This window comes from Olsenella sp. KH1P3, assembly GCF_900167315.1.
GTDB lineage: Bacteria > Actinomycetota > Coriobacteriia > Coriobacteriales > Atopobiaceae > Olsenella_J > Olsenella_J umbonata_A.
This window is the reverse complement of record NZ_FUWQ01000008.1, coordinates 1-57,131: the sequence shown is the minus strand read 5'-3', so window position 1 is coordinate 57,131 and position 57,131 is coordinate 1. Positions and strand designations below refer to the sequence as shown.

The window sequence follows — 57,131 nt, the reverse complement described above, 5'->3', positions numbered from 1 at the left end:
ATGCCGAACCTCTCCATGGCCTCGGGCTTCGTCATGCCCTCGTCGACGACGGCGCGCGCGGCGGCGACCTTGGTCTCATATGAGTAGACGGCGTATTTCTTTCCCATGTCTGTCAGCCCCTCGATGCCGACGGATCTGTACGTGTCGATCCATTTTCTCACGGCCTCGTAGGGAACACCGATCAGGCTGGAGATGGCTTTGACACCGTTCCCCGCGTCGTAGAGCTCGGTGGCTTTCGACCTCGTGGCGGCGTCGTACAAAGTTCTTCGGGTCATGAAAGAAGCCTCCCTTTTCTCATGTCCAAGAAAAGGGAGGCGGTTCACACCTTGGATGGGGGCCGCCTCACCTTGGTCGCGCCCGCCACAGGGACCGCGGGCACTTCTCGCCCGTGGCCCCTTGCGTTCCTTGCTTGCAGGCGCCTTTTGCCCGCGGTTCCCTGGCCCTACTCGTTCTGCTCGAGGAAGCCCTCCACGACGGCGCCAAAATGTTCCTGCTGCTCGCCGTGGACCCAGTGAGTGCCGTCCTTGAAGAGCTCCCAGCGCGCGCCGGGGATGCCGTCGGCGATCTGCTTTGCGATGATCGGCGTGCACTCGTCGGCCGCACCCGAGGTGACCAGGGTCGGGACGTCAATCTGCCCCAGCTGGTCGACCACGCTCCAGTGCGAGAGCGCGCCCGTGACGACGAACTCGCTCATGCCCTGCATGAAGTGGTAGCACTGGTCGCCCACTGGGTCTGGCGGCGTGACGTCCTCGGGACAAAGCGCCTCGCTGGGGTTGAGCGAAACGTGGCGGCGGTAGTACTCCGCGGCCGCGGCCTTGACTTCGGGCCGCTCGTAGTCACCGTCGACATCCGCCTGCTCGAGCGCCTCCCTCATCTGCTGGGGAAGGTAGCTCCTCAGACGGATCGCCTCGCTGAGCCAGAGGTCCATGTCAGCCGGGGAGCTCGAGACCGTCATCGAGGCGAGGCCCTCGTGGCCGAAGCCGTGCCACGGCTCGCCGATGGCGTACATCATCGCCAGCATGCCGCCCCAGCTCTGCCCGAGGGCGTGCAGGCGGTCCCATCCATAGTGCTCCGCAAGGTACGAGCGGACGCAGCTGAGCTCTTCCAGGAAGAACGAGCAGCCCCACTTGTCGGGAAGAGGCGGCGTCTTCGAGTTGCCGCACGAGAGCTGGTCGTAGTAGACGACGGCACGCCCGTACTTTTGCGCGATTATGTCGAGCGGCCGCAGGTAGTAATGCGAGGCGCCCGGGCCGCCGTGAATCACCAGGAGCGGGAGCCTTCCCGACTCGCACTCCCCCACGACGCGGTAGTACGTCTGGTATCCCGCAAACGGGATGTAGCCTTCTTCTATCTTCATGGGCATGTTCCCCAGGTGTCGAGACGGTTACGTTCTTCTTATCATAACGCGAGGTAGATGCCCTTATTTATAGCCCTATCCGAACTGTCGCTATCACGTAACGCAAACGCGCGACAACACGTTTTGCGGCCGAGAAGTACCTAGCCCTCGCGCCTGATGGCGCGGAACATGCAGCTGCGGTGCCCGGTGTGGCAGGCGGGACCCGGCGAGTCGACGACAGCCAGCAGCGTGTCGCCGTCGCAGTCGACCAGGAGCGCCTTAAGCTGCTGCACGTTGCCCGAGGTGGCACCCTTGTTCCAGAGCTCCGAGCGGCTGCGCGACCAGAACCAGGTCGTGCCCGTCTGAAGCGTCAGGCGCAGCGACTCCTGGTTCATCCACGCGACCATGAGCACCTCGCCGGTGCCGTGCTGCTGGACCACGCAGGGCACAAGCCCCCTTTGGTCGAACTTGATGCCCGCGGCGTCGAGGTCGACCAGCTCGAGCGGCTCTCCCGCGTAGCACAGCGTCGCGTCCGATGGCAAAGTCTCGTCTGACATGGCATGCCCTTCTCTCTAGAAGCCTCTTAGAAGTCCAAGCGCACGGGAATGCCCTGTGACGCCATGTACTCCTTGACTTGGCGGATCGAGAACGTGCCGAAGTGGAAGACCGATGCGGCCAGGACCGCGTCCGCCTCGCCCTCGATGATGCCCTCAGCAAAGTGCTCGAGCGTGCCGACGCCACCCGAGGCGATGACGGGGATGGGGACGGCGCGGGCCACGGCGCGCGTCAGGGCGAGGTCGAAGCCCTCCTTGGTGCCGTCACGGTCCATGCTAGTCAGCAGGATCTCGCCAGCGCCGCGACGCGCGGCCTCCGTGGCCCATTCGACGGCGTCGATGCCGGTGGCAACACGACCGCCCGCCAGGTAGACCTCCCACTTGTCGGCCGTACCCTGGCGCTTTGCGTCGATCGCGCAGATGACCGCCTGGCTGCCGAAGGCCGTGGCGGCCGCGGTAATGAGCGCGGGGTCCTTGATGGCCGCGGAGTTGACGGACACCTTGTCCGCCCCGACCGAGATCATCTTGCGCATGCCCGCGACGTCGCGAAAGCCACCTCCCACGGTGTAGGGAATGCGCAGCTCCTGGGCTGCGCGGCTGGCAAGGTCAATGGTCGTCCTGCGATCGTCCGAGGTCGCCGTGATGTCGAGGAAGACGACCTCGTCAGCGCCCTCCCGGTCGTAGACGCGCGCGAGCTCGACGGGGTCGCCGGCATCGCGCAGGTCGACGAAGTTGACGCCCTTGACGACGCGACCGTCCTTCACGTCCAGGCAGGGTATGACTCGCTTGGTAAGCATGTGGCTCCTTCCTACAGGGCCGCCGCGAGGGCATCCTCGAGCGTGAAGTTCCCCTCGTAGAGTGCGCGGCCGGTGATGGCCCCCTCGATCACGTCGTTGCCGGCGGCGGCACAGGCGCGGATGTCGTCCAGGCTCGCAATGCCGCCCGAGGCGACCACCGGGAAGCCCGCGACGCGCGAGATGCGCCGGTACGCCTCGACGTCGATGCCCGTCTGCATGCCGTCACGGGCGATGTCGGTATAGACGAGGTGCCTGAAGCCCTGGTCGCGCAGGTCTGCGACGAGGGTCTCGGCCGAGACGCCTTCGCCCTCGCGCCAGCCGTCGATGCGCACCTCGCCGTCGCGGGCGGCGACATCGGCCACCACGTAGTCGGCGAAGTCGCGGGCGGCAGCCTCGCTGAAGGCGGGGTCGCGCACGAGCGCCGTGCCGATGGCGATGCGCTTGGCGCCGGCGTCGACCAGACGCTCGATTGCCGCCATGTCACGCACGCCGCCGCCGGTGTCCACGCTTATCCCCTCGACGGAGCAGATTGCGGCAATGGCGCGCGCATTCTTCTGCCTCGCGTCGGCGTCCTCGCGAAAGGCCGCCGAAAGGTCGACGACGTGGACCCAGTGGGCACCGCGCGCCGCGAAGTCGCGCGCGACGGCCACCGGGTCGTCGGAGTAAACGTCCATCTTCGAGCGGTCGCCGCGCTGCAGGCGCACCACCTGGCCGGCAACCAGGTCGATTGCGGGAAAGAGAATCACCACTACCCCCTGACGACGTTAACGAAGTTGCGCAGGATGACCTTGCCCGTACGCGAGGACTTCTCGGGATGGAACTGCACTCCAAAGACGTTGTCGGCCCACACGCCAGACGCGAAGCTGCGCGCGTAGTGCGTGACGGTCGCGACGATGCCGGGGTCGACGTCGTCGTCAAGCGCGTAGGAGTGCGTGAAGTAGAGGTTGGCGCCCTCGGGAACGTCCACGAACAGCGGGCAGCGATGGCCGTGGTCGGTCATGTGCGCCTGGTCCCAGCCCACGTGAGGCACCTTGAGTCGCGTCGACTCCAGGCGCGTTGCCGAGCCCTTAAGCAGACCCAGGCCACTCACCCACTGGTCGTCACCCGCCGCCTTGTCCGCGTCCCCGGGTTCGGCCGAGCGCTCGTTGCCACGCTCGAACAGCAGGTGAAGTCCCAGGCAGATGCCCAGGAAGGGTTTGCCGGCCCGCACGGCCTCGACCACGGCGTCGGCCTGGCCAGACTCGCGCATGTAGGCCATCGCGTCCTCGAAGGCACCGACGCCCGGCAGGATGACGGCGCGCGCGGCAGCGATGTCGACGGGGTCGTCAGACACGCAGACGCTGCCACCCACCTCGTCGACCGCGCGGGCGACGCTCTGCAGGTTTCCCTTGTGGTAGTCGACCACCACGATGTCGCCGCTCAGCATTAGAGGCTCCCCTTGGTCGACGGTATGCCATCGTTTCTTGGATCGAACTCGACGGCGGCGCGCAGCGCACGGGCAACCGCCTTGAAGGCGCACTCGAGCGTGTGGTGCGCGTTCTGCCCGGCAATCTTGCGCACGTGCAGGGTGATGCCCGCGTCGCGTGCGAAGCCCGCGAAGAACTCGTGGCCGAGCTCGGTGTCGAAGTTGCCCACCTTCTGAGCTTCGATGGGAACGTCCCAGTAGAGCTCACCGCGGCCGCTGATATCGATGGCCGCAAGCACCAGCGCCTCGTCCATGGGAACCGTCGCATCCGAGAAGCGCTTGATGCCGCGCTTGTCGCCCAGGGCCTGGGCCACGGCCTGTCCCAGCACGATGCCCACGTCCTCCACGGTATGGTGGTCGTCCACCCAGGTGTCGCCCTCGGCGCGGACGCTCAGGTCACACAGCGAGTGGCGACCCAGTGCGTTGAGCATGTGGTCGAAGAAGCCCACTCCCGTCTGGATGTCGCAGCTCCCGCTGCCGTCCAGGTCGATCGTGACCGTGATGTCGGTCTCCCCCGTCGTGCGGGAGACGGTTGCGATGCGATCCATTAGCGCTCCTCTCCAACAAGCGTCGACAGTGCGTCGAGCACGGCGTCGTTTTCCTCCGGCGTGCCCACGGTGATGCGCAGGCACCCCTCAAGACCCGGCGCGGACGAGAAGTCCCTCACCAGGATAGAGAACTCGTCCCTTAGGCGGCGGCGCACCCGAGCCGCATCGGGCACACGCACCAGCAGGAAGTTGGCCTCGCTGGGCCACACGCGCACGCCCCGGGAGGCCAGCTGGCCCAGCCCCTGGGCAAGACGTTCGCGCTCCTCGCGGATCTTCTGGATCGTGGGCTCGAACGACGCGCGGCCGCGCACCGCCGCGAGCGCCGCGGCCTGCGAGTACACGTTGACCGAATAGGGCTGGCGCACCGCGGCCAGCGCGCCGGAAATGGAGGGGCTGCACAGCAGGTAGCCAATGCGCGCGCCCGCCAGGCAAAACGCCTTCGACAGCGTGTGCAGGACGGCAAGGTTCTCGAACTCGCCCAGAAGCGGCGCGGCGCTCGAGCCCTCGTGGGCAAACTCCATGTAGGCCTCGTCCAACAGGACGACGCCGGGGCACGCCTGGCAGAGCCGGCGCGCGTCCTCGACAGAGAACAGGTCACCCGTGGGGTTGTTGGGCGAGGTGACTATCACCAGGCTCGCCGTGCGCGCCGCCTCGACCAGAGCGTCAACGTCGATCGCGAACGTGTCGCTGTCACGCGGGACGTCGACCACCTGGGTCTCGACCAACTCTGCGTACAGGCGGTAGACCGTAAACGTCGGCGGCACGTTGGCCAGCACGTGACCTTGCCCGCCAAAGGCAAGAAACAGGTTAAAGAGCAGCTCGTCGCCACCGTTGCCCACGATCACCTGCGATGGGGCAACACCGTGCCACGCAGCGAGCTCAGCGCGCAGCTCGTCCGAGAGCGGCTGCGGGTAGCGGTTGGCGCTCACCGCGCACAGCGCCTCGTTCACCTTTGCGCGCACGTCATCGGGCATGCCATAGGTGTTCTCGTTGGCCGAAAGGTTGATGCGCGACGGCGTGAACGCAGGGTCGTATGGCTCGAGGGCCGCCGCACTCGGGCGCATGGCCGCGCGGATGCTGTCTGATATTGCTTGGGACATCTGTGGTGACCTCCTTGTGGGCGTCTGGTCGCATCGTGGGCTCCCTCGCCGCATCCCCTCGACCTTCGCCGAGAAGTGCACGCGGCCGTCGTCGTCCTACAGCCTGGGCACGCCCGGTTCGTCGAGCTTGCGGGGCCAGGCGCACTCCATGGCACCCTCACAGGCCTTGGCGGAGTCTGCGAACGCCTGACCGCCCTCGTCAAGCAACCTCATGCGCATGCCGACGGAGAGCGCGTGCGCCCAGAGCCCCTCGGCCTGAGCCATCGCCTGGACGGCGGGACCGTCGGCGCGCAGTCCCTCGGGACTGTAGCTGATGACGCTCGAGCGCTTGGTGAAGTCATACACGCCCAGGGGGCTCGAGAACCTGGCCGTGCCACCGGTGGGCAGCGTGTGGTTGGGACCGGCAACGTAGTCGCCCAGGGGCTCAGAGCTCCAGGCGCCCACGAAGATCGCGCCTGCGTTGCGCACCTTGCCCACGAGCGAAAACGCATCCGCGCAGTGAAGCTCGAGGTGCTCGGGCGCGACGACGTTCATCGCGTCGATGGCCTCGTCGAGCGTGTCGCACACCACGATCAGACCGTTGTCGTCGAGCGAGGCGCGCGTGATCTTCTCGCGCGGGCTCTGCGAGACCAGCGCCTCGACCGCCTGGAGCACGCGGCCGGGAAGCTCCTCGTCGCAGGTCACCAGGTAGCAGGCTGCCATGGGGTCGTGCTCTGCCTGCGCCATGAGGTCGGCCGCAACCACCGCGGGGTCGGCCGTGGCATCGGCGAGGATGCCGACCTCGGAGGGGCCGGCAACCATGTCGATCCCGACGTCTCCGGACACGTAGCGCTTGGCGGCGGCGACGAACGCGTTGCCGGGACCCACGATCTTCTCGACCGCAGGAATGGATTCGGTGCCATAGGCGGCCGCGGCGATTGCCTGGGCACCCCCCACCGCGTAGACCTCGTCGACGCCGGCGACGGCCGCGGCGGCGAGGGTGTAGGCGGAAAGCGAGCCGTCGCGCTGGGGCGGGGTCAGCATGACCACGCGCTCGACGCCGGCGACCTTGGCGGGGATGGAGTCCATGAGGACCGTGGACGGGTACTGGGCGCGCCCACCGGGAACGTAGAGCGCCGCCGAGGCGACGGGGGTCACCTTGACGCCCAGGACGGTCCCGTTGGGGCGCGTCATGAACCAGGACTCCTCACGCTCGCGCTGGTGGAACTCCTCGATCTGCGCGGCGGCCTTATTGAGCGCCGCGAGGAACTCGGGGTCGACCATGTCGAGCGCACCCTGGATGACAGACTCGTCGACGCGGAAGCTCTGGGGGCAGGCCCCGTCGAACTTCAGACAATAGTCGCGCACCGCCTGGTCGCCGCCCTCGCGCACGGCATCCACGATGGCCTGGGCGGACTCCATGACCTCGCGGGGCAGGGCACCCTCGCGACGGAGCTCGTCCTTGGTAAGCTGCTGGCCGGCAGAAAGCCTAACGGTCCTCATTGCTGCTCCCCTCTTGCGCGCAGGCACGCTGGAGCCTCTGGGCCAGGTCGCGGATGCGCTCGTCGGAGCGATAGGCCGCCGGACCTGCGAAGAAGCGTGCGGTACATTCCATTACCTCGTCGACGACGACGAGGTCGTTCTCCCTGAGCGTGGTCCCCGTGGCGGTGATGTCCACCAGGCGGTCCGTCATGCCGACGATGGGGCCAAGCTCGATGTTTCCGTGCAGCTGGACGATGTCGACCTGCTGTCCGATGGAGTCGTAGTAGTTCTGGGTGATGCGCGGGTACTTGGTCGCCACGCGCACGCTGCCACGCCACGCCGCCGCGGCGTCGGCGTCGCCGGCCTTGCTCGCGGGCTCTGCCACGACGAAACGGCAGGCGCCAAAGTGCAGGTCGACCAGCTGGAGCACGTCGATGCCGGCCTCGATGATGGAGTCGTTGCCGCAGATGCCGCAGTCGGCGCCGCCGTGGCCCACGAAGACCGGAGCGTCCTGGGCGCGCACGATGACATACTCGACGCCCTCGGCGGGAATGATCAGCCTACGACCGGGGTCGCGCAGCTCGTCGACGGGAAGGCCCGCCCGCTCGAGCAGGCGCACGGCGTCCTTGAAGAGGCCGCCCTTGGGAACCGCGATGCGCAGCGGGCGCTCGGCGTTTCGGGCGCGCGCCGAGACGACGCCAGACTCGCCCTGCTCGCCCAGGACCTCCTGCATGCATTCGAGCGAGAGCGCGAAGCCGCAGGACGCCACGTCGGGACGGCCCAAGTTCGCCAGGACCGCGTCATAGCGCCCGCCCGAGGCGATGGAGGCAGTCGTGGCCTCGGAGTACGCCTTGAACACGACGCCCGTGTAGTAGTCGAAGGAGTTGATGATCGAGAAGTCAAAGGTCAGACGCTGCTTGGCCTTGGCATCGAGGCCGGCCACGAGCTCGCGAAGCTCGCGCGTGCCGCGCTCTTCCTCTGCGACGCCCGCCCGGCCCAGCAGCTCGTCGATCTGGTCGAGCACGTCGGCGTCGCCCGCCAGGCGGCAGATGCCGTGCAGGGCGCTCGCGGCGACGGGAGCCAAGCTCCCCGCCGCGTCAATCAGCTCGTCGAGGCCCACCAGGTCGGAGCCGTGTACAAGCTCCATCGCCCGGGCTCGGAACTCCTCGCTGGGAGCCGTCGCATCGAGCAGCGCCTTGAGCGGCGTCACCGAGCCGCAGACGATCTTCCACGCGGGAACCCTCAGGGCAGCAAGCGTCTCGGCCAGAAGGGAGATGACCTCGACCTCGGGGGCAATCCCCTCTCCGCCAAAGAGCTCGACGCCCAGCTGCGTGAACTGGCGCGGCTGACCCTTGAGCGTGGACTCCTCGCGCACCACCGGCGCGGCGTAACGCAGGCGAACCGGGAGCGACCCGTCCGAGAAGCGCGTGGACACCATGCGCGCGATGGGCAGCGTCAGGTCGGGGCGCAGCACCAGCAGGCTGCCGTCGACGTCGAAGAGCTGGAACGGGGTGTTCTGCAGACGGCCGCCACGGTCGAGCACGGCACGGTCCTCCAGCAGCGGCGTCTCGACGGGAAGGTACCCATGGGACGAGAAGCACGACCTCACGGTCTGCGTGATTCGTTCGCGTGCAAGGGCCTCGGTGGGAAGGATGTCCCTAAAGCCCCTGGGAGTCCTGGCTAGCAAGAGCGTCTCCTCTCGTCCGCCTTGTGAAGTCGCAGGCAGAAGGCTTGTTGCGAGGTCGTTCCCCACAGCCTCCCGCCCGCTTCACTTTAGCGTGCTACAGTGCTTGTGATGGAGGTACTTTATCACACTAAAGTACCCGGCAGTGCACCTGATTGAAGAATATACGAGCAGGAAACAAAGGAATGGAAGCGTTACCTGTTTGCCACGTTGAGCCGCGTTTTCTCCGCCAGCGGCGGTCGGCGCCGAAGTCCGACGCGCTTCGGGGGGGCGGGCCCGGGCGACGAGCCCTAGCGGCAGATGTCGGCGAACTGGGCGCCGATGAAATCCGCAAGCTCCTCGGGGTTGAGGCGAAGCGAGATGCCACGCCTGCCACCCGAGATGCCAATCAGGTCGAACAGCTGGGCGGTCTCGTCAATAAGTGTGGGGAACTGCTTCTTCATGCCCACGGGCGTGCAGCCGCCGCGAACGTAGCCGGTGGTGGGCTCGAGGTCCTTCATGTGCATCATCGAGAGGCTCTTCTCGCCCGCCGCCGCAGCCGCCTTCTTCAGGTCGAGCTCCTCGGCCACCGGGACGCAGCACACGACGTGCCCGCCGGAGGGCGTGACGGTCACCAGGGTCTTGAACGCGGATTCGGGGTCCTCCCCCAGCATCTCCGAGATGCGCACGCCAACGCCAGTCGAAAGGTCCTCGTTGTCGGCGTCGTAGCTCTGGAGCTCGTACGAGATGCCCCCGCGCTCCAGCTCTCGCATCGCGTTGGTCTTCTGGACCTTCTCCTTCTTCGCCACTAGCGCGTCGCCATCCTCTCTCGGTCGCGTTCAAGAATCGGGGCAAGGTACTTGCCCGTGTACGAGCCCTCCGTCGCGGCGATCTGCTCGGGAGTCCCGTAGCCCACGATGGTACCACCGCCCTCGCCGCCCTCGGGCCCGAGGTCGATGATCCTGTCGGCCACCTTGATGACGTCGAGGTTGTGCTCGATCACCAGGACGGTGTTGCCCGCGTCGACCAGCTTCTGGAGCACGTCGACCAACATGCGCACGTCCTCGAAGTGCAGGCCTGTCGTAGGCTCGTCCAGAATGTAGAAGGTCTTGCCCGTCTGGGTGCGGTGCAGCTCCTTGGCCAGCTTGACGCGCTGGGCCTCACCGCCCGACAACGTGGTGGCAGGCTGGCCCAGGTGCACGTAGCCCAGGCCCACGTCGTAGAGGGTCTGCAGCTTCTTCTTGATGCGCGGGATGTTCGCGAAGAACGCCAGCGCCTCGGTCACCGTCATGTCGAGCACGTCCGAGATCGACTTGCCGTGGTAGGTGACCTCGAGGGTCTCGCGGTTGTAGCGCTTCCCACCGCAGACCTCGCAGGGCACGTAGATATCCGGCAGGAAGTTCATCTCGATCTTGATCTGGCCGTCGCCCTTGCAGGCCTCGCAGCGGCCGCCTGACACGTTGAACGAGAACCGCCCGGCCGAGTAGCCGCGGGCGCGGCTCTCGGGCGTAGATGCGTACAGGTTGCGCAGGTCGTCCCACAGGCCGATGTAGGTCGCGGGATTGGAGCGCGGCGTGCGGCCGATGGGGCTCTGGTCGATGTCGATCACCTTGTCGATCAGCTTGTTGCCCTCGTCGTCTACCACGCCCTCGAACTTGCGATAGGGACCGACGAAGCGCGAGGCGTGCTGCACCTCGTTCGCAAGCAGCGGTGCGATGGTGTTGGTGACCAGCGACGACTTGCCCGAGCCCGAAACGCCGGTGACGACCGTGAGGGTTCCGAACTCGACCTTGGCCGACACGTTCTTGAGGTTGTTCGCGCGGCAGCCGGAGATCCTGAACGCACCGCGCCGGGGGTTGCGGCGCTTGCCCGGCAACTCGATCATGCGCTTGCCCGTGAGGTACTTGCCCGTGAGCGAATCGGGGTTTCGCATGATCTGGTCGGGCGTGCCGGCCGCGACGACGTCGCCGCCCAGCTCGCCGGCACCGGGCCCCATGTCGATGACGTAGTCCGCCGCGCGGATGGTGTCCTCGTCGTGCTCGACCACCAGCACGGTGTTGCCCTGGTCGCGCAGGCGTCGCAGCGTATCGATCAGTCGGTCGTTGTCGCGCTGGTGCAGACCGATGGAGGGCTCGTCCAGGATGTAGAGGACGCCCATCAGGCCGGCGCCAATCTGCGTGGCCAGGCGGATGCGCTGCGCCTCGCCGCCCGAGAGCGTGGTGGCCGCGCGCGAGAGCGTAAGGTAGTCCAGGCCGACGTTCACCATGAAGCGAAGGCGCGCGACGATCTCCTTGACGATGGGACCGCCAATGAGGTGCTGGCGCTCGGTCAGCTGCAGTCCCTCGAAGAAGCGCAGGCTCTCCTTGCAGGAGAGGTCGCAGACCTCCTGGATGTTCTTCTCGCCCACCGTGACCGCAAGGTACTCCGGCTTGAGTCGCGCGCCGTGGCAGGTGGGGCACGGTACCTCGCGGATGTAGCGCTCGAGCCTGGCCTTGACCGAATCGGACGAGGTCTCGCCGTACTTCTCGAACAGGATGGACCTCACGCCCGAGAACGTCGTGAACCAGTGCGTGTTGCGGCCGTCCTTGGTGACGTAGTCGACCTTCACCTTGGTTGAGCCCAGGCCGTCGAGAAGTGCCTTCTGGGTCTTTTTGGAGAGCTCCTCCCACGGCGTCTTGGGGTCTTCGCCCATGTGCCTGACCACGGCCGCGAACACCTGCGGATAGTAGTTGGAGCGGTTGAACGTGTCGCCGAAGACGCCGTCCGCAACCGAGACGGTCGGGTCCTCGATGAGCGCCTCGGCGTCGACCGTGCGCAGCGTGCCGATGCCGTCGCAGTCCGGGCAGGCGCCGTAGGGCGCGTTGAACGAGAAGTCGCGCGGCTGCAGGTCGTCGATGGAGTGGCCGTGCTCGGGGCAGGCGAGCGCCAGCGAGTAGCTCAGGAGGTCGCCCTCCGTCCCCTCCGGGGCGTCGCGGTCGGGCAGCAGGTAGAAGCTGACGCGGCCCGACGCGAGCTTGGTGGCCTGCTCGACGGCCTCGGCGATGCGACCCAGTGAGTTCTCGCGGATGACGATGCGGTCGACCACAACCTCGATGGAATGCTTGTACTTCTTGCCGAGCCTGATCTCCTCGTCGAGCTCACGGACCTCGCCGTCCACGCGGACGCGGCTGAAGCCCTCCTTGCGCAGGTCCTCGAAGAGCTTGGTGTACTCGCCCTTGCGCCCCAGGACGACGGGAGCGAGCACGTAGGCCCTCCTGCCCTGGCCGGTGGCGAGGACCTTGTCCGCCACCTGGTCGGTGGTCTGGCGGCTGATGGGGCGACCGCACTCGGGGCAGTGCGGCGTGCCAATGCGCGCGAACAGAAGGCGCAGGTAGTCGTAGATCTCGGTCACCGTGCCCACCGTGGAGCGCGGGTTGCGGCTGGTGGTCTTCTGGTCGATGGAGACCGCGGGGCTCAGGCCGTCGATGGAGTCGAGGTCGGGCTTGTCCATCTGTCCGAGGAACATGCGCGCGTAGCTGGAGAGCGACTCGACGTAGCGACGCTGGCCCTCCGCGTAGACGGTGTCGAACGCGAGGCTCGACTTGCCCGAGCCCGAAAGGCCCGTGATGACCACGAGCTTGTCGCGCGGAATGGTGACGTCGATGTCGCGAAGGTTGTGCTCGCGCGCTCCGCGGATGACGATGGAATCTGAGGCCATGCTCTTCTCCAACCCTCTTGCCAAAATCCCGGCAGCCGCTCGGCCCGGAGGGCTCCGGGTCACGCTGGCTGCCCACACGGTTTCTTCCCTCTGATTCTAGCGGCTGCGTGGCGGCGGCTCCGCAAGTGCTGGCGTGGCTGCATCATTTTCGTATAGAACACATGTTTGGTGCTCGGGCGAGCGGCGGGTGGCGTATGCGACGGGGCGCGTTGGGTAGAATCAAGGGGCTGAAGATTTGTAAGGTTCATGCGGGCCGCGCGCGTCCGGCGCCCGCTGAAGGAAGGAAGCGCATGGCAGAGTTTGACGAGGAGGCCGTCCGCAGCGACGTCGAGGCCGTTTTCGGCCACAGGTCCAAGCATGAGGGTCCCGAGAAGTACCAGGTAAACGACAAGTCGAGCATCAAGCACGTGGTTGGTGTCATCTCGGGAAAGGGCGGCGTCGGCAAGTCGCTTGTCACGGGAATCCTCGCCACAGAGCTCACGCGCAAGGGTCACAAGGTCGGCATTCTTGACGCGGACATCACCGGCCCCTCCATCCCCAAGATGTTCGGGCTTTCAGGCCAGCACGTCCTGGGCCAGGACGACAAGATCGTTCCCGCCGAGTCCAAGGGTGGCGTGAAGATCATCAGCACCAACCTGATCCTGCAGAACGAGAACGACCCCGTGCTCTGGCGCGGCCCCATGCTCATGGGCGCCCTGAAGCAGTTCTACGAGGACACCCTCTGGGGCGACATTGACTACCTGCTGGTCGACATGCCGCCGGGAACGGGTGACGTAGCGCTGACCGTCTTCCAGTCGCTCCCCATCGAGGGCGTCGTGATCGTCAGCTCGCCACAGGACCTGGTGCAGGTCATCGTGGGCAAGGCCGTCAAAATGGCTGCCATGATGGACGTGCCCGTGCTCGGCGTGGTCGAGAACATGAGCTACATGGAGTGTCCCGACTGCGGAAAGAGGCTCGAGCCGTTCGGGCCCAGCCACCTGGACGAGATCGTGGGCGAGTTCAACGTCAGGGACCTGGGGCGCATCCCCATCGACCCCAGGGTCGCCGCAGCCTGCGACGCCGGCACCTTCGAGAGCGAGCTCCCCTCCGGACTCATTCCGGACGCCGTCGAGACGGTCGAGGGATAGCCGTGGCGCGAGTTGGCTCGCATGCGGGCAAGGCGCGTTCGGGCAAGAGGCCCTCGCGCGCGCAGGAGAGGGAGCGCCTGCTGGCACGGGCTGCCGAGGTCACGGTCGACGAGCGCTACGACGTCGCCGTCATAGGCGGTGGCGCAGCTGGCCTCGCGGCGGCCATCAGCTCCGCCGAGGCAGGGGCCAAGACGCTCGTGCTCGAGTCCGCTCCCGAGTGCGGTCGCAGCATCCTCGCCACCGGCAACGGGCGCTGTAACTTCTCGACCGTCGAACTCGGCGCTGAGCGCTTCAACGACCCGGAATTCGTGGGCCAGGCCTTCGGCGACGACCCGCTGGGCGACATCCTGAACTTCTTCCGTGACTCCAACATGCGCTGGGCGCTTGAGGATGGGCGCCTCTACCCGCTCTCGCGCAGGGCGGCATCGGTCAGGAACGTCCTGCTGCATCGCGCGCGTGAGGCCGGGGCCACGTTGGCGCCCGCACGCCCGGTGACGTCCGTCGAGCGGGACGGCAAGTCCTTCTCGCTAGCGTTTGAGCAGCTCTTTGACGAGGGACGCAAGACAAGGACGCGTGCCGGCCGCGTGGTCGTCGCCACCGGCGGCGGTACGGCGGAGGCGCTCGGCCCGCTGGGACTCGAGGTCACGGAGACGAGGAAGGTGCTCTGCCCCATCGCCTGCGAGGACTCCCCGCTGGCCGCGCTCGACGGCTGCCGCGCCCAGGTGCGCGCGCAGCTGAGTCACGGGATGTTCCCGTGCTGGAGCGAGCGCGGCGAGGTCCTGTTCCGCAGTTATGGGCTTTCGGGCATCGTCATCTTCAACATGTCACGCGAGGTGCTTGCGGGCGACCTGGTCGCGATTGACCTCGTGCCCGACGTGAATGCCTCCGAGCTTCGCCAGATGATTGACCCCCTCATGCACGGGGACTTCGAGGACGGTTGCGTCGACGGTGTGGTCGATCCCAAGATCGCGAGCGTACTCGGGAGCCTCGCGCGATCTGGGTGGCAGGGGCCGAGCGCCGAAGACCCCACGGACGAGAGCGCCTCGGAACGGCTCATCGGCCTGCTGAAGGGACTGCCCTTCCGAACCCTGGGAACCACGGACGCCAGCAGCGCACAGGTGACGCGCGGCGGGCTCAAAAACGACCAGTTCGACGCCACGACGCTAGAGGCCCTTCGGATTCCGGGACTGTTCGCCTGCGGCGAGACGCTCGACGTCGACGGAGCCTGCGGAGGGTACAACCTGTCGTGGGCATGGAAGAGCGGCATGGTTGCGGGAAGCGCGGCCGCGCAGGCCTAGCAAGCAGATAGAATTGAGGGGCCGAGCCAGATGGCTTGGCCCTCTTTTCCCACCGGTACCCGCCAGCGTCTTGTCAGGAGTAGACGTGCTCGACATTTCCAACATCCGCATTCCGGTCGACCAGCTTGACGGCACGGAGCGTACCGAGGAGCTCGCTCTTCGCAAGGCCGTCCTGCGAAAGCTGCACGTCACCCCCGACGACCTGCTCTCTGTCGAGCCGCGCAAGCGTTCGATCGACGCGCGCAAGAAGAACGACGTGCACTTCACCTACAGCGTCCGCGTCATCCTGCGCGGCCGGGCCAACGCCGAGCGCGACCTCATGGCCAAGCTCAAGCGCCGCCACGGCGACGGAAGCGTCCGGATAGCAGAGCCCAAGCCCTTCTCGCTCCCCGGGTACCTGGGCACCGAGCGCGTCGGGCGCCCGGTCGTCGTAGGTGCGGGATGCGCCGGCCTCTTTTGTGCGCTCGCGCTGGCCGAGGCGGGACTCGAACCGCTCCTGATCGAGCGTGGCCAGGACGCCACGAGGCGCACTGCGGCAATCGAGCACTTCAACGAGACCGGCGAGCTAAACCCCGAGTCGAACATCCAGTTTGGCCTGGGCGGCGCCGGAACGTTCAGCGACGGCAAGCTCGCAACGGGGACGAAGAGTCGCGCGCATCGCTACATATTGGAGACCCTCGTCGAGGCCGGGGCCCAGCGCGAGATCCTGTGGGACGCCAAGCCCCACGTGGGCAGCGACGTCCTCCCTCAGGTGGTCACGCACATCCTCAACCAGATCGAGGAGCTCGGCGGCGAGGTGCGCCTGTCGTGCCGCATGACCGAGATCGAGATCGCGGACACGCCCTCGCCCCACGTGACCTCGGTGACCCTCGAGCAGCACGACCCACAGACCGGGCTCGTCATCAGCCAGAAGGCTGCGGCCTCCAACGTCGTGATCGCCTGCGGTCACTCGGCGCGCGACGTGTTCGAGCTTCTTCGCGAGCGCGGCGTCGCCATGGAACGCAAGACCTTCGCCATGGGCGTGCGCATCGAGCACCTGCAGTCGATGGTCGACCGCTCGCAGTACGGCGCCTTCGCAGGGCACCCCGCCCTGGGAGCCGCCCCGTACAAGCTGGTCGCGCACCTGGACAACAAACGCAGCGCGTTCTCGTTCTGCATGTGCCCCGGCGGCTACGTAGTCGCCGCCGCAAGCGAGCCCGGAGGGGTCGTCACCAATGGCATGAGCCTCTCGGACCGCGCAGGAACCAATGCGAACTCGGGATTCCTCGCGAACGTCTTCCCCGATGACCTTCCCGGCAACGACGTCCTAGCCGGCGTCGAGCTCCAACGCCAGTGCGAGAAGGCCGCCTTTGCGGCAGGTGGAGGCGGATACGTCGCTCCCGCCCAGCTGGTTTCCGACTTCCTCCAGGGAACGCCCTCCTCTGCGGGTGGCAGCATCGAGCCAACCTATCCACGCGGGGTTGCCTGGGGTGACGTGAGCCAGTGCCTTCCCGGCTACGTGAGTGACACCCTGCGCGGCGCCATCCCTAGGATGGACCGTCAGCTTCATGGGTTCAACACCGCCGATGCCGTGCTCACGGGAGTGGAGACGCGCTCGAGCTCGCCCGTTCGTGTGACCCGCGACAAGGGCTGCCAGTCAATCTCGACCGCCGGACTCTGGCCCTGCGGCGAGGGCGCCGGCTATGCCGGCGGCATCATGAGCGCTGCGACCGACGGCCTGCGCGTGGCGGCAGCGCTCGTCGAGTCACTGGGATAGGCCCGCGGCCACCCAAATCGGCTGTCGGAAGCTCGCGGTCACCGTAATCGCTCGTTGGAAGCTCTTTGGGTGACCGAGGGGACTGACCGAGGGGGCGATTGACCGAAAGCCCATCGTCACTTCGGCAGCAGCACGTTCAGCAATATCTCACGCTTGCGGCGGACCGTTGCATCACGAGCGCGCTTCCCCTTGCGTCAGCGCTCGCCTTTCGACAAGCCATGTCCAGCGGCAGCGAAAAACGCTTTCGATGAGACCATCGCTCGAGTCGAGCCTCGCAAGGTCAGCGTAGGTCACGGGTATCACGGAATACCCGTTCAGGCTGTAGCCTCTCCAGCGACTGCGATCCGAAACGCAAGGGTCCTCAAAGCCGTGGAACGCACGGCCGTCGCACTCGCTGACCATTTTCATGTCCGGGAACAGCATGTCTGGGATCACCTTAATGGGACCTCCGCCCATGCCGGAAGGTCCGTCCAGGTAAAGAGACGGGTTATTCTCGGGGGCGGGAAAGCTGATTCCGCCGTATCGGGGAGGCAGCGCCAGAATGGCATAGGTCGCCGCCTCAAGAGGTGACGCAAACCTCTCCTTCGCAAGCAGAAAAATTAGCCGCGATCAACCAATTCGGAGACGGCTCGGCGAACCGTAATCCTGCTGACGGAATAGATCTGGGACAGCTCGCCCTCGGAGGGAATCCGCTGTCCCGTTTGGTACTTGCCGCTGTCGACATCGTCCTTGATGCTATCCATCACCTGCTGGTACAGCGGGGTAAGTGACGCCTCCACTAGCCTCATCCCAATCCCTCAGACGGCGAGAAGGGACAGAACCCCCTCGCGCCATACGGCTGCCGGCAAAGCGTCCGGGCCATACGGGCACATAACAAGTCATGACATTGTATGACATGTTCCAGTTGCATCGGATGACGGACTCGTCGACCGCCTGGCAGAAACACCCGAAGCCAGGCGGAACGGGGAATTCGAAAGATTTGGACTTGCCCCACGAGGCAGTTTCCTCAAAAAAAGAGGTCCAGCCTACGAGAGGACCTCCACGAGCCGGTCGAGCTCGTCCTCCTGGCCCATACCCGTCAGAAAGGCGACGCCGTTGATAGTCGGTACGTCGTAGTCCTTCTCGGTCTTGACAACGGGCACGTAAGCCACAGCACCCTCGAGGGCCTCGTCGAGGTCCTTCACCTCTGCCGCCTGAACGTCAGCCTCTACGTCGCGCTCCTCAAGGAGCTTCGTGATCTTCTGGGCGACCATCTTTGAGGTGGCGATGCCGGAGCCGCACGCCACGATGACCTTTTTCGACATGGAGTTCCTTTCTCTCGGCAGGTTTCAGTCTACCAGCGAAAACGGAGGGGTTCGCAACTTGTCACACAGTTGTGAGGTTTGGCAGCTCATCCCGAAGCCGCCGACCGGGTCACACTCCGCCCCTGCGTCCTCCTAGTGCTTCTTGCGGAAGCGGCGGCGCGTGGCATGGGCCGAACCCTTGCGCGCACCGGCCTTGAGGCGGTTCATCACGTCGTCGGCCGAAGTGCCCTCAAGATGGCTTCGCAGCTCGACCACCTGGTCACGCAGACGCGCGGCACGCTCGAAGTCCATGTCGGCAGAGGCCTGGACCATCTCGTCCTCGAGGGCACCAAGAATCTGCGCGACCTCCTGCTTGGGCAGCGCGGAGAGCTCATCGGCAACCGACGAAATGGTGCGCTCGTGCTCGCACCCCTCCCTGTCCGGAAGGTCCTCGTCGCCCTTGGCGGTAAAGAACTCGCCGCCGACGCGCGACTTGGTGCCCAGGGTCTTCTCGGCCTCCACGATGAAGCTCGTGACGTCGGTGATCGACTTGCTGATGGTCTTGGGTACGATGCCGTGCTCCTCGTTGAAGGCCATCTGAATCTTGCGGCGGCGGGCGGTCTCGCCCATGGCCTCGCGCATGGAGTCCGTAATCGTGTCGGCATACATGACGACCTCACCCTGGGCGTTTCGCGCAGCGCGGCCCATGGTCTGGATGAGCGAGCGGCGATTGCGCAGGAAGCCCTCCTTATCCGCGTCGAGGATCGCGACGAGCGAGACCTCGGGGATGTCGAGGCCCTCGCGCAGAAGGTTGATGCCTACCAGGACGTCGATCTTGCCCAGGCGCAGGTCGCGAATGATGTCGATGCGGTCGAGCGTGGCGGTGTCAGAGTGCATGTAGTTGACGCGCACGCCCTCGTCCAGAAGGTGGTCGGTCAGGTCCTCGGCCATGCGCTTGGTGAGGGTTGTGACCAGCACGCGCTCCTTCTTGGCGACGCGGGTCTTGATCTCGTCCATCAGGTCGTCAATCTGGCCGCGCACAGGGCGCACCTCGACCTTGGGGTCGAGCAGGCCCGTCGGTCGAATGACCTGCTCGACCTCCTGCTCAGAAACTGCTTCCTCGTAGTCACCCGGCGTCGCAGAGACGTAGACGAACTGCGGGATGCGCGCCTCGAACTCGTCGAAGCGCAAAGGGCGGTTGTCGAGCGCCGAGGGCAGGCGGAAGCCGTGGTCGATCAGCGTAACCTTGCGGGAACGGTCGCCCTCGTACATGCCGCGAATCTGGGGCACCGTGACGTGGGACTCGTCAATGATGCAGAGCATGTCCTTGGGGAAGTAGTCGATCAGCGTGTAGGGAGGCTCGCCGGGACGACGGCCGTCCATGTGGCGCGAGTAGTTCTCGATGCCGGAGCAGTAGCCCATGGTCTCGAGCATCTCGACGTCGTAGCCGGTGCGCTGCGACAGGCGCTGTGCCTCGAGGATCATGTCGTTGTCCTTCAGCTCCTTCACGCGGCCCTCGAGCTCCTCCTCGATGGTCTTGATGGCGTGGTTCACCTTGGGACGCTCGGTAACGTAGTGGGAGGCGGGCCAGATGGGAATTGCGTCGTACTCGCGGACAATCTCGCCCGTCACGCCGTCGATCTCTGCGATGAGCTCGACCTCGTCGCCGAAGAAGCTAATGCGCAGGGGGTTCTCCGCGTAGGGCGGGAACACGTCGACGGTGTCGCCGCGCACGCGAAACATACCGCGCTGCAGCTCGTAATCGTTGCGGTCGTACTGAATGTCGATGAGCTCCTTGATGAGGTCGTCGCGTTCCAGGGGAACTGACTTGTCGACGTTGGGGGCAAGGCCAGCGTAGTCCTGGGGCGAGCCAATGCCGTAGATGCACGAGACCGACGCGACCACGATGACGTCTCGCCGGGAGAGCAGACTCGAGGTGGCCTGGTGACGGAGCTTTTCGACCTCCTCGTTGATGGAGGCGTCCTTCTCGATGTAGGTGTCCGTCTGCGGGACGTAGGCCTCGGGCTGGTAGTAGTCGTAGTAGCTGACGAAATAGACGACCGCGTTGTTGGGGAACATCTCCTTCATCTCGCTGGCGACCTGTGCCGCAAGCGTCTTGTTGGGCTCCATGATGAGCGTGGGCTTCTGGACGGCCTCGATGGTCTTGGCCATCGAGAAGGTCTTGCCCGACCCTGTGACGCCCAGCAGCGTCTGGTAGCGCAGTCCCGCCTTGATGCCCTCGGAGAGCTTCTTGATGGCATTCGGCTGGTCGCCGGCCGGCTCGAAGGGAGAGACGACCTCAAGCCGCTCGTCACCGTGCTCGAGCCCGAAGCGCTTGAGCTCTGCGCCGACGCGCTCGCGCGCCTCTGCCGTGCCCGCAAGGGGCTCGTAGGTAATGGTCTGGCCCGTTTCGCTCACGAACGAGCGCTCCTGCGTCTGTGACACCCTGCCTCCTTAGGTCCTCGTATAGAACAAGTGTACCCATGTGCACAAGGACTATGCCAGAAGCGCCCGCGGTCGCGGCGGGTGCGGCATTGCGGCGCCCGGAACCTCTAGAAGAGCGAGCCTGAGTTCTCGATGCCGTCGGGATACAGCTGGCGATAGCGTCCCTGCGCATCGTTCACGCGCACCAGGTACGAGGCCGTCTCGGCGAACTGAACCGTCTCGTTCACGTTGCCGCCGTTGGCAGTCCACTGCGAGACCGAGCCCAGACCGGCGTTGTAGGCGGCGATGACCTCGTCCTGCGACTTGAGGTTGCGCTGCAGGTAGGCCAGGTAGGCGGTGCCGTACTCGATGTTGGTCGCCGGATCGGTCAGGTCATTGGGGTTGTAGGTGCGGCTGTCGACCAAGCCCAGGCGCGCCACCTCGGCCGAGGTCGAGGGCATCATCTGCATCAGGCCGACCGCGCCAGCCGAAGAGGTGACGTTGGGATCCCAGTTCGACTCGCACTTGACCACGGCGCAGACCAGGTACTCGTCCACCCCGTAGCGCTGCGAGGCGCTCTTGATGATCTCGGCGTACCTGACGGGATACAGGACCTTCCTGACGACCTTGGCAGGGGCAATGCCGATGCCGGCCGTAACAACGCACAGGGCAAGCATCACCATGATGGGAATCGTTCTGAACCACCTGAAGAAGCGCGCGTCGCTCATGGCAGCCCCCCTCTCAGTCAGTAAGTAGTCTTTCGCTTGGTTCCGCGGGGCGGGCGGCTAGCGGGCACGCGTCGGCCAGCCCATGCGCTCACGCGCGGCCCACCAGGCGCGGACCTTATCCAGCAGCTCGTCGAGCGAGCCGTCGTTGGCAAGCTCGGTGTCACATGCGCGACGCAGGTAGTCGTCGTCCGGCTGGCCGGCCAGACGGCGCCTGAAGTCCTCCTCCGCAACGCCGCGCCCCAAAGCGTGGCGCAGACGCACTTCGGGAGAGCATGTGACGCACACGAGCTCGTCGGCAAAGTCCAACTGGCCCTCCATGCGGTCGAGCAGTGGGACCTCGACCACACGCACCCGGGCGTCCTCGGCAGGCCCCGCACCATCCCCCGCCCCGGTGTCATCGTCAGGCGAGTAGAGCTCGCGCTCCAGCTCGCGTTGGATGTAGGGAAGCTCGATCTTCTCTAGAAGGGCCGACCGTTCGGGCGTCGTGAAGGCCCTCTGCGCAATCAGGCCACGGTTCAGCTCGCCCGTGGCCTGATCGACGATGTCATCTCCAAAGGCACGCGCGAGCCCGTCGACGCAGGGGCTGCCCGGCCTCATGACGAGGCGCGAGATCGCATCGAGGTCGATGCGACGGGCACCCAAGCGCTCAAGCTCGCGCGCAACGGTCGACTTGCCGGACGCAATGGAGCCGGTGAGCACCACCGTGTAGGGTCGTTGCGCCATGCGTGCTACGACTTGCTGTCAAACTTCTGCTTGCAGCGCGGGCAGGTGATCCTGATGTGGCCCTTGCCACGCGGCACGCGCACCTTCTGGTGGCAGTTGGGGCAGGTCGCGTGTTTGTAGGCACGCGCGTCCTTGACGGCGGCCACGGGGTTGGTGATGAAGGGGCGCACGGGGCCGGCAAACTCGGCGAAGGCCATGCTCTCCTTGCGGCGCTGGTTGATGTCGGTCGAGACCACGCGGAAGATCGCGTAGGCGAGAAGCGCCAGCATCAGCAGGCTGATGACGAGGTTGTTCGCGAAGATGTTGATGATGGCCAGGATGACCATTAGTTCGATGCAGGCAAGGCTCAGCTCGTCGGCACCGTTGCGGCCGCGCATGAAGTCCTGGACCTTGTTCATGAAGTCGTTCATTGCCATTGCCTCTCAGACCACGGGTTAGTGAAGTGCCTTGCGGCCGAGGCCCTGCCCCTGCGGGCATGTGCGTCGGCCACGACTCGCCTACCCATTATGACAGTTTCGCGGTGCGCCTCAAGAAGCCGCAAAAAACCTCTTGCCCGCAAGGGGCAAGAGGTCGCAGCTGCAGTTGCGTGGGGTGCGCCGGAAGCCAGCCGGTCGCTAGGCCTGGCACTCGCCCATCACGTAGGCGCGCGCGAGCTTCTCGGTCTCGACGATGGCGTCGACGTGGCAGCGCTCGCGGCCGTGGGAGTTCATACAGGCCATGCCAAAGGCTGCGTGACGAATGTCGTGGTCCAGGTGCGAGGCGGCGTTCGCGTCGGTCGAGTAGTGGAAGCACACCTGGGTGTCCCACTTGTCGGCGTCGCAGTGCTCCTGGGCACAGCGGATGAGCTGGTTGGTGAGGTCCCAGTCGTAGGGACCCTTGGCGTCGGAGGCGATGACACCCACGTGGTGCTCGTTGGAGTCGTAGTCGGGCCCGATGAGCGTGATGTCGACGGCGACGTACTCGCTCACGTCAGCGGGAACGAAGGCGCCACCGTGTCCGATCTCCTCGTACATGGGGAAGGCGAACAGCGTGTCGTAGGCAGGCTTCTCGCCAGACTCCTTGAACCACTTGAGGATGTCGATCAAAGCGGCAACGGCGGCCTTGTCGTCGATGTGGCGCGAGACGATGTAGCCGTTGTCGAAGGACTCGAAGTGCGGGTCGATTGAGATGATGGCGCCCTCGGTGATGCCCAGCGCGCGGGCGTCGGCGGGACTGTAGACGTCGCCGATGACGCTGACGCTCATGTTGTTCTCGTCGCGGTCGGCCTGACGGCAGTCCTCGAACACGTGGACGGAGTGCTTGTTGCAGATGACCTGCGCGTTCACGACGCGACCGTCACGACAGTGGATGTAGCAGGTCTCGCCCTCGATGGCATGGTAGTTGATGCCGCCGAGCATGCGGACGCGCAGGGTGCCATCGTCGTTGAAGCCACGCACGATCAGGCCGATGGTGTCCAGGTGGGCACCCAGGCAGACGGACTTGCTGGAGTCCTTGCCAGGCACGCGCACGTAGGCTGTAGCCTTGTTGTCGACGGTCATCTCGTAGCCCAGCTCGGCGAACTTGGAGCGCAGGTAGGCATGAATGTCGGCGTAGTAGCCTACGGGACTGTCGACCTTGACAAGCTCCTCGAGGGTGTCGGTCAGGTACCGGGCGTCAATCTGATAGGACATGCATTTCTCCTCTGGTGATCTGGAGGCGGTTGGGTCTGTGGTGCAAACGCGTGCGGCTTGGGCAAGAAGTGCCTGCGCCCTTGGCCGCTACTCCACGGAAACCTGCGGCTTGGCATAGAGGGCCACGAGCTCCTGAAGCATGTCGACCATGGCCTCGAGCTCGGGCACGGGCACGAACTCGCGCACGCCGTGGGCGTTGTAGTAGCACGCCGAGAGATTGCCGCAGGCGAAGCCACGGAAGCTCAGCTGCGAGCCGTCGGTGCCGCCGCGCATGGGGATGCAGGTCATCTCCTGGCCGATCTTGGCGTAGGCGGCGCGCGCGTTTTCGATCAGGTGGCTGTACTCGGGCTTGGTCACGACGTCAGCCAGGTTGTGGTACTGGTCGTGGATCTCGATGGTTAGGACCTCCTGGCCGAACGTCTGGTTGACGAAGTCGACGGCCTTGCGCATGGTCTCCTTGCGAGCCTCGACCTTGGCCTGGTCGTGGTCGCGAATGATGTAGTCGGCCAGGGCCTCCTCGCAGTCGCCCTGGATGCGCTCGAGGTAGTAGAAGCCGTCGTAGTTCTCGGTGTACTCGGGACGCTCCTGGGGCGGCACGAGCGCGTGGAACTTCATGATGGCCTCGCAGGCGTTGACCATGATGCCCTTGGCGGTGCCGGTGTGGACCGAGAGGCCCTTGGCACGGACCTTGGCCTCGGCCGCGTTGAAGGTCTCGTAGCAGAACTCGCCCAGGGGACCGCCGTCGATGGTGTAGCCAAAGGTCGCACCGAACTCGTCGAGGTCCAGGAGGGCGGCGCCGTGGCCAATCTCCTCGTCGGGCACGAAGCTCACGGCCAGGCGCGGGTGAGGAAGGCTCGGGTCGTCCTTCAGGCGGGCCAGAAGGGAGACGACCATCGCGTCGCCGGCCTTGTCGTCGCCGCCCAGAAGCGAGGTGCCGTCAGCGGTGACGAGGTCCCAGCCCACCATGCGCTCGAGGCAGGCGTTGGTCTCGGGGCTGATGAAGACCTCCTTGCCGTCGCGGCCGGTGCCGATGGTCAGCTTGCCGCCCTCGTAGCGCTTGATCTGTGGGTGGACAGGGTCGCCGTAGGACTGCCAGGCAGTGTCGATGTGGCAGCAGAAGCCCAGGGTGGGCAGGTCCTCGCAACCCTCGCTGGCGGGCCAGTGGGCGGTCACGTAGGCGTTCTCGGTGACGACGACGTCCTCGGCGCCCAGCTCGCGCAGGTCGTCGGCGATGACCTTGGCAATGTCGAACTGCGACTCGGTAGAGGGGACTCTGTCGGCCGTCAGGGGGTTGGACTGAGACGGCACGGCACAGTACTTGATGAAGCGATCTACTACGTCACTCATGCTTGGCGGGTTCCTTTCCTCGCGCCCCGCGGAAGGCGGGACAGACACTTTTTTTGCACCAGGCCATTGTGCGCTGCGGCGCAAGCACAACACACATTCTTGTAACACTCGTACGCGCCTTGAAACATTAGGCCTGAGGGTCGCGCTCCCTACGGGCGCGGGCCGCGGCGACGAGGCCGTCCCAGATGCCGCGATCGCTCGAGAGCGCATGCCACATGTACTCGGGATGCCACTGGACGCCCAGGCAGAAGGTCTGCGAGCGGACCTCGATCGCCTCGGGGATGCCGTCGGTGGCGTATCCCACGACGTCGACGTCCTCCCCCGGCTCGAGCACGCAGCAGTGGTGTGAGGAGTTCACCTGGATGAGCTCACGCTCCCCCACGCATCCGTAGAGCGTCGTTCCGGGTCGCACCTCGACGGGATGCGTGGGCTCCTTCAGGACGACGGAGTGGTGCCACAGCGCCATGCCGGGACGCGGCGTCATCCTGTTGATGTCCATGCAGATGCTGCCGCCCCTCACGACGTTGAGCATCTGCATGCCGCGACACGTCGCCAGAAGGGGCTTGTCCCGCTCGAGGACCTTCTTGATCAGCAGGAACTCGTACTCGTCACGCTCGGGGCAGACCTCCTCGGGAATGGGCTCGTCGCTTCCCCAGAACTGCGGGTTGATGTCCTGCCCACCCGGGATCGAGAAGCCGTCGCACATGTTGACGTAGGCCTCGATGAGCTCGGCGTCGTTCGTGATCGGCATCATCATGGGCATGCCGCCGGCGGCCAGGATGGCGTCCAGGTAGCAGTCACCCAGCGACTCGGAGGCGCACAGGGCACCCTCGGCCGGGAACCACCTGGGCGCAACGCCGATCAGTGGCCTGTATAAGGCGTTCTTCTCCACTGTCATTACCATCCCTCGCTAGTCGTCCGAGTCGCGCGCAGGCAGGCGAGAAGTGCCTCTTCCCTTGCACGCGCAGGGGCCCGACCATGCGGCCGGGCCCCTGATATCAATCATATCCCTGCGGCACTACGCCTGCTGGGCAGCCTCGATCGCGGGATCGAGTGCCAGCCTGCGCTCGGCCTCGGAGAGGTTCTTGTCGAACAGGTGGCAGGTGCAGGTGTGGCCCGGCGTGACCTCGATGGCCTCGGGCGCGCGCTCGCGGCAGACCTGCATGCACTTGGGGCAGCGGGTGCTGAAGGCGCAGCCGGTCGGCGGGTTGGTGGGGCTGGGGACGTCGCCCTGCAGGATCTTCTTGCCCTGGATGCGCTCGTCGGCGATGCGCGGGATGACGTCCAGAAGCGCCTGCGTGTACGGGTGCAACGGGTTCTCGAACAGCTCCTCCTTGCTGGCAAGCTCCATCTGGTGACCCAGGTACATGACCATGACCGTGTCGGAGATATGCTTGACGACGGAGAGGTCGTGGCTGATGAACACGTAGGAGAGGCCGAGCTCGTCCTGCAGCTTCTCGAGCAGGTTGATGACCTTCGCCTGGACTGACACGTCGAGCGCCGAGACCGGCTCGTCGCAGACGACGATCTCGGGAACGAGCACTATGGCGCGGGCGATGCCGATGCGCTGGCGCTGGCCGCCCGAGAACTCGTGCGGATAGCGGTACTTGTAGCTCAGGTCCAGACCGACGGCCTGCATGACCTCCTCGACGCGAGCGTCACGCTCGGCGCGGGTCTTGTAGGTGCCCGCGATGTCGATCGGCTCCGCGATGATGTCGGCGACGGTCATGCGCGGGTTGAGCGAGCTGTAGGGGTCCTGGAAGATGAGCTTCATCTTCTGGCGCGCGCGGGTGAGGTCCTGGCCGGAGAGCGCAGTGAAGTCCTCGCCGTCCAGAAGAACCTTGCCCTCGGTGGGCTCCGTCAGGCGCAGGACGCACTTGCCGGTGGTCGACTTGCCGCAGCCGGACTCGCCGACGATGGCAAAGGTCTCGCCGCGGTGCAGCTCGAACGAGACGTCCTCCAGAGCGTGGACGTACTGCTTCGACTTGCCGAAGACCCCCTTCTTGATGGGGTAGCGCTTGACGAGGTGCTCCACCTTGAGCACTACATCGTTCTTGTCCATGTTCTTGCCCATGGGTTACTCACCCCATCCCTTCCTGTACTTCCAGCACGCAACCAGGTGGTTCTCGTCCCCATCGACGGGAAGCATCTCCGGCGCCTGCTTGCAGCAGATGTCCTTGGCAAACGGGCAGCGCGGATGGAAGGGGCAGCCCTTCGGCATCTCGGAGAGCATGGGCACGTTGCCGGGAATCGCGTAGAGTGTATCGACCGCATTGTCGAGCGACGGAATGGAGTCGATGAGGCCCCTGGAGTACGGGTGGAGCGGGTTGGTGAAGAGCTCCGGTGCAAGCGTGTACTCGACCTTGTGGCCGGCATACATGACCAGGACCCAGTCGGCCATCTCGGAGACGACGCCCATGTCGTGCGTGATCAGCATGACGGCGGTGCCGAGCTCGTCTCGCATGCGGTCGATCAGCTGCAGGATCTGCGCCTGGATCGTGACGTCAAGCGCCGTGGTGGGCTCATCGCAGATGAGCAGCGAGGGCTGGCAGGCAAGGGCCATGGCGATCATGATGCGCTGGCGCATGCCGCCCGAGAGCTCATGCGGGTAGCTCTTGAAGACCTTCTCGGGAGCGGGGATGCCGACGAGCTTGATCATCTCGAGCGCGCGGGCGTCCGCTTCCTTCTTGCTCATCTTGGGGTTGTGCACCAGGATGCCCTCGCGAATCTGCTTGCCCGCGGTCATGACCGGGTTGAGCGAGGTCATGGGCTCCTGGAAGATCATGCCGATCTTGTTGCCGCGATAGTGGCGCATCTCCTCGTTGGAGAGCTTGACCATGTCGACGCCGGACAGTTCGATGGAGCCGTTGGTGACCTTGGCAGGCGGGGTCGGCAGAAGGCCCATGATGGACAGGGCGGTCATCGACTTTCCGCAGCCGGACTCACCGACGACGGCAAGCGTTTCTCCCTTGCGCATCTCGAAGCTGAGGCTCGTGATTGCGGGCAGGGCGCCATCCTCAGTGAATAGGGTGACGTTGAGGTCCTTAACGCGGAGAAGCACCTCACGCCTGGCGTTAGTGTCCAAACGCTCCTGGGTCAGCTCCTTGCCCCTCTCCTGGAGCTCCTCGCTGACGACCTCGGTGGTGGTGCGACCGCGCCTTTCTTCTTCAGCCATAGTCTCCCCTCCCTACGAGCGCATCTTGGGGTCGAGCGCGTCACGAAGCGCGTCGCCAAGAAGGTTGAAGGCCATTACCGTGATGATGATTGCGATGCCCGGGACGATCGAGTAGTTCGTGTTCGACTGGATGTAGGGCTGGGAGGCCGAGATCATCTGGCCCCAGCTTGCCATGGGAGGCTGAACGCCCAGGCCCAGGAACGAGAGGGACGCCTCGGAGAGAATCGCGTTGGGGATGCCCAGGGTCGAGACGACGATGAGCGTCGAGATGCAGTTGGGAAGCAGGTGCTTCATGATGATGCGCCAGCTCTTGCCGCCCGACAGGACGCAGGACTGGATGTACTCCGAGTTCTTCAGGCGCATGACGTCGCCGCGCACCAGGCGCGCCGTCGAGGTCCACATGAGCAGGCCCAGCGCGACGTAGAGGTTCACGAGGCCGGGACCCATGACGAACATGACGACGATTGCGAACAGCAGGAACGGGAAGGACGAGAACACCTGGATCACGAAGGAGATCACGGCGTCGACCTTGCCGCCGAAGTAGCCAGCGAAGACGCCCGCAAGGAAGCCTATGACCAGTGCGATAATCTGGGAGACGACGCCGACCGACAGCGAGATGCGGCAGCCGTAGATGACACGCGAGAGGATGTCGCGGCCGAACTCGTCGGTGCCGAAGACGTGGGCACCGCCCGGTGCCGCCAGCATGTTGGAGAGTTCTTGGGCGTCGGGGTCGAAGGGCGCGAGCACGGGGGCCAGGATCGCCACGAGCACCAACAGGCCCACGACAAACAGGCAGGCCATGCCCAGCTTGTTCTTCTTGAAGATGTTCCAGCTAACCGCCCAGTAGCTCTGCGCGCGCTTCTTGCCGCCCGCACGCTCGGCCGTCTGGGCCTTGGCAGCATCGGCCGCGATGCGCTCGGCCTCGCGCACCTTCTTGTCGTTCTTGTCACTGTTGAGAAGTGCCATTATTCCGCTGCCTCCCCTCCGAGTCGAATGCGCGGGTCGACGACGGCGTAGAGGATGTCGACGACGAGGTAGACCACGACGCAAATGATTGCGATGTACATGACGCCGCCCTCGATGAGCGGGAGGTCACGTGCGTTGATGGCGTCAAGCAGGAGCTTGCCCATGCCGGGAATCGCGAAGACGGATTCGATGAGGATAGAACCGGTGAAGATCTCTCCCAGCTGGGTACCGGCGATGGTGATGATGGGAATCAGGGCGTTGCGCAGGCCGTGGACCAGAATGATGGCCGAGGTCTTGAGGCCCTTGGCCTCAGCGGTCCTCATGAAGTCCTGGTTGAGCACGTCCATCATCGAGGTACGCGTGACGCGGGCGATGCTTGCGGCGTAGCGCGTACCCAAAGCGATGGTCGGCAGGACGAAGGCCGCGGCGGTCTTGACGCCCGAGAGCGGGAACCACTTGAGGTTGAGCGCAAAGACGATCTGGACCAGGATGGCCACCCAGAACGCCGGCGCCGATATGCCGAAGATCGAGAGCGCCATCAAGAGTCGGTCCACCCACTTGCCGTGGTACACCGCAGAGACGACGCCGACGACCAGTCCGAATACGAGCGCGAACAGGTAGGCGAAGCCCGCGAGCTTGGCCGTCACGGCAAAGGCCGTTCCCATCAGGACCGTAACGCTCTTGTTCTGCGTGTACGAAGTGCCAAAGTTACCCTGGACCATGTTGCCGAACCAGTTGACGTACTGCTCGGTGACCGGCCTGTCGAGGCCCATGTTGTGCCTCACCTGCTCGATGGTCTGCTCATCAGCCATGTCACCCATCATGACGCGAACCGGGTCTCCCGGGACGACGTTGAGGATGAAGAACGTGATGGCAGAAATGCAGATGACGACACCAACGGCCTGCAGGACTCTCTTGATAAGGAAGTCCCTCATCTGGCCCCCTCCTTTCGTGCCTAACATATAAGAATCTGACATAAGAATCTGTTATGCCTGGAACACTTTAGACGTAAAAAGGGACGACGCTTCAAAAGCGCCGCCCCTTGAAACATGATGGTTAGATATCAATCATTCCATCTTCGCAATTGGTCAAACTAGCCGGCGTAGTCTTCCTTGGTGGTGTCGATGTCGACATCGTTCATGTGGTAGACCAGGTTGCCAACCTTGGCGTTCTTGACGTAGTCCTTGGCAACGAACTGGTTCTTGGGGTAGTACAGGGGAATCGTCGCGTAGTCCTGGCGGGTCAGGATGTCGTCGGCCTGCTTGTAGAGGTCAGCGCGCTTGTCCTGGTCCTGCTCGATGCGAGCCTGGGAGACGAGGTCGTCGAACTCGGGGTTGTTGTAGAACGAGCTCTTTGCCTTCGCGTTCTCGCTGTAGAAGTACGTGTACATGTGGTTGTCCGCGTCAGCATACAGGGGGAACCAGCCCAGAGCAGTGATCTCGAGGTTGCCGTCAGCCCAGTCCTGAGCCCAGACGCCGTTGTCCTCGGTCTCGACGGTCAGCTTGACGCCAATCTTGTCCCAGTAGTCCTGGACGGCAACGAGCTGCTTCTGGTTGATGTTGGCGCGAACCTTGGCGGAGAGCTCAAGGTTGGAGACGCCAGCCTCGGCGAGAAGGGCCTTGGCCTTCTCGGGGTCGTACTCGAACGTAGGAGCGCTGTCATCGTGGCCCGGGGTCTGGGGAGCGAGCCAACCGGAGGGAGCGATGCCCGCGCCGCCGGCAATGGACTGGATGAGCTCATCGCGGTTGATCGCGAGGGAGAGGGCCTTGCGGACCCTGACGTCCTGGAGCTTCTCGGAGCTGAGGTTCAGGTTGACGAACTGGACGCCGAGGGTCTGGTACTGGGTGATGAGGTCCTTGACGTCGGGGTCGCCCTGGTACTGCTGGAGCTGGGAGGCGTCGAGGTCGCAGTAGTCGATGTCGCCGTTCTTGAAGGACATCATCTTGGTGTTGAGATCGTCGATGAAGGTGAAGTGAATCTCGTCGAGGGCGGGGGTGCCGTCGTGGTAGTCCTCGAACTTCTCGAGAACGACCTCGGTGGTGTCGTCGTTGGAGACGACCTTGTACTTGCCGGTGCCGATGACGTTGGTGCCGGTGCCCCAGGCGTCGCCAGCCTTCTCGCAGGCATCCTTGGGGAAGATGTCAGCGTAGTCGATGCCGAGGTTGTTAACGAAAGTGATCATGGGGTCGGTGAGGACGAAGGTGAAGTGCGTGTCATCCTCGACCGTGAGGCCCTCGAGCTCGGTAGCGGTTCCGGCGAGCATCTCCTTGGCGCCCTTGATCTTGTCGTACATGTAGGTGGACTTGGCACCGGTCTCAGGCTTGAACATACGCTCGAAGGAGTACTTGACGTCATCGGCGGTCAGCGTGGAGCCGTCGTGGAACTTGATGCCCTCCTTGAGCTCGCAATGCAGGGTGACGCCGTCGGCCTCGAAGGTCGGGATCTCCTTAAGGAGGCAGGGGACGAGCTCGTTGTCCTCGGTCCAGAGAAGGGGTGCCTCGAAGATGGAGTCGGCGATGGAGGAAGAGCCAGAGTTGGTCGACTTCTGCATGTCCAGGCCCTGCTTGGCGTTAGCCTGACCGAACTTCAGGATCTTCTTCTTGCTGCCATCGGCAGAGGCATCGGAGCCACCGCAGGCGGCAAGCATCGAGGAGGCCGCAGCACCACCGGCGGTAACTGCGGAGGCCTTGAGGAAGCTGCGACGGCTAAGGGACTTCTCCATCATTTTCGTACCTTTCAACGTGGGACGTGAATCCGAGGGAACGTTTCCCCCTCATTGTCAGTGGGACTACTATGCACCACGCTGAAAGCAAAAATGATGAATTAGATTTTGCAGAAATGCACCCTTAACAATGAAAGTTGCCCAATGTTTCAGGAGCGTAACTAGGCCAAACTGGTTATCAATATTGAATACAAGCCAGCAGAAGACAGCTCGCTGGAAAGCGAGGCGCGCTCGGGTTTTCTTACCGTTTGAATCGGCGTGTAGGGGACGTGCGCGAAGCCCGCAGGGATCTTCAGACCGCACGACCTGACCGCGTGCAGAACGCGGTACATGACTTGATTGCAGACGTAGAGCCCAGCGGTGTCGGAGACCTTGGAGGGAACGCCTGCGGCGCTCATGGCCGAGACGGCGTCGTCGAGCGGCAGAGTCGAGAGGTAGGCGTCAGGTCCGCCCTCGACGACTGGGTCACCCTGGGGCTGCGCGCCGTCGTTGTCGGGAATGCGGGCGACCATGCGGTTGACGGCAACGCGCTCCGGCGTGACGCAGGTGCGCCCGCCCGCCTCGCCCACGCTGAGGACCGCAGCGGGCTCAAGCTCGCGGATGGCGGACTCTACGATGTCGCCCGACGCACCGAAGACCACGGGCAGCTTGATCTTGTGGATGGGATGTCCCTCGACCTCATCGGGAAGAAGGCGCACTGCCTCCCACGACGCGTTGCTCTTCTCTCCCCCGAAGGGCTCGAAACCCGTGACGATGACCGGACGTGCCATGGATCCTCCCGATGCCTCATGCGGGTGGACGCCCACCCGTCTCGAACGTAGTAGAGCATAGCGATACGAAGGCCTCGAGTCTCGCTCGACAACAAAAAAGGGGAGCCGCCGAAGCGACTCCCCTTCGAGTTCAATAAGCGCGAAGCTTACTTCTCGGTGGCCTCGGTGGCCTCCTCGGCAGCCTCAGCGGTCTCGCCCTCGGGCTCGTCCATGGGCTTGACCTCAACCTCGACGCCCAGCGTCTCGGCAGCGGCCTTCATGGAGAGGGAGATGCGACGACGATCGAGGTCGATCTCCATGACCTTCACCTGGACGGTGTCGCCAACGGTGCAGACCTGCGCGGGAGCGTCGACGTGCTGCTTGGCCATCTCGGAGATGTGGACCAGGCCCTCAACGCCATCACCGAGGTCGACGAAGGCGCCGAAGGTGACGAGCTTGGTGACGGAACCCTCGACGATAGCGCCGACGGGGTACTTCTTGACGAGGGTCCTCCAAGGATCCTCGGTGGTCTGCTTGAGACCGAGGGAGATGCGCTCGCGGTTGAGATCCACGTCGAGAACCTGAACCTCGACCTCCTGACCGACCTTGACGACCTCGGAGGGGTGGTTGACGTGGTTCCAAGAGAGCTCGGAGATGTGGATGAGGCCATCGATGCCACCGAGGTCGACGAAGGCGCCGAAGTCGACGATGGAAGAGACGGTGCCCTTGAGGCGCATGCCGCTCTGGAGCTTGGAGAGGATCTCGGAACGCTCGGCCTTGCGAGCCTCCTCGAGAACGACGCGACGGGAGAGGACGACGTTGTTGCGGTTGCGGTCCATCTCGATGACGCGGGCCTCGATGCGGGTGCCCATGTAGGCGTTGAGGTCCTTGACCCTGCGGAGGTCAACGAGGGAGGCAGGCAGGAAGCCACGGAGGCCGATGTCGAGGATAAGACCACCCTTGACGACCTCGATAACCTCACCCTCGACGTTCTGGCCGGCGTTGAACTTCTCCTCGACGGCGTTCCAGGCACGCTCGTACTCGGCACGCTTCTTGGAGAGGATCAGACGACCCTCCTTGTCCTCCTTCTGGAGAACGAGAGCCTCGATGGTGTCGCCCAGGTTGACGATCTCCTCGGGGTTGACGTCCTTGCGGATGGAGAGCTCACGGGAGGGGATGACGCCCTCAGACTTGAAGCCGATGTCCAGCAGAACCTCATCGTGCTCAATCTTGACGACGGTGCCCGTCACAAGATCGCCCTCATCAAAGTCGGTAATGGTACCGTCGATGAGGCTGTTCATCTCCTCGTCGGAAACGTCATCCAGGGAGAAGATGGACGAGTTTTGAATCTCACTCAAAGGTGGACCCCTTTCGAAAACGGGGCCCCGATCTACATGATCGCTGCCTAGGGCGCTCGGCTGACGCGTTGCGCAATTGGAAACTTACATGCTCTCGGGGGCCAACAGATACAGGTGTACGAGCATTTTGCCCATACGTTAGGTAGATTAGCGTTATTGGGGTGCAAATTTCAAGTTCTTGCAGTGCCAAAGCCAAATTTCACTACTATCCCAAATTTTTCTAGACGTTTGGGTACCTTATGTGGTAGTCGATGTAGCCGCATCGAACGACTCGAACGCACCTTGGAAGGGGGGGGTCTCATGATTCGTGCAATTCTGTTCGACCTTGACGACACCCTCCTCGACATCAACCTGACGGCGTTCATCACGCGCTACGTCACCCAGAAGGCCCGCATCGTCGGGCGCATTACGCGAACGCCCTCCGCCCTGGTCATGGCCCACATGGCCAAGGGCTACCTCGACGTCTCCGACCCAAAGCGCGAGGACGGCATGACCAACCTCGAGCTCTTTAACAGCTCCTACCTGCGTCGCACGGGCGTCCCCCTGGACGACCCCATCATCGCGGACGTGCTCGACTATTACGAGAAGAACTGCCTTTGGGGCATGAAGGGCTCTATGGTGCAGGCGCGTCCGCGCGAGGGCGCACGACGCACCATCGAGCGCGCGCAGGAGCTCGGGCTGACGGTAGCCCTTGCCACCAACCCGACCTTCACGCTTGACTGCGACCGGGTGCGCATGGAGTGGGCAGAGGTTGCCGACATTGGCTTCGCTCGCATTTCTCACATTGCGAACTCTACGCGAAGCAAGCCCGATGCCCGCTACTACCAGGAGTTCATCTCGAAGCTCGGGTTCACGCCCCAAGAGTGCCTGATGGTGGGAAACGACGCCCGCCGCGACTTCCCGCGCCCCGACATCGCACTGCGCACCGCCTACGTGGGACACGCCTGGCCCAGGCGCGCCATCTGGCGAGGGTCCATCGGCGCCCTGGGCGACGCCCTCCCCCAGGTCATCAGCCTTCTCGACGCAAGCGAGGGTGGCACGACGAACCCGTAGCGTGCGGCTCGCCTGCAGCGCGGCTCCATGCGTGAATTAGCCGCGAATAATGGGCACCTCGGCTCAGAAGGCCACCATACCTGAGAAAATGCACCTATCGAATGACCAATCCCTTCTCGCCCAGCGCGAGAGAACGACCGATGGAGTCCCCATGGACAGCACCAGCTACGCGAATCACATCGCCATCCTGAACGAGGAGCTCGTCTGTGCGCTCGGCTGCACGGAGCCCATCGCCGTGGCCTATGCCGCGGCCCTGGCGAAGGCCGCACTGCGTCAGAACCCCACGCACCTCGAGGTTGCCTGCAGCGGCAACATCATCAAGAACGTCAAGAGCGTCACCGTCCCCAACTCCGGCGGCATGCGCGGCATCGAGGCCGCAGCCACCCTGGGCGCGCTGGGCGGCGACCCGCTGCGCGAGCTGGAGGTGCTCCAGGCCGTGGGTCCCGAGGACATCTCGAGGACCCGCGAGTTCGTCGAGGCTGGCTTCTGCGACGTAGAGCTCGCCGAGGGCGTGCCCAACCTGTACGTGCGCGTGGTCGCCCAGTGCGATGGACACAGGGCCGTCGCCTGCATCGAGGAGCGCCACACGAACGTGGTCGAACTCACGCTCGACGGCGAGCCCACCGTGGCCGCCGGGAAGACCGCGGTGTCCGCAGAGCTGCAGGAGGACGGCTCTTCGGCCGACCGCTCCAAGCTCTCGCTCCAGTCCATCTGGGACTTCGCCCACGAGCTCAAGATCGAGGACGTGGACGAGCTCATCACCAGGCAGATCGAGACCAACCAGGCAATCTCAAACGAGGGCCTGACCAACCGCTGGGGCGCCAACATCGGAAGCACCCTGCTCAAGAGCCGCTCCCAGGACATCAGCTGCAAGGCGCGCGCCGCGGCCGCCGCCGGCTCGGACGCCCGCATGAGCGGCTGCGCCATGCCCGTCGTCATCAACTGCGGCAGCGGCAACCAGGGCATCACCTGCTCGCAGCCCGTGCTCGAGTACGCGCACGAGCTCTGGAGCAGCCACGAGGACCTGGTGCGCGCCGTCGTGCTGTCGGACCTGACGGCCGTGCACGTGAAGTACTTCATCGGCGAGCTCTCCGCGTTCTGCGGCGCCGTCTCGGCCGGCTGCGGCGCGGGTGCAGGCATCTGCATGCTGCGCGGCGGCTCGTTCGCCCAGTTCGAGGCCACCATCGTCAACACCCTCGCCAACGTCGGCGGCATCGTGTGCGACGGCGCCAAGCCCAGCTGTGCCGCCAAGATCTGCGCGGCCGTCGACGCCGCGATCCTGGGCTGCGACATGGCGCTCGCCGACGACAACTTCCTCGCCGGCGACGGCCTCGTGGGCCAGAACGCCGAGGAGACCATCCGCTCGATGGGCTACGTCGGCCGCGTCGGCATGCACCCGACCGACGTCGAGATCCTGAACATCATGATCGGAAAGACGAACGTGAGCCAGGGGTAACCTCGGCAGGAACAACCCCATAAGACGCAAAGGGGCTGGCCACCAGGCCAGCCCCTTTTGCACCCTGCTCTGCCTAGCACTTCTTGATAACGCGATAGCCCGCCTTGGCGACCACGTCCTCGTACGCGGCGAGGTCGATGGGCTTCTTGCACAGCACGCGCGCGCAGCGCTGGGAAAGGTCGACACGAGCCCAGGTGCCTGGAACCGCGTTGAGGGCGCTCTCGACGCGCTGGGCACAGCGCGCGCAGGACATGCCGCCGATTCGAAGGTCAGCCGAGAAGGGATAGTGCGACTCGTCGGCATCCGCTACGCGGGCGCGAGCAAAGCTCACTCCCGGATCGCTCTTCGCCCCCGAGCAGCAGTCGCGCTTACCCGTCGCGGCGCCCCAGAACCTCCGGGCACCCAGAGCGACAGCAAGCGCGACCAGCGCAAGAACGACGACATCGGCAATGCCCATATGATCCTCCCTAGAGTTTACTAGGGATAACTATAGCCAAGCCAACCAGAGGCGTCGGACCCTACTCCGAAAAGCCACGGTAGGCGCACCCTACACTACAAAGCCACGGTCCTCGAGCAGGGGGCCCAGCAGGCCGTCGGCCGACTGCGTGGCAAGCTCGTCGCAGCGCTCGTTGAGTTCGGTGCCGGCGTGTCCCTTAACCCAGACGAAGCTCACCTCATGGGGCTTCTTCGCGGCAAGCAGCCGCTTCCACAGGTCGGAATTCTTGACCGGCTGCTTGCTCGCGTTCTTCCAACCCTTCTTGAGCCAGCCCCAGATCCACCCCTTGTTGAAGGCGTTCACCACGTACTGGGAGTCGGAATGGACCTCCACCACGCACGGGCGCTTGAGCGCCTCGAGCGCGGCGACGACGCCCAGGATCTCCATGCGGTTGTTTGTCGTGGTCTTGTAGCCCTGGCTGAGCTCGCGACGATGCTCGACGCCGTTCGCATCGGTGAACAGGAGCACGGCGCCGTAGCCGCCGGGACCGGGGTTGCCGCGCGACGAGCCGTCCGTCCAGACGGTCACGCGCATGCGGTTGTCAACGGGCACCTCGTGCAGCGCGCCGGGGTGCTCGGACATAAACTGATCGAAACTCGCCATTACTTAGCCTCCGCCCAGTTGGAGCCGTAGCTCACGTCCGCCAGCAGCGGAACGCGCAGGTCCGCGACGCCCTCCATCGTCTCGCGCACGAGCTCGGAGAGGGTCTCGACCTCGTCGACGGGGACCTCGAAGTCGAGCTCGTCGTGAATCTGCAGGACGAGCTTGCTCCTGAGCCCCTCCTCGCGCAGGCGGTCGGCCACGCGGATCATCGCGATCTTGATGATGTCGGCCGCGGTGCCCTGCATGGGGTGGTTCATGGCGGTTCGCTCGGCAAAGCTGCGCAGCTGGAAGTTGCTCGCCTTGATGTCCTTGATCTGGCGGCGACGGCCGTACATGGTGATGGCAAAGCCCGTCTTGCGCGCGAACTCGATGCTCGCGTCGAGGAACTGCCTGACGCCGGGGTACGCCTCGAAGTAGCGGTCGATCATCCCCTGGGCCTCCGCCCTGCCGATCTTGAGCGAGGTGGCCAGGCCATAGGCCTGCTGGCCGTAGACGATGCCGAAGTTGACCGCCTTGGCGCGGCTGCGCAGCTGCGGGGTAACCTCCTCGACCGGCACGCCAAAGACGCGTGCCGCGGTGGCCGCGTGGAAGTCGGCGCCCTCGTTGAAGGCGGCAACCAGGTGCTCGTCTCCCGAAAGGTGCGCGAGCAGGCGCAGCTCGATCTGGGAGTAGTCGCAGGCCAGAAAGACGCTGCCTTCGGGCACGGTGAAGGCGGTCCTCACGCGATGGCCCAGCTGGGAGCGGGTCGGGATGTTCTGGAGGTTGGGCTCGGAGCTCGACAGGCGCCCCGTTGCGGCGACGGTCTGGTTGAGCGTGGTGTGGACGCGGTGGTCGCTGCGGATAAGCGCCGGAAGCGCATCGAGGTAGGTGCTCTTGATCTTTGCGCGCTCGCGGTACTCCAGCACCTGCTGGACCACCTCATAGTCGCGCGCAAGGTCGCCAAGAATCTTGGCATTGGTCGAGTAGAAGCCCTTCTTGGTCTTCTTGAGCCCCTGCGTCGGCAGGCCCATCACGTCGAACAGCACGTGCGAAAGCTGCTGCGGCGAGTCAAGGTTGAACTTCTCGCCCGCCTGCTCGTGAATGGAGCTGACCATGCCCTCGATCTCGGTCCCGAGCTCGGCGGACTGCTCGGCCATCTTGGCGGCGTCGGCGTACAGGCCGCAGCGCTCCATCTGGAGCAGCACCACCAGAAGCGGCATCTCGACGTTGCGGAAGAGGTCCTTGGCGCCCTCGGCCCCTAGGCGCCTGGAGAGGGGCTCCACCAGCTGCAGCGCGGCGCATACGTCGAGCGCCGCCGCGGGCAGCTCGTCGGTTGCCTCGGGCATGACGCCCGCGCACAGGGTGGGATTCGCGTAGAGCTCGGCCACGCTGAAGGCGCCGGAGTCGGAGTCGAGCAGGTAGCCGGCAATTGCCACGTCGAACAGGCGCGCGGGGTCGAGCTCGGTCGCCTCGACCTTCGCAGGCTGCGCGGAGTCCATCGGGAAGAGCTCGTGGAGAAGTGCCTTCACGTCGCCGCCGACGAGCAGACCCTCGCGAACAAGGAGTGCCAGGGCCGCATCCACGGCCTCGTCTCCGACCAGGCGCATGAGCTTCTGGCCCGAGGCAAGCCACAGCACGCGGGGAGGCTCCTCGTCGAAGAGCGACTGCTGCCCCTTCTTCTTTTGGGGCTTCTGGAGCTCGGCCGCAACCCACTGCTTCGACAAGACGGCCTCGCCGAGCGCCGCCTGGGCCGCGTCGCCCTCGAGCGGCTCGGGAACCTCGAGTTGGTTGGTCGCCTGGCGCGCGGAGGCGGGCATCTCGGCGCCGCCCAGCCGCACCAGGCGCCGGGTCATGCCCGTGAAGCCCAGGGCCGAAAACGCCTCGACCACGGTCTCGGGGTCGAAGGTGGGGAACTTGGCGTCGGAAAGCTCGAGCTCGATGGGGGCGTTGGTGAGGATGGTCGCGACCTTGCGGCTCAGCAGGGCGTCGTCGATGTGGGCGCGAAGGTTCTCGCCCATCTTGCCCTTGACCTCGTCGGCGTGCGCGATGACCTCGTCCAGGTTGCCGTACTGGACGATGAGCGCAGCAGCCTTCTTGGGACCGATGCCTGGGACGCCGGGGATGTTGTCGGAGCTGTCGCCCTTGAGGCCGTAGAAGTCCGGCACGAGTTCGGGGGTGATGCCGTGGTAGAGGTCGTCGACGCTCTCGGGGGTCATGATGCTGACGTCAGACACGCCCTTCTTGGTGGCGACAATCTTGACGCGCTCGGTCGCCAGCTGGTACATGTCGCGGTCTCCGGTGAAGAGCAGCATATCGTAGCCGGCCGCCTCGCCGCGACGCGCAAGGGTGCCCAGGATGTCGTCGCCCTCCCAGCCGGGGCACTCGACCACGGGCACGTCGAGCGCGCGGAGCAGGTCCTTCACCATGGGGAACTGCTCGTGGAGGGCAGGGTCCATGGGCGGGCGCTGCGCCTTGTACTGCGGGAGCATGTCGATGCGCACCTGGGGCTTGCCCTTGTCGAACGCGCAGATGACGCCGTCGGGATCGAACGACTCGACCAGCTTTATGAACATGTTGAAGAAGCCGAACAGCGCGTTGGTGGCACGACCGTCCGGCGCGTTCATGGGCTGCCTGATCGCGTGAAACGCCCTGTGCATGAGCGAGTTACCGTCGATGACGGCGATGGTCCTTCTGCGCGCGGCTGCCCGCGAGTCCGCCTGGGCCTCGCCCTGGGCGTCAATCTGAGAGTCTGCCATGAGCTAGTCTCCTTGGAGTTGAGTGTGTCCTTAGATTGTAGCGGGCGCACGCGACGGAATCGGACGCTGCACCAAAAGGGCTCAGTGCAAGAGAGGCGCAAGGCTGCCGCGAGCAGGACAAGAGGAGCGTGCGAGGCAAGCGGCTTGCAAACAGCCGACAGACGGCTGGCGGACAGAAAGAGGCCACCGCAACCGGATCGGTCACGGTGGCCTAAAGATCCAGCTCACGCGAGCGTACGCACAGGCAAGAAGTACCCGCCTGCCAAAGCCGCGACTCGTTGCGCGACGCCTAGGCGAGGGAGGCCGCAACCTCCGCCGCGCAGGCAAGGCCGTCGGCGATGGCGTTGACCACCAGCGAGGAGCCGTTGCGCGCGTCGCCCGCGGCGTACACGGGCACCTTGCCCTGGGTGCTCACGAGGTGCTCGTCGGCGGCGGCAAGCTGCGGACGAACGCCGTCGCGGAAGGGCACGGTCTTGCAGCCGAGCGCCTCGAAGACGGAGGCGCAGGGACCGCTGAATCCCATGGCGATGAGGACCAGCTGCGCCGGGATGGTACGCTCGGTGCCCTCGATGGGCTCGGGCTTGCCGTGGCTCCAGTCGAGCGAGACGACGCGCAGGCCGGCAACGGAGCCGCCCTTCTCGCCCTCGCCTGCCTCCTGCTCGAGGACCTCGAGGGTGTTCGTGGCCCACAGGCGCGGGTCCTCGCCCTGGATGGCGATGGCCTCGAGCTGACCGTAGTCGGTCTTCTTGAGGGTCGCCCACTCGGGCCAGGGGTTGCCCTCCGCACGCTTCTCGGGAGGAGCGGGCAGGAACTCGAGCTGGGTCACGCTCTTGGCGCCCTGGCGAAGCGCAGTGGCCACGCAGTCGGTACCGGTGTCGCCGCCACCGACGACCACGACGTCCAGGCCGGCCGCGCTGATGGCGGGGTCGGAGCCACTCACGACGGACTTGGTCGAGCTCGTCAGGTAGTCGACCGCGAGGGTCACGCCGTCGAGGTCGGCACCGGGGCAGCGCAGCGTGCGGGCGGCGCCGGCACCGGCAGAGACGACCACGGCGTCAAACTCGCCGCCGGTCAGGCGCTTTGCGACGGCAGGGTCACCCGCGTCGGCAGAGCACTCGAAGGCGATGCCGCTCTTGCGCATCAGCTCGATGCGGCGGGCGACGACGTCCTTGGGGAGCTTCATGTTGGGGATGCCGTACATCAGCAGGCCACCAGGGGCGTCGCTCTTCTCGAACACCGTGACCGAAAGGCCGCGGCGCGCAAGCTCCCAAGCGGTGGCGAGGCCGGCGGGGCCAGAGCCCACCACGGCGACCTTGGCGGCGCCCGTGGCGGCCGCGGGCAGAGGCGCCACGGAAGCGGAGCCTGTGGCCCAGGCATGGTCGCTGATGGCGCGCTCGTTGTCGCGAATCGTGGTCGGCTCGTCGTGCAGGCCCAGGTTGCACGCGGTCTCGCACAGGGCGGGGCACACGCGGCCCGTAAACTCGGGGAACGGGTTGGTGAGCGAGAGGCGGCCGGCCGCGGAGTCCCAAAGGCCGCGGTAGAGCAGGTCGTTCCACTCGGGGATCAGGTTGTGCAGCGGACAGCCAGAGGTGCGCGCCTTGCCGAAGGCGATGCCGCTCTGGCAGTAGGCGACGCCGCACATCATGCAGCGCGACGCCTGCAGCTGCTGGAGCTCCTCGCTCAGCGGCTGGGCGAACTCCTCGAAGTCCGCTACGGTCTGACTCTTGTCACGCTCCGCGTGTGCGACGCGCTTGACGTCAAGAAATGCTCCGGGCTTACCCATGACTACATCTCTCCCCTCATGAGCTCAAACGCGCGCTCGACTGCCTCGTCGTGGGTCGCGCCCTTCTCCATCTCTTGCCCCACGCGCACCATGATCTTGTGGTACTCCGTGGGAATGACCTTCACAAAGTGCTTCTTCAGAACGCTGAAGCGGAAGAGCATCTTGATGCCACGCGGACTGCGCGTGCGGCGCACGTGCTCCTCAATGAGGGCGCGGATCTGCTCGAGCTCGTGCGCGGTGGGCTCCATGAGCTCGACCATGTCGTGGTTGCAGTTGGCATCGAGCGTGCCGAACTCGTCGAACACGTAGGCCACGCCGCCGCTCATGCCGGCCGCAAAGTTCTGGCCGACCTCGCCCAGGATCAGGGCGACGCCGCCGGTCATGTACTCGCAGCCGTGGTTGCCCACGCCCTCGGCGACCAGGGTGGCGCCAGAGTTGCGCACGCCGAAGCGCTGGCCGGCAAGGCCGTTGACGAAGCCCTTGCCCGAGGTCGCACCGTAGAACGCGACGTTGCCCACGCAGACGTTCTCGTCAAACTTGAAGCTGGCATCGGGGTGCGGCGCCACCGCGAGGATGCCGCCGGAAAGGCCCTTGCCGAAGTAGTCGTTGGCGTCACCGGAGATGTTGATCGTCACGCCAGCAGGCAGGAAGGCGCCGAAGCTCTGGCCGCCAGAGCCCTCGCAGTCGATGGTGACGGAGCCCTCGGGCAGGCCCTCGGGGTGCGCGGTGGTGATGGCTGAGCCCAGCATGGTGCCCACGCAGCGGTTGACGTTGGCGATGTCGGCGCGGAAGCGAATCGGCTCCAGGTGGCGACGGGCGTGCTTGGTGTAGGGCACGAACAGCGTGGCGTCGAGCGTGGAGCCAAGCTGCGCGTCGAATGCCATGCTCGGCAGGTAGTGCCTGCAGTCAGCGCCCTCGATGCTGGTGCCGAAGACGGTCTTGGGCTGGACGAGAAGGGCGCTCAGGTCGCACTTGTTGGCCTTCTCGTTTCCGGGGACCTCGACCTGCTTGAGGCACTCGGGGTGGCCGACCATGTCTTCCACGGTGCGGAAGCCCAGCTGGGCCATGATCTCGCGCAGCTCCTGCGCGACGAAGCGCATAAAGTTGACGACGTGCTCGGGCTTGCCGGCAAAGTGGCCGCGCAGGCGGGCGTTCTGCGTGCAGATGCCCACGGGGCAGGTGTCCTGCTGGCAGTCGCGCTGCATCAAGCAGCCCATGGCCAGAAGCGGGGCGGTTGCGAAGCCGAACTCCTCGGCACCCATGAGCGCCGCGACGGCGACGTCGCGGCCGTCCATAAGCTTGCCGTCGGCCTCGAGGACGATGCGCGAGCGCAGGCCGTTGGCGACCAGCGTCTGCTGGGCCTCGGCCAGACCGAGCTCCAGGGGCAGGCCGGCGTGGTAGACGGAGTCGCGCGGAGCCGCGCCCGTGCCGCCGTTGGCACCAGAGATCGTGATCTTGCCCGCGCCGCCCTTGGCGACGCCCGTGGCGATGGTGCCGACGCCGGCCTCGGAGACCAGCTTGACCGAGATGCGCGCCTGCGGGTTGGCGTTCTGCAGGTCGAAGATGAGCTCGGCCAGGTCCTCGATCGAGTAGATGTCGTGGTGGGGCGGAGGCGAGATCAGGCCGACGCCCGGGGTGGAGCGGCGCACGCGGGCGACCCACGGCCACACCTTGCGGCCGGGAAGGTGACCGCCCTCGCCGGGCTTGGCGCCCTGGGCCATCTTGATCTGAATCTCGTTCGCGCTCGACAGGTAGCGGCTCGTGACGCCAAAGCGGCCGGAGGCGACCTGCTTGATGGCGGAGTTCATAGAGTCACCGTTGGGAAGCGGGGTCTCGCGACGCGGGTCCTCGCCGCCCTCGCCGGTGTTGGAGCGACCGCCCAGGCGGTTCATGGCGATGGCCAGGCACTCGTGCGCCTCCTGCGAGATGGCGCCGAAGCTCATGGCACCCGCGTTGAAGCGACGCACGATGGAGTCGACGGACTCGACCTCGTCCAGGGGGACGGGACCGGACTCCAGCGGTACGAGCTCGAGCAGGTCGCGCAGGACGATGGCGCGGCCGGCGCGGTGCAGGCGCTCGCTGTAGGAGCGGAACAGGTCGAAGTCACCCTTGCGGACCGACTGTTGCAGGTAGTAGATGGTCTCGGGGTCGATCATGTGCTCTTCTCCGCCAAGCGGGCGCCACTTGGTGAGGCCGGAGCTGGAGAGCTGGTCGGGAGCCGGGGTCTGGAGGAGCGACAGGGCCTCGTCATAGCGGCGCTCGGCCTCGCGCTGGACGTCGTCGACGTCCAGGCCGCCGATGCGGCTGGCCGTGCCGGCGAAGTTCTTGCGCACGAAGGAGTCGGCGAATCCGACGATCTCGAAGATCTGCGCGCCGTGGTAGCCCTGGAGCGTCGAGATGCCCATCTTGGACATGATCGAGACGATGCCAGCGGTCAGGGCCTTGTCGTAGTTGGCGACGGCGCCGTCCACGCTCTGCTTGAGGGCGCCGATCTCGACCAGATGGGCGATGCACTCGTGCGCCGCGTAGGGGTAGATGCCCGACGCGGAGTAGCCGACCAGGGTCGCGAAGTCATGCGGGGTGATGGCGTCGCCGCACTCCAGGATGATGTCGGCATTCATGCGCACGCCGGCGCGAATCAGATGGTTGTGCACGCAGCCCAGGGCCAAAAGCGAGGGGATGGGCACTTCTCCGTCGGCCGCGCGGTCGCTGATGGCGACGATGTTGCAGCCCGCCTTGACGGCAGCCTCGACGTCGTTTGCCAGCTTGTCGAGGGCGCGCTCGAGCGCGCCGGCACCCTCGTCGCGGACGTAGGTGGCCGAGAAGCGCGCGGCATGGAAGCTCGTGCGGTTGACGTGAGCGATGCGCTCATACTGCTCGCGGGAGAGGATGGGGCCGCCGAGGCGGATCAGGCGGCAGCTGTCACGGGCGTCCTCCAGGATGTTGCCGTGGTTGCCCAGGTAGAGCACGTTGGAGGTGACGACCTTCTCGCGCAGGGCGTCGATGGGCGGGTTGGTGACCTGGGCGAAGAGCTGGTTGAAGTAGTTGAAGAAGGACTGCGGGCGCTTGGAGAGCACGGGCAGGGGCACGTCGGCGCCCATGGAGGTGAGGGGCGCCTTGCCCGTCTGGGCCATGGGGCGCACGGACTCGTCCACGTCGTCGTAGTGGTAGCCCAGCTTGGCGAGGCGCACCGTCAGGTCGAGGCCGGCGTCGCGCGGCGCCTCGACGTCGGTCGGGGCGGCCAGGTCGGACACGTCAAGCGTCTCGGCGGCCAGCCAGTCGCGGTAGGGCTTCTGGGCGGCGAGGCCGTCGCGGATCTCGTCGTTCCACAGGACGCGACCCTGGCTCGGGTCGACCAGGAGCATCTCGCCGGGACCGAGGCAGCCGGTCTGCAGGATGTTGCCGGGCTCGATGTCGAGCGGGCCGACCTCGGAGGCGAGGATCATGCGGTCGTCGCGCGTGAGGTAGAAGCGGGCGGGGCGCAGGCCGTTGCGGTCGAGCACGGCGCCCAGCTTGCGGCCATCGGTGAAGGCGACGGCGGCGGGACCGTCCCAGGGCTCCATCAGCATGGACTGGTAGGCGTCGAAGGCGCGGCGCTTGTCGGAGAGCTGCGGGTTGTGGTCCCACGGCTCGGGGATCATCAGCGAGACGGCGCGCTCGAGGCTCCTGCCGTTCATCGTGAGGAACTCGAGCACGTTGTCGAGGATCGCAGAGTCGGAGCCCTCGCGGTTGATGATGGGGACGACCTTGCTGAGGTCGCGGCCGAGCTGGGGCGAGTACAGGTTCGGCTCGCGCGAGCGGATCCAGTTGACGTTGCCGCGCAGGGTGTTGATCTCGCCGTTGTGGATGATCATGCGGTTGGGGTGCGCGCGCTCCCAGCTGGGCGTGGTGTTGGTGGAGTAGCGCGAGTGCACCAGGGCGATGGCTGACTCGACCGCGGCGTCGTTGAGGTCGAGGAAGAAGCGGCGCATCTGCGTGGCGACAAGCATGCCCTTATAGACAATGGTGCGGCTGGACATCGAGCACACGTAGAAGATCTTGCCCTCGAGGGCGTGCTCGGCGTCCGCACGTCTCTCGATGGTGCGACGGCACACGTAGAGCCTGCGCTCGAAGTCGTCGCCAGGCTCGACGTCGTCGGGGCGCGCGATGAAGGCCTGAACAATGGTCGGCATGCAGGCACGAGCGGTCTCGCCCAGGTCGTGCGCGTCGGTGGGAACGTCACGCCAGAACAGGAGCTTGAGGCCCTCGGCCATACAGCCGTCCTCGAACACGCGCTTGGCGGCCTGGATGCCGTCCTCGTCGCGCGGCAGGAACAGCATGGCCACGGCGTAGTCGCCCTCGTCGGGCAGGATCTGACCATAGCGCTGCGAGACCTTGCGGAAGAAGCGGTGCGGCAGCTGGAAGAGGATGCCGGCGCCATCGCCGGTGTTGCTCTCGAGGCCCTTGCCACCACGGTGCTCAAGGTTGACCAGGATGGACAGGGCGTCGTCGACCGTCTGGTGCGAGCGAATGCCATGAAGGTGGGCGATGGCTCCGATGCCGCAGGCATCGTGGTCGAACGACGGGTCGTACAGACCGTTGCTCCACCTGCCCAGATTGTCTGTGTTCTCGTGTTCCATAATTATGTGCTTCCCCTTCCCCTCTCGCCCGCGAGCGCGGCGGCTTGCGTTTCTCGCTGCCCCATGCCGCGCAATTCTCTTCGCGCGAATGGCTTCCGTGAGTCACGTTGCGTGTAGCGAATCTTTCTAAGAATCGTCCGTGCGCACTCTAATGCAACCGGACGAAATTCAGACGTTGCAGCTAGTTAACAAACTTGTGCGTGTTGTTGGCGTGGTTGTTGAGAAATGCCCAGTTGGATGACGTATCATGGCCCAGGTAATTCATTTCATCGCTATTTTGTGTATCAACAGAATCGCTCAAAATGCGTCACATGCGCGAAACGCTACGCGAGTAGGCTCAGTCGCGTATTGAATTGGACCTGTGCGCCCCACGGCACAGGACATCACCGATCCCCCAAGGAGGGACGTTCATGGCAAGTGATAAGGTCTCAGAGGAGTACGGCAGTCTTGTCTTCACCGACGCTGACATGCGCCAGCGCCTACCCAAGCCGACGTACAAGGAACTCCGACGCGTTATCGACGAGGGCAAGGACATCAACCTCAACATCGCCAACGAGGTTGCCCACGCAATGAAGGAGTGGGCTCTCGAGAAGGGTGCCACGCACTTCACGCACTGGTTCCAGCCCCTCACCGGCATCACCTCGGAGAAGCACGACAGCTTCATAAATCCCAATGGCGACGGCACGGTCCTGATGGCGTTCTCCGGCAAGGAACTCGTCCAGGGCGAGCCGGACGCCTCGTCCTTCCCCAGCGGCGGCCTGCGCGCGACCTTCGAGGCCCGCGGCTACACCGTGTGGGACCCCATGAGCCCCGTCTTCATCAAGGACGAGGTCCTCTGTATCCCCACCGCCTTCATCAGCTACACCGGCGAGGCCCTCGACAAGAAGACCCCGCTCCTTCGCTCCGAGGCGGCTGTCGAGCGCGAGGCCAAGCGCGTCCTCGCCCTCTTCGGCAAGCAGCCCAAGCGCGTCTTCACCACCTGTGGTCCCGAGCAGGAGTACTTCCTGATCCAGGAGGACGACTACAAGGCCCGCCCGGACCTCATCCTCACCGGCCGTACCCTCTTTGGCTGCGAGCCCGCCAAGGGCCAGGAGCTCGAGGAGCACTACTTTGGCGCCATCCGTCCCTCCGTCAACGCCTTCATGAAGGAGGTTGACGACGAGCTCTGGAAGCTGGGCATCCCCGCTCGCACCAAGCACAACGAGGTCGCCCCCTGCCAGCACGAGCTCGCCCCCATCTTCGAGCAGGGCTCCGTTGCCATCGACAACAACCTGCTGACCATGGAGAAGCTCAAGCTCATGGCCACCCACTACGGCCTCGCCTGCCTCGAGCACGAGAAGCCCTTCGAGTACGTGAACGGCTCCGGCAAGCACGACAACTGGTCGCTCTCCGCTGACTCCGAGAACCTCCTCGAGCCTGGCGACAACCCCGAGGACAACCTGCAGTTCCTGGTCTTCCTCGCCTGCCTGGTCGCAGCCGTCGACGAGCACGCCGACCTGCTGCGCGCAGCCGTCGCCTCCGCCGGCAACGATCACCGTCTGGGCGCCAACGAGGCTCCTCCCGCGATTGTCTCCATCTTCCTGGGCGACGCCCTCACCCCGGTCGTCGACGCCCTCATCAAGAAGGAGCACGCCGAGTCCCACGGCCGCGAGCGCGTTGACCTGGGCGTCCCCGCTCTGCCCAACATCCTGCGCGACAATACCGACCGCAACCGCACCAGCCCGTTCGCCTTCACGGGCAACAAGTTCGAGTTCCGCATGTGCGGCAGCCAGCAGAACCTCTCCGACTGCAACGTCGCGCTCAACGCCGCCGTCGCCGAGCAGTGCGAGCGCTTCTGCGACTACATCGCAGCCCACGAGGACCTGGACTTCATGGCCGCGGCCATGCGCTTCGTCCGCCACACCTTCCGTGACCACCAGCGCATCCTGTTCGACGGCAACGGCTACTCCGAGGACTGGGAGAAGGAGGCCGAGAAGCGCGGCCTGCTGAACAACAAGACCACGCCCGACGCCCTCCCCTGCCTGGTCGAGCAGAAGAACATCGAGTTCTTCGAGAAGTTCAACGTCCTCTCCGAGGCCGAGTCTCGCGCCCGCTACGTCGCCGCGGCCGAGCAGTACAGCAAGCTGCTCAACATCGAGGCCAACACCATGGTCACCATGGCCCGCAACCTCTACACGCCCGCAATCTCGCAGTACTCCGGCGACCTGGCCTCCAGCGTCGCGACGAAGGCCGAGATCGGCGTCGCAAGCAAGACCGAGAAGGACCTCGTCGCGACGCTGACCCAGGGCCTCGAGGACATCCGCGTCGCAGCCGACGAGCTCGAGGAGAAGAACGTCGCCGCCCGCTCCGCAGAGGACGTCCAGAAGCAGGACGACGCCTACCGCGACGACGTCGTTCCCGCGATGGCCAAGCTCCGCGCGGCCGTCGACGGCATGGAGAAGATCTGCGCCAAGGACTACTGGCCGGTTCCCTCCTACAATGACATGCTGTTCTACGTCTAAGGACGGGGCACGGAGTCACACATAGGCTCAGGTCAAGGGACCTCCGGCACGCGTCGGAGGTCCCTTTTTGTTCCTATGCGCACCATCCCGTGCCCACGGGCTATCATGTGAGCCAAGAAGGCGTCAGCACGCCACGCCATCGAACGGGAGGACACATGAGCGAGATCGCGACCAAGCCCCTCAGAATATTCGACCTGCACTGCGACACGCTCGATGCGCTCTGCATGAACGACGCGAGTGCGTTCGTCTCGCTCCCATCGATCCCAGCTGGCTCAGACATGGTCGGCAATCCCCTGCAGCTGGCAGCCGAGCGTATGGCCACCGCGGGACAGTGGTGCCAGTGCTACGCCATCTGGGTCCCCGACGACCTCGCGGGCACGGGACTGACGGCGCACGAGTTCTACGACAGGGTGGCCGCCTACTATCATGGCCAGCTGGCCGCACACCCCTCAGAGCTCCATGGCATCCGCGACGGCCGCACCATCGAAGGGGCGCTCGCACAGGGCGGAGTCGGCTGCATGCTCACCGTCGAGAACGGATCTCCCCTGGAAGACGGCATGGAGGTTCTGGACCAGATGCACGCCGACGGCGTCAAGATGATGACCCTGGTCTGGAACGGTCAAAACCGCATTGCCTCGGGCAACGACACCCAGGACGGCATGTCCGCCTTCGGGCGCTCGGTTGTGCGCCGCATGGAGAGGCTCAAGATGGTCGTCGACGTTTCGCACCTGAACGATGCCGGCTTCAAGGACCTCCTGGCCTGCTCCGAGCGTCCCTTCGTGGCAACCCACTCCAACAGCAGGGCCATCTGCGCACACCCGCGCAACCTGACCGACTACCAGTTCAGGGCGATTGCGGACCGCGGTGGCCTGGTGGGAATCAACTACTACCGCGCCTTCGTGAGCGAGCGCTTCGGCCTCGACCACGGCGAGCCCGGACCCGGCCGGCCGGAGGTGAGCTTCGACGACCTGTCATACCACATCGACCATATGCTCGAACTCGACGGTCAGGGCACCATCGCACTGGGCAGCGACTTCGACGGCAGCGAGACGCCCTCGTGGCTCTCGGGCGCACAGGACCTGCCCCGTTTCTACGAGCTGATCGCAGGGCGCTTTGGCGCAGACGTGGCCGACGACATGTTCTTCAACAACGCGGCGCGCTTCTTCGCACGCAACGAGGAGCTGTAGCCCAATAGGCTACGCTTGCTCGTGACCGCGGCCGAAGCCCTCGGATATCTTGGTAATGCCACCAAACACCAGGGCGCCTCCAGCGAGCACTACGGCAAAGTCGGCAACCATGAAGGGCGCCGCCGCGACGATAAGCCCCAACAGAATGACGATGCTGCTGGCGATCACGCGCGGCGTGAAGATGGGCATGCCGGTTCCCGCGCGCAGCAGGGACGCGACCTGAAGCGACGTGATGCCCGAAAGCACGATGCCGAAGCCCAGAATCACAAAGAGCCACACCACAAACATGCCGGGCATGCTGATGAGCAGAAGGCCAAACAGGAACTCAATCACGCCGACGTAGAAGTCCGCCTGCGCGAAGAGCGCGCTAAATCGCCGGAATGAGCTCAGCAACGTCAGGACGCCCATGATCACCACGACCCAGCCGATGACGCCGATTGCGAAAGTCGTGACGCCGGCGGGATTCATGAGCATATAGAGTCCCAGGATAACCGCCGCGAAGCCCTCGATAAGCATGCCGGCCCTGGAGCGCTCGTACGTGTTCATGTTGACCTCCCCACAGAAGCGCCCGGCCTGGCACCCCGGAGCGCGTTGCATTTGTCATCACAAAACCATCATAAAACTACGGCACGCCCCGAGAGGTATGAATATCTCTCGAGTGCCTCTTTTTCTGGCCAAACGCGCACCACACGCGCGTAGACTATGCAACTTGCAAAGCCCCGCATCCAATGGAGCAACCCCCGAACCAAGAAGTGGAGAAGAGCGTGGCAAAGGCAGCTTCAAGGTCTCTCGACGTCACCCAGGGTGTCATCTGGAAGCAGCTGCTCAAGCTGTGTCTGCCCGTGTTCTTCTCGTCCTTCTTCCAGCAGGCATACTCGCTGATCAACGTGTTCGTGGTGGGGCACTCCTCCGGCAGCACCACCGCCGTCGCCGCGGTCCAGGCAACCTCGGCTCTCACCGACCTCGTGGTGGGATTCTCGGTGGGAATGGGCGTAGGCTTCAGCATCGTCGTCGCGCAGTACTTCGGCGCCCACGAGCAGCACAAGCTCTCGGTGGGCATGCACACGGCCATGGGCATCGCGCTTGCGTTCGGGGCCCTTTGCTCGGTCGCGGGCGTGCTGCTGTGCGGCAGCATCCTCTCGTGGATGGGGACGCCCCAGGACATCTTTGCCGAAGCCCAGGACTTCGCCCGCGTCTACCTGGGCGCCATGATCTTCTCGGTCACCTTCAACACGGGCTCTGCCCTGCAGCGCGCCGTAGGAGACACCCGCACGCCGGCCATCATCGTCGCCTCGTCGTGCGTGGTGAACGTGCTGATGGACCTGCTGTTCGTCCTCTACCTGGACCTGGGCGCACGCGGATGCGGCATCGCGACCGCCTGCTCGCTGGCCTTTGGCTCCCTGGCGACCCTCTGGCAGCTCACGCACGTCGAAGGCGCCTGGCGCATCCGCCTGCGCGACCTTCGCATCGACCCCAAGATGGCCCGTGTCATGGTCAAGACCGGACTGCCCCTTGCCCTGCAGTCGTCGGCCTACACCGTCTCGAACATCATCGTGCAGTCCGCCATCAACAGCTTCGGAACCAGCCACATCGCGGCTTGGGGCCTCTCCGGCAGGCTCGACTCGCCCGTCTGGACCGTGTCTGAGGCGCTGGGCTCCTCGGTCACCACGTTCTCGGCGCAGAACTTCGGCGCCCGCAACCACGAGCGCATGCGCAAGGGGCTGCATACCTCACTGCTCATGACCGTCGTCGTCATCGGTAGTCTGGCAAGCACCGTCATGGCGCTCGCGCACCCGCTTTCGATTTTCTTCCTGCAGGACGAGCGGGTCGCCAACCTAACGACGCAAGTCATCATGACCCTGGGGCCGTTCTACCTGTGCTACTCCGTGATGGCGAACTTCGCTGGCACCATCCGCGGCTCGGGCGAGAGCCTGCGTCCCATGCTGCTGACGCTCTTCGGCACCTGCCTGCTGCGCGTCGTCTGGCTGCTGGTGTTCATCCCACGGCACCACGACTTCACACTGGTGCTCATGAGCTACCCCGCAACCTGGATCATCACCGCGGTCCTGTTCGCGCTGTACTACCGCTACGGGCACTGGATGCGCCACGCAGCCGACCACGAGGCCGAGCGCATGGCGCTCTAGGGAAGCAAGAAGCCCAACGTGCTTGTTTGGTCACGCTCACGTATACGCGGCCAATTAAAGTCCAATCGTAGCCCTAAACTCTTACTCACGTGAACGTCTTTCCCTTTCGGGAATGACACAAAGTGATTGGAGAAGGACATGGCAGAACCCTATCTGGTGCTTGGCCTGGACCCCGGCATCGCCAGCTGCGGCTTCGCACTCCTCGACCTGAGCAACCATCAAATCCTAGAGATGGGCTCCCACCTCTTTGATGTCCCGCAGGAAGACAAGACCAAGGTAAGCCTCGCCACCGGCAGACGCATGGCACGCAGCGCCCGGCGCAACAACGCCAGGACCAAGAACCGCCAGAAGCATTGCATGCAGCTCCTAAAAGAGGCTGGCATGGTCCCCGAAGATGCCACGAAGCAGTGGTTCCAATCGGCAAAGGGTGATCGCCCCCTGCTCGAGCTTCGTTTTGCCGGCCTCGAGCGCCTTCTGACGAACAGGGAGTTCGCCCAGATCCTCTATTCGCTCTCCGCGCGCAGGGGCTACATCCCCCATGGCGAAGGCCGCATCAGCAAGCTGAGCGACGTGGACGCCTCCGGAGCGGCGGACGAGGAATCCGGAAAGGTCCTCAAAGCCATCGGACAGAACAACAAGCTGATGGCATCGGGCGAGTACCGCACCGTAGGAGAGATGTTCCATGCTCAGGGCAAATCTCGCAACAAGGGCGGCTCGTACGAGCTCTGCGTCCTCAACAGCCAGATCATCGACGAGGTTCACGTGCTCTTCGACACGCAACGAAAGCACCGGAACCCCGTTGCTACCGAAGAGCTTGAGCAGAGGTACATCGACAACCTCACCTGGGAAAAGAAGTCCCTTGACCACGATGCCAAGGTCTACTCACTCGTCGGGAAGTGCTCCTACTTCCCGACGGAGATGCGCGCAGCTCGCGCAGACCTCACTTCCGAGCTATGCAACGCCTATGAGCGCCTTGGCCACCTGCGCATGGTCAACGCAGACGGTCAGGAATCATCGCTCAGCCCCGAGCAGATAGACATCTACCTTTCCATTCTGTTCTCGACGGAACAACTCAAGGGGGCAAAGGCGAAGGTCACCTACGCACGCATTCGCAAGGATCTCAACCTGTCTGCCCACATCTTCTTTAAGGGAATTGACTCCGACGACGAGAAAAAACGCGAGGTCTATGTCCCCAAAGTCTGGCATAACATGCGCAATCACCTTTCAACCGAACTCATGCAAAAGTTGTGGGACAACCGTGGTCTGGCGGATAGCGTGACCGAGGCTCTCACGTACGCGAGCAGCGAAGAGAGCCTCTTGTTCCAGCTCGACGGCCTTGACCTTACGGACGACCAAAAGGATGAGATTCTCGGCCTTCCCTTCTCGGGAAAGCTATACAAGGGCTATGGGTCCAGAAGCCTTAAGGCCCTCGAGATGCTTGTAGATTCGTTTGAGGACCCAAGCGTAGTCACGCTCAAGGACGCGGAAGAGGCATCTGGGCTCCTGGGAATGAGACTCAGCAAGGACGGACAGAGGTCAACGCTCCTTCCGTCCTACAGCAGCTATGACAAAGAGTGCAGGAACCCCGTCGTCCTTAGGGCCATGGGACGCATGCGTCACATCGTGAACGCAATCATTCGAATCTACGGAGTTCCTGACGAGATTCACATTGAACTCGGTCGAGACCTCAAAAGGTCAAAGCGCGAGAAAGACCTCATCGCCAAAAGAAACCGAGCGAATGAGAAGAACAATAGTCGTTGGGCGGAACAGGCGGCCGACATCCTCAAGATAGATCCCGAGGAAGTTCGTCCCAAGGTGCTGCGCAAGATGGCTCTTTGGGAGGAGCAAGACGGATTTGACGCCTACACGGGCGCGAAAATCGAACTCGAAAAGATGATTCTGGACGACAAGTATTGCGAGATCGACCACGTCCTTCCCTACTCACGCACTTGCGACGACAGCCGCAGCAACAAGGTCCTCGTGCTTGCGAAGTCAAACCAGGACAAGCGCGAGAGAACCCCATACGAGTGGATGACACAAGACGCTGGAAAAGGTGCGCCCAGGTGGGAAGAGTACCAGGCACGCGTCGTCAACAATCATCACATTTCCCCGCGCAAGCGTCGCTACCTGCTCAACAACAACCTAGGTGAAGACCAGCAAAAGGAGTTCCTGGCACGCAACCTCAACGACGACAGGTACATGTCGCGTGCCGTCAAGGCCTACCTCGAAGACACGCTGCTTTACCCGGAAGATGGCAGGAAGCAGCATGTCGTCGCGGTTGCCGGTGGCGCCACAGGTAACCTTCGCCATGTCTGGGGACTGAACTTCGGTTCATTTGGCACAAAGGATCGCTCGGACAACCGTCACCATGCAGTTGATGCCTGCGTGATTGCGGCCTGCTCGCAAGGAACGGTGCAGAGGGTTGCAAAGGCAAGCTCCCTCGGTCGTAACACGCTCAAACAAGTAAGAAAGGAGCGCTTTGCGGAGACCCAGCCCTGGCTGACATTCGCAGACGAGGTAAAGGCGCGCAGGGAGTTTGTCATCCCCACGCGCATGGTCTCACACGGGGTGACGGGACGAGCTTTCGAAGATACGAATTACCGCTTCGATGGCCTGACGGACGAAAAAAAGAAGCTGTCCCTCCTGTATGGGAACAAGAAGTTCACGAAAAAGGGAAATGTCGTCATCGGGAAGGACGGCAACGCACATCTGGTTGACGGCATGGCGTTCCTGCGTCTTTGGCTCGATCCAACCGGAAGGAAAGGCAAGGGCAAGTGGTACGCCGATCCCGTCTATTACGCCGATATCCCCGCCATACAAAATGGCACCTATCAACCACGAGCCGCAAAAGCGCATGTAGCTCGTACCGCATGGGAGTCCATTCCTGAAAGCGCGCTTGCCTCAAAACCAGTCGTCGTCTTTAGGGGTGACGTTATTACCGTTGGAGATGTAGCCGCTCGCTTCTGCCGTTTCGACATCAACGGTTTATCGCTCACAATGAAATCCCTCTCTACCGAAGACGAATGCAAATCTTTCCCCCCGATGAGCAGATGGGACAACAAACATCGCCCCGTCGTATTACAAGAAGACTGTCTTGGCCACTGCTACGACGGATTGACGCCCAGCTCATTAGAAAACTAGCGTTAGCTGCGGTCCAACATCAGGAAGGTCCTTGCGAACCAGCGTGTTCACAAGGACCTTCCTGCTCTCAAATTGCTTCTCGGTCAATTCGATAACGGTAACTTCTCCCGCAGCGGGAAGATTAGCCCTAAGCCGTTCGACATGAGTCACTGCGCTATCCCTCGAAAGCAAAATGCGAGAGTACACGCTATATTGCTCCATATGGTATCCGTCATTGATAAGAAACTTTCGAAACTGAGCGTACGATTTGCGTTCAGCCTTACTTCCAGTTGGAAGATCAAACAACACGAGAAGTCTCATAATTCTCATTTCTACTCACATCCAGCGTTTCTAAACGTTGTAATTGCTGGTAGTAGAAGCACGCCCGGATCCCTGTCTTTAACAGCTTGCTTCAACGAGCTCAATTCAAGCTCAATAGCATTTTGAACGGTCGTTTCTTTATCATCGACACGCACTATTAGGGAGAAAACTGAAGCTAGCATCGCCTTCTTTTCGGGAGTTAATTCGCCCTCCAATCTCTCCTTTGCGACAAGCAAATCAACAATAGGGCGAAAGGGCTCTATGAGATCGTCGACCAGATTAAATGCGTTGAGGCTGCTTGAGTGATGGATGCCACGAGAGACAAGCCATCCCCCCGCGACGGCCGCACGACCAACACCCGCCCTCAACACTGCATATCCGTAATCGAGAGGAGCCGTACTTGGCCCCTCTCGCCTTTTTCCTTCAAAAATATACCGACGAAAATAAACGGACGCGGCTGCAGATTCCCTATTTGACGTATCGCCAGACAAGACCTCGGAAGCAAACTTCCTTACAGACAAGCCCTCCTGACCGATAAGATCAAGAACATTGGCCTGATTCTCTATTTTTTGCCGGACGATCCTTTGCCACAGCTGCTTTTTCAAGGGTTTTGAAATAGCAAGCTGGTCTTCCACAATAGCCGCATGCCTAGAGTGCGCCCCTAGGGGAAGGAACAGACCGTTGGGCATGTGATCATTTCCGCAAAGCATTACGCCGACGCCGCAATCAGCTAGGCAAGACAGGGCCGTAGTTGATATCTGCGCGTAATGCGTTTCAAGTATTACGACCCAAATGTCTTCAAGGGGAACAGAAGCTCTTCCTCTATCGCTCTCAACAAGAAGAGCAGAATGCCGAACAGATACCTTTGCCGGATTCTGAATGCAAATTGTCCTTTTGGGCATAGCAACCCCCATGATTCTGAGGTAGAATGCATTCGTCTAAGCAAGATGTACCAACTGGGGAGTTGCAATCGTGCGTAGACAAGGGGATCACTTAGGTGATTACCCGCAAGGTTAGCCCATCGGTGTGAATGCACCGGTGGGCGATCCTTTTTTATCGGCAGGTAATCTCTATTTTCAGATTTTTGGGTTTCGTCCAGTCATAATGACCAAGTTTTTGACATTTTCTTACAATACCCCGGCGGCCTCTCCCCTGTTTACTAGGGG

45 protein-coding genes are annotated in these 57,131 nt (G+C 64.3%); 9 read left to right on the top strand and 36 right to left on the bottom strand.

The genetic code is table 11. The annotated features are described in order from the left end of the window. The 12 genes from B5D13_RS08320 to uvrA all read right to left on the bottom strand — a co-directional run. Nucleotides 1-275, bottom strand: a 275-nt coding sequence (locus tag B5D13_RS08320; protein ID WP_143327736.1) for a helix-turn-helix domain-containing protein, incomplete at its 3' end; no start/stop codon positions are given. 167 nt (nt 276-442) lie between these two features. Further along, nucleotides 443-1,357, bottom strand: a complete 915-nt coding sequence (locus B5D13_RS08315) for a proline iminopeptidase-family hydrolase (RefSeq protein WP_159444018.1) — start codon at nt 1,355-1,357, stop codon at nt 443-445. Between the two features lie 140 nt (nt 1,358-1,497). Then, nucleotides 1,498-1,893, bottom strand: coding sequence for a phosphoribosyl-AMP cyclohydrolase (hisI, locus tag B5D13_RS08310; RefSeq protein WP_078687841.1), 396 nt, complete (start codon nt 1,891-1,893; stop codon nt 1,498-1,500). 26 nt (nt 1,894-1,919) lie between these two features. Further along, complete coding sequence (gene hisF / locus B5D13_RS08305; protein ID WP_078687840.1) at nt 1,920-2,687, bottom strand: imidazole glycerol phosphate synthase subunit HisF; 768 nt, start codon at nt 2,685-2,687, stop codon at nt 1,920-1,922. A gap of 11 nt (nt 2,688-2,698) precedes the next feature. Continuing rightward, the gene (locus B5D13_RS08300; protein WP_078687839.1) at nt 2,699-3,433 is read right to left on the bottom strand and encodes a 1-(5-phosphoribosyl)-5-[(5-phosphoribosylamino)methylideneamino]imidazole-4-carboxamide isomerase; all 735 of its coding nucleotides are present in this window, start codon (nt 3,431-3,433) and stop codon (nt 2,699-2,701) included. Between the two features lie 2 nt (nt 3,434-3,435). Continuing rightward, nucleotides 3,436-4,113, bottom strand: a complete 678-nt coding sequence (hisH, locus tag B5D13_RS08295; RefSeq protein WP_078687838.1) for an imidazole glycerol phosphate synthase subunit HisH — start codon at nt 4,111-4,113, stop codon at nt 3,436-3,438. Further along, entirely contained in the window at nt 4,113-4,700 is a 588-nt protein-coding gene (hisB, locus tag B5D13_RS08290) for an imidazoleglycerol-phosphate dehydratase HisB (RefSeq protein WP_078687837.1), read from the bottom strand. Before hisB ends, hisH begins: the two co-directional genes overlap by 1 nt. Further along, the gene (gene hisC, locus B5D13_RS08285; protein ID WP_078687836.1) at nt 4,700-5,800 is read right to left on the bottom strand and encodes a histidinol-phosphate transaminase; all 1,101 of its coding nucleotides are present in this window, start codon (nt 5,798-5,800) and stop codon (nt 4,700-4,702) included. Before hisC ends, hisB begins: the two co-directional genes overlap by 1 nt. 96 nt (nt 5,801-5,896) lie before the next feature. Next, complete coding sequence (gene hisD / locus B5D13_RS08280; RefSeq protein ID WP_078687835.1) at nt 5,897-7,282, bottom strand: histidinol dehydrogenase; 1,386 nt, start codon at nt 7,280-7,282, stop codon at nt 5,897-5,899. After that, nucleotides 7,269-8,948 carry an ATP phosphoribosyltransferase gene (gene hisG, locus B5D13_RS08275; protein WP_078687834.1) on the bottom strand — a complete coding sequence of 560 codons (1,680 nt, stop codon included), beginning with the start codon at nt 8,946-8,948 and terminating at the stop codon, nt 7,269-7,271. Before hisG ends, hisD begins: the two co-directional genes overlap by 14 nt. 287 nt (nt 8,949-9,235) lie before the next feature. Continuing rightward, nucleotides 9,236-9,733 carry a Cys-tRNA(Pro) deacylase gene (gene ybaK / locus B5D13_RS08270; protein WP_078687833.1) on the bottom strand — a complete coding sequence of 166 codons (498 nt, stop codon included), beginning with the start codon at nt 9,731-9,733 and terminating at the stop codon, nt 9,236-9,238. After that, on the bottom strand, nt 9,733-12,621 hold the full coding sequence (gene uvrA / locus B5D13_RS08265) for an excinuclease ABC subunit UvrA (protein WP_078687832.1): 2,889 nt from the start codon (nt 12,619-12,621) through the stop codon (nt 9,733-9,735). The genes ybaK and uvrA overlap by 1 nt, the downstream gene beginning before the upstream one ends. Before the next feature lie 290 nt (nt 12,622-12,911). Here uvrA and B5D13_RS08260 point away from each other — a divergent pair, with 290 nt between their 5' ends. From B5D13_RS08260 to B5D13_RS08250, 3 genes are all read left to right on the top strand, one after another. Then, nucleotides 12,912-13,748 (top strand): Mrp/NBP35 family ATP-binding protein, encoded by an 837-nt coding sequence (locus tag B5D13_RS08260; protein ID WP_078687831.1) that lies wholly within the window; start codon nt 12,912-12,914, stop codon nt 13,746-13,748. A gap of 2 nt (nt 13,749-13,750) precedes the next feature. Then, nucleotides 13,751-15,046 carry an aminoacetone oxidase family FAD-binding enzyme gene (locus tag B5D13_RS08255; RefSeq protein ID WP_159444017.1) on the top strand — a complete coding sequence of 432 codons (1,296 nt, stop codon included), beginning with the start codon at nt 13,751-13,753 and terminating at the stop codon, nt 15,044-15,046. A gap of 85 nt (nt 15,047-15,131) precedes the next feature. Further along, nucleotides 15,132-16,802 (top strand): NAD(P)/FAD-dependent oxidoreductase, encoded by a 1,671-nt coding sequence (locus B5D13_RS08250; protein WP_078687829.1) that lies wholly within the window; start codon nt 15,132-15,134, stop codon nt 16,800-16,802. Nucleotides 16,803-17,401: 599 nt separating this feature from the next. On the opposite strand, the gene B5D13_RS08240 is transcribed toward B5D13_RS08250, so the two are convergent. The 16 genes from B5D13_RS08240 to rpsA all read right to left on the bottom strand — a co-directional run bounded on the left by B5D13_RS08240 (nt 17,402) and on the right by rpsA (nt 33,947). Next, nucleotides 17,402-17,590: a GntR family transcriptional regulator gene (locus B5D13_RS08240; protein ID WP_078687827.1), complete on the bottom strand. Its 189-nt coding sequence runs from the start codon at nt 17,588-17,590 to the stop codon at nt 17,402-17,404. Between the two features lie 237 nt (nt 17,591-17,827). Next, the gene (locus B5D13_RS08235; RefSeq protein WP_078687826.1) at nt 17,828-18,106 is read right to left on the bottom strand and encodes a PTS sugar transporter subunit IIB; all 279 of its coding nucleotides are present in this window, start codon (nt 18,104-18,106) and stop codon (nt 17,828-17,830) included. Nucleotides 18,107-18,238: 132 nt separating this feature from the next. Next, the gene (gene uvrB, locus B5D13_RS08230; RefSeq protein ID WP_078687846.1) at nt 18,239-20,482 is read right to left on the bottom strand and encodes an excinuclease ABC subunit UvrB; all 2,244 of its coding nucleotides are present in this window, start codon (nt 20,480-20,482) and stop codon (nt 18,239-18,241) included. Nucleotides 20,483-20,637: 155 nt separating this feature from the next. Beyond that, nucleotides 20,638-21,237, bottom strand: coding sequence for a lytic transglycosylase domain-containing protein (locus tag B5D13_RS08225; RefSeq protein WP_078687825.1), 600 nt, complete (start codon nt 21,235-21,237; stop codon nt 20,638-20,640). Nucleotides 21,238-21,294: 57 nt separating this feature from the next. Beyond that, nucleotides 21,295-21,960, bottom strand: a complete 666-nt coding sequence (gene coaE / locus B5D13_RS08220; RefSeq protein WP_078687824.1) for a dephospho-CoA kinase — start codon at nt 21,958-21,960, stop codon at nt 21,295-21,297. A gap of 5 nt (nt 21,961-21,965) precedes the next feature. Then, on the bottom strand, nt 21,966-22,370 hold the full coding sequence (locus tag B5D13_RS08215; protein ID WP_234970840.1) for a zinc-ribbon domain-containing protein: 405 nt from the start codon (nt 22,368-22,370) through the stop codon (nt 21,966-21,968). A 204-nt stretch (nt 22,371-22,574) separates the two neighbouring features. Next, nucleotides 22,575-23,630 carry a M20/M25/M40 family metallo-hydrolase gene (locus tag B5D13_RS08210; protein ID WP_078687822.1) on the bottom strand — a complete coding sequence of 352 codons (1,056 nt, stop codon included), beginning with the start codon at nt 23,628-23,630 and terminating at the stop codon, nt 22,575-22,577. Nucleotides 23,631-23,717: 87 nt separating this feature from the next. Beyond that, entirely contained in the window at nt 23,718-24,977 is a 1,260-nt protein-coding gene (gene pepT / locus B5D13_RS08205) for a peptidase T (protein WP_078687821.1), read from the bottom strand. A gap of 127 nt (nt 24,978-25,104) precedes the next feature. Next, nucleotides 25,105-25,875, bottom strand: a complete 771-nt coding sequence (locus B5D13_RS08200; RefSeq protein ID WP_234970836.1) for a gamma-glutamyl-gamma-aminobutyrate hydrolase family protein — start codon at nt 25,873-25,875, stop codon at nt 25,105-25,107. A 120-nt stretch (nt 25,876-25,995) separates the two neighbouring features. Then, nucleotides 25,996-27,051, bottom strand: a complete 1,056-nt coding sequence (locus tag B5D13_RS08195) for an ABC transporter ATP-binding protein (RefSeq protein WP_078687819.1) — start codon at nt 27,049-27,051, stop codon at nt 25,996-25,998. Nucleotides 27,052-27,054: 3 nt separating this feature from the next. Next, entirely contained in the window at nt 27,055-28,152 is a 1,098-nt protein-coding gene (locus B5D13_RS08190) for an ABC transporter ATP-binding protein (RefSeq protein ID WP_078687818.1), read from the bottom strand. Nucleotides 28,153-28,164: 12 nt separating this feature from the next. Continuing rightward, a complete protein-coding gene (locus B5D13_RS08185) occupies nt 28,165-29,118 on the bottom strand; it encodes an ABC transporter permease (protein WP_078687817.1) in 954 nt (317 codons plus the stop codon). After that, on the bottom strand, nt 29,118-30,053 hold the full coding sequence (locus B5D13_RS08180) for an ABC transporter permease (RefSeq protein ID WP_078687816.1): 936 nt from the start codon (nt 30,051-30,053) through the stop codon (nt 29,118-29,120). The genes B5D13_RS08185 and B5D13_RS08180 overlap by 1 nt, the downstream gene beginning before the upstream one ends. Nucleotides 30,054-30,211: 158 nt before the next feature. Beyond that, complete coding sequence (locus tag B5D13_RS08175) at nt 30,212-31,843, bottom strand: ABC transporter substrate-binding protein (protein ID WP_180363898.1); 1,632 nt, start codon at nt 31,841-31,843, stop codon at nt 30,212-30,214. Nucleotides 31,844-32,001: 158 nt separating this feature from the next. Continuing rightward, nucleotides 32,002-32,610 carry a pyroglutamyl-peptidase I gene (locus tag B5D13_RS08170; RefSeq protein ID WP_078687815.1) on the bottom strand — a complete coding sequence of 203 codons (609 nt, stop codon included), beginning with the start codon at nt 32,608-32,610 and terminating at the stop codon, nt 32,002-32,004. A gap of 146 nt (nt 32,611-32,756) precedes the next feature. Next, nucleotides 32,757-33,947 (bottom strand): 30S ribosomal protein S1, encoded by a 1,191-nt coding sequence (gene rpsA / locus B5D13_RS08165; protein WP_078687814.1) that lies wholly within the window; start codon nt 33,945-33,947, stop codon nt 32,757-32,759. Nucleotides 33,948-34,247: 300 nt separating this feature from the next. Between rpsA and B5D13_RS08160 the strand changes: the two genes are divergently transcribed. Then, entirely contained in the window at nt 34,248-35,000 is a 753-nt protein-coding gene (locus tag B5D13_RS08160; RefSeq protein WP_078687813.1) for an HAD family hydrolase, read from the top strand. A 151-nt stretch (nt 35,001-35,151) separates the two neighbouring features. Continuing rightward, nucleotides 35,152-36,456, top strand: coding sequence for an L-cysteine desulfidase family protein (locus tag B5D13_RS08155; RefSeq protein WP_078687812.1), 1,305 nt, complete (start codon nt 35,152-35,154; stop codon nt 36,454-36,456). Between the two features lie 73 nt (nt 36,457-36,529). Here B5D13_RS08155 and B5D13_RS08150 read toward each other — a convergent pair whose 3' ends face one another. The 5 genes from B5D13_RS08150 to gltB form a co-directional block, all read right to left on the bottom strand. Continuing rightward, on the bottom strand, nt 36,530-36,913 hold the full coding sequence (locus tag B5D13_RS08150) for a heavy-metal-associated domain-containing protein (protein ID WP_078687811.1): 384 nt from the start codon (nt 36,911-36,913) through the stop codon (nt 36,530-36,532). Nucleotides 36,914-37,003: 90 nt separating this feature from the next. After that, a complete protein-coding gene (rnhA, locus tag B5D13_RS08145; RefSeq protein WP_369821287.1) occupies nt 37,004-37,534 on the bottom strand; it encodes a ribonuclease HI in 531 nt (176 codons plus the stop codon). Nucleotides 37,535-37,554: 20 nt separating this feature from the next. Next, entirely contained in the window at nt 37,555-40,290 is a 2,736-nt protein-coding gene (gene polA / locus B5D13_RS08140) for a DNA polymerase I (RefSeq protein WP_090991499.1), read from the bottom strand. A gap of 289 nt (nt 40,291-40,579) precedes the next feature. Further along, nucleotides 40,580-42,073 carry a glutamate synthase subunit beta gene (locus tag B5D13_RS08135; protein WP_078687810.1) on the bottom strand — a complete coding sequence of 498 codons (1,494 nt, stop codon included), beginning with the start codon at nt 42,071-42,073 and terminating at the stop codon, nt 40,580-40,582. A 2-nt stretch (nt 42,074-42,075) separates the two neighbouring features. Beyond that, entirely contained in the window at nt 42,076-46,692 is a 4,617-nt protein-coding gene (gltB, locus tag B5D13_RS08130; protein WP_078687809.1) for a glutamate synthase large subunit, read from the bottom strand. 410 nt (nt 46,693-47,102) lie between these two features. Between gltB and B5D13_RS08125 the strand changes: the two genes are divergently transcribed. Continuing rightward, complete coding sequence (locus tag B5D13_RS08125) at nt 47,103-49,193, top strand: glutamine synthetase III family protein (RefSeq protein WP_078687808.1); 2,091 nt, start codon at nt 47,103-47,105, stop codon at nt 49,191-49,193. A 155-nt stretch (nt 49,194-49,348) separates the two neighbouring features. After that, entirely contained in the window at nt 49,349-50,380 is a 1,032-nt protein-coding gene (locus tag B5D13_RS08120) for a dipeptidase (protein WP_078687807.1), read from the top strand. Nucleotides 50,381-50,389: 9 nt separating this feature from the next. On the opposite strand, the gene B5D13_RS08115 is transcribed toward B5D13_RS08120, so the two are convergent. After that, nucleotides 50,390-50,926, bottom strand: coding sequence for an HdeD family acid-resistance protein (locus B5D13_RS08115; RefSeq protein ID WP_159444016.1), 537 nt, complete (start codon nt 50,924-50,926; stop codon nt 50,390-50,392). Nucleotides 50,927-51,144: 218 nt separating this feature from the next. Here B5D13_RS08115 and B5D13_RS08110 point away from each other — a divergent pair, with 218 nt between their 5' ends. Both B5D13_RS08110 and cas9 read left to right on the top strand, forming a co-directional pair. Beyond that, a complete protein-coding gene (locus tag B5D13_RS08110) occupies nt 51,145-52,524 on the top strand; it encodes an MATE family efflux transporter (protein ID WP_234970834.1) in 1,380 nt (459 codons plus the stop codon). Nucleotides 52,525-52,662: 138 nt separating this feature from the next. Further along, nucleotides 52,663-55,665 (top strand): type II CRISPR RNA-guided endonuclease Cas9, encoded by a 3,003-nt coding sequence (gene cas9 / locus B5D13_RS08105; protein WP_078687804.1) that lies wholly within the window; start codon nt 52,663-52,665, stop codon nt 55,663-55,665. On the opposite strand, the gene cas2 is transcribed toward cas9, so the two are convergent. Next, nucleotides 55,654-55,965 (bottom strand): CRISPR-associated endonuclease Cas2, encoded by a 312-nt coding sequence (gene cas2 / locus B5D13_RS08910; RefSeq protein ID WP_078687843.1) that lies wholly within the window; start codon nt 55,963-55,965, stop codon nt 55,654-55,656. The two genes, cas9 and cas2, sit on opposite strands and share 12 nt — an antisense overlap. An 11-nt stretch (nt 55,966-55,976) precedes the next feature. After that, complete coding sequence (cas1, locus tag B5D13_RS08095) at nt 55,977-56,867, bottom strand: type II CRISPR-associated endonuclease Cas1 (RefSeq protein ID WP_159444015.1); 891 nt, start codon at nt 56,865-56,867, stop codon at nt 55,977-55,979. Nucleotides 56,868-57,131: the final 264 nt, after the last annotated feature.

Bases quoted from the DNA above. Each gene is read 5' to 3' on its own strand.
- B5D13_RS08315 (WP_159444018.1), bottom strand. From the start codon at position 1,357: ATGAAGATAGAAGAAGGCTACATCCCGTTTGCGGGATACCAGACGTAC.
- hisI (WP_078687841.1), bottom strand. From the start codon at position 1,893: ATGTCAGACGAGACTTTGCCATCGGACGCGACGCTGTGCTACGCGGGA.
- hisF (WP_078687840.1), bottom strand. From the start codon at position 2,687: ATGCTTACCAAGCGAGTCATACCCTGCCTGGACGTGAAGGACGGTCGC.
- hisH (WP_078687838.1), bottom strand. From the start codon at position 4,113: ATGCTGAGCGGCGACATCGTGGTGGTCGACTACCACAAGGGAAACCTG.
- hisB (WP_078687837.1), bottom strand. From the start codon at position 4,700: ATGGATCGCATCGCAACCGTCTCCCGCACGACGGGGGAGACCGACATC.
- hisC (WP_078687836.1), bottom strand. From the start codon at position 5,800: ATGTCCCAAGCAATATCAGACAGCATCCGCGCGGCCATGCGCCCGAGT.
- hisD (WP_078687835.1), bottom strand. From the start codon at position 7,282: ATGAGGACCGTTAGGCTTTCTGCCGGCCAGCAGCTTACCAAGGACGAG.
- uvrA (WP_078687832.1), bottom strand. From the start codon at position 12,621: ATGGCCTCAGATTCCATCGTCATCCGCGGAGCGCGCGAGCACAACCTT.
- B5D13_RS08260 (WP_078687831.1), top strand. From the start codon at position 12,912: ATGGCAGAGTTTGACGAGGAGGCCGTCCGCAGCGACGTCGAGGCCGTT.
- B5D13_RS08240 (WP_078687827.1), bottom strand. From the start codon at position 17,590: ATGAGGCTAGTGGAGGCGTCACTTACCCCGCTGTACCAGCAGGTGATG.
- B5D13_RS08235 (WP_078687826.1), bottom strand. From the start codon at position 18,106: ATGTCGAAAAAGGTCATCGTGGCGTGCGGCTCCGGCATCGCCACCTCA.
- B5D13_RS08225 (WP_078687825.1), bottom strand. From the start codon at position 21,237: ATGAGCGACGCGCGCTTCTTCAGGTGGTTCAGAACGATTCCCATCATG.
- coaE (WP_078687824.1), bottom strand. From the start codon at position 21,960: ATGGCGCAACGACCCTACACGGTGGTGCTCACCGGCTCCATTGCGTCC.
- B5D13_RS08215 (WP_234970840.1), bottom strand. From the start codon at position 22,370: ATGAACGACTTCATGAACAAGGTCCAGGACTTCATGCGCGGCCGCAAC.
- B5D13_RS08210 (WP_078687822.1), bottom strand. From the start codon at position 23,630: ATGTCCTATCAGATTGACGCCCGGTACCTGACCGACACCCTCGAGGAG.
- pepT (WP_078687821.1), bottom strand. From the start codon at position 24,977: ATGAGTGACGTAGTAGATCGCTTCATCAAGTACTGTGCCGTGCCGTCT.
- B5D13_RS08200 (WP_234970836.1), bottom strand. From the start codon at position 25,875: ATGACAGTGGAGAAGAACGCCTTATACAGGCCACTGATCGGCGTTGCG.
- B5D13_RS08195 (WP_078687819.1), bottom strand. From the start codon at position 27,051: ATGGGCAAGAACATGGACAAGAACGATGTAGTGCTCAAGGTGGAGCAC.
- B5D13_RS08190 (WP_078687818.1), bottom strand. From the start codon at position 28,152: ATGGCTGAAGAAGAAAGGCGCGGTCGCACCACCACCGAGGTCGTCAGC.
- B5D13_RS08185 (WP_078687817.1), bottom strand. From the start codon at position 29,118: ATGGCACTTCTCAACAGTGACAAGAACGACAAGAAGGTGCGCGAGGCC.
- B5D13_RS08180 (WP_078687816.1), bottom strand. From the start codon at position 30,053: ATGAGGGACTTCCTTATCAAGAGAGTCCTGCAGGCCGTTGGTGTCGTC.
- B5D13_RS08175 (WP_180363898.1), bottom strand. From the start codon at position 31,843: ATGATGGAGAAGTCCCTTAGCCGTCGCAGCTTCCTCAAGGCCTCCGCA.
- B5D13_RS08170 (WP_078687815.1), bottom strand. From the start codon at position 32,610: ATGGCACGTCCGGTCATCGTCACGGGTTTCGAGCCCTTCGGGGGAGAG.
- B5D13_RS08160 (WP_078687813.1), top strand. From the start codon at position 34,248: ATGATTCGTGCAATTCTGTTCGACCTTGACGACACCCTCCTCGACATC.
- B5D13_RS08155 (WP_078687812.1), top strand. From the start codon at position 35,152: ATGGACAGCACCAGCTACGCGAATCACATCGCCATCCTGAACGAGGAG.
- B5D13_RS08150 (WP_078687811.1), bottom strand. From the start codon at position 36,913: ATGGGCATTGCCGATGTCGTCGTTCTTGCGCTGGTCGCGCTTGCTGTC.
- rnhA (WP_369821287.1), bottom strand. From the start codon at position 37,534: ATGTCCGAGCACCCCGGCGCGCTGCACGAGGTGCCCGTTGACAACCGC.
- polA (WP_090991499.1), bottom strand. From the start codon at position 40,290: ATGGCAGACTCTCAGATTGACGCCCAGGGCGAGGCCCAGGCGGACTCG.
- B5D13_RS08135 (WP_078687810.1), bottom strand. From the start codon at position 42,073: ATGGGTAAGCCCGGAGCATTTCTTGACGTCAAGCGCGTCGCACACGCG.
- gltB (WP_078687809.1), bottom strand. From the start codon at position 46,692: ATGGAACACGAGAACACAGACAATCTGGGCAGGTGGAGCAACGGTCTG.
- B5D13_RS08125 (WP_078687808.1), top strand. From the start codon at position 47,103: ATGGCAAGTGATAAGGTCTCAGAGGAGTACGGCAGTCTTGTCTTCACC.
- B5D13_RS08120 (WP_078687807.1), top strand. From the start codon at position 49,349: ATGAGCGAGATCGCGACCAAGCCCCTCAGAATATTCGACCTGCACTGC.
- B5D13_RS08115 (WP_159444016.1), bottom strand. From the start codon at position 50,926: ATGAACACGTACGAGCGCTCCAGGGCCGGCATGCTTATCGAGGGCTTC.
- cas9 (WP_078687804.1), top strand. From the start codon at position 52,663: ATGGCAGAACCCTATCTGGTGCTTGGCCTGGACCCCGGCATCGCCAGC.
- cas2 (WP_078687843.1), bottom strand. From the start codon at position 55,965: ATGAGACTTCTCGTGTTGTTTGATCTTCCAACTGGAAGTAAGGCTGAA.
- cas1 (WP_159444015.1), bottom strand. From the start codon at position 56,867: ATGCCCAAAAGGACAATTTGCATTCAGAATCCGGCAAAGGTATCTGTT.